The 55,096-nt window shown below is 65.5% G+C and carries 54 protein-coding genes and 1 riboswitch (1 of these 55 cut by a window edge); of the genes, 27 read left to right on the top strand and 27 right to left on the bottom strand.

All coding sequences use genetic code 11. From position 1 onward, the window contains the following. Positions 1-937, top strand: the 3' portion of a protein-coding gene (locus tag L0D16_RS01410; RefSeq protein ID WP_243029556.1) for a phenylacetate--CoA ligase family protein. It extends 398 nt beyond the left edge of the window; only the last 937 of its 1,335 coding nucleotides appear in the window; its start codon lies beyond the left edge, outside the window; its stop codon occupies positions 935-937. 3 nt (positions 938-940) lie between these two features. Beyond that, positions 941-1,369 (top strand): thioesterase family protein, encoded by a 429-nt coding sequence (locus L0D16_RS01405; RefSeq protein ID WP_243029555.1) that lies wholly within the window; start codon positions 941-943, stop codon positions 1,367-1,369. A 21-nt stretch (positions 1,370-1,390) separates the two neighbouring features. On the opposite strand, the gene L0D16_RS01400 is transcribed toward L0D16_RS01405, so the two are convergent. Together L0D16_RS01400 and L0D16_RS01395 are read right to left on the bottom strand one after the other, a co-directional pair. After that, complete coding sequence (locus tag L0D16_RS01400) at positions 1,391-3,316, bottom strand: cobyric acid synthase (protein WP_423247852.1); 1,926 nt, start codon at positions 3,314-3,316, stop codon at positions 1,391-1,393. Positions 3,317-3,420: 104 nt separating this feature from the next. Beyond that, positions 3,421-4,398 (bottom strand): pyridoxal phosphate-dependent aminotransferase, encoded by a 978-nt coding sequence (locus L0D16_RS01395; RefSeq protein WP_243029554.1) that lies wholly within the window; start codon positions 4,396-4,398, stop codon positions 3,421-3,423. Between the two features lie 192 nt (positions 4,399-4,590). Between L0D16_RS01395 and ppdK the strand changes: the two genes are divergently transcribed. Then, the gene (gene ppdK, locus L0D16_RS01390) at positions 4,591-7,194 is read left to right on the top strand and encodes a pyruvate, phosphate dikinase (RefSeq protein ID WP_243029553.1); all 2,604 of its coding nucleotides are present in this window, start codon (positions 4,591-4,593) and stop codon (positions 7,192-7,194) included. A 310-nt stretch (positions 7,195-7,504) separates the two neighbouring features. Next, positions 7,505-8,497 carry a TAXI family TRAP transporter solute-binding subunit gene (locus L0D16_RS01385; RefSeq protein WP_243029552.1) on the top strand — a complete coding sequence of 331 codons (993 nt, stop codon included), beginning with the start codon at positions 7,505-7,507 and terminating at the stop codon, positions 8,495-8,497. Between the two features lie 13 nt (positions 8,498-8,510). On the opposite strand, the gene L0D16_RS01380 is transcribed toward L0D16_RS01385, so the two are convergent. The 13 genes from L0D16_RS01380 to L0D16_RS01320 are packed head-to-tail and all read right to left on the bottom strand — an operon-like array spanning position 8,511 to position 20,424. Further along, positions 8,511-9,263, bottom strand: a complete 753-nt coding sequence (locus L0D16_RS01380) for a LamB/YcsF family protein (protein WP_243029551.1) — start codon at positions 9,261-9,263, stop codon at positions 8,511-8,513. 19 nt (positions 9,264-9,282) lie between these two features. Next, entirely contained in the window at positions 9,283-10,584 is a 1,302-nt protein-coding gene (locus L0D16_RS01375) for a TRAP transporter large permease (protein ID WP_243029550.1), read from the bottom strand. Then, positions 10,581-11,066 carry a TRAP transporter small permease gene (locus tag L0D16_RS01370; protein WP_243029549.1) on the bottom strand — a complete coding sequence of 162 codons (486 nt, stop codon included), beginning with the start codon at positions 11,064-11,066 and terminating at the stop codon, positions 10,581-10,583. The genes L0D16_RS01375 and L0D16_RS01370 overlap by 4 nt, the downstream gene beginning before the upstream one ends. Further along, positions 11,063-12,019, bottom strand: a complete 957-nt coding sequence (locus L0D16_RS01365; protein WP_243029548.1) for a TRAP transporter substrate-binding protein — start codon at positions 12,017-12,019, stop codon at positions 11,063-11,065. The genes L0D16_RS01370 and L0D16_RS01365 overlap by 4 nt, the downstream gene beginning before the upstream one ends. 23 nt (positions 12,020-12,042) lie before the next feature. Then, the gene (locus tag L0D16_RS01360; protein WP_243029547.1) at positions 12,043-13,053 is read right to left on the bottom strand and encodes an ABC transporter substrate-binding protein; all 1,011 of its coding nucleotides are present in this window, start codon (positions 13,051-13,053) and stop codon (positions 12,043-12,045) included. A 13-nt stretch (positions 13,054-13,066) separates the two neighbouring features. Then, positions 13,067-13,840, bottom strand: coding sequence for an ABC transporter permease (locus L0D16_RS01355; protein WP_243029546.1), 774 nt, complete (start codon positions 13,838-13,840; stop codon positions 13,067-13,069). Continuing rightward, on the bottom strand, positions 13,827-14,600 hold the full coding sequence (locus L0D16_RS01350) for an ABC transporter ATP-binding protein (protein ID WP_243029545.1): 774 nt from the start codon (positions 14,598-14,600) through the stop codon (positions 13,827-13,829). Before L0D16_RS01350 ends, L0D16_RS01355 begins: the two co-directional genes overlap by 14 nt. Next, positions 14,597-15,145 (bottom strand): peroxidase-related enzyme, encoded by a 549-nt coding sequence (locus L0D16_RS01345; RefSeq protein WP_243029544.1) that lies wholly within the window; start codon positions 15,143-15,145, stop codon positions 14,597-14,599. The genes L0D16_RS01350 and L0D16_RS01345 overlap by 4 nt, the downstream gene beginning before the upstream one ends. Continuing rightward, positions 15,139-15,948 (bottom strand): cyclase family protein, encoded by an 810-nt coding sequence (locus tag L0D16_RS01340; protein ID WP_243029543.1) that lies wholly within the window; start codon positions 15,946-15,948, stop codon positions 15,139-15,141. The genes L0D16_RS01345 and L0D16_RS01340 overlap by 7 nt, the downstream gene beginning before the upstream one ends. A gap of 54 nt (positions 15,949-16,002) precedes the next feature. Further along, on the bottom strand, positions 16,003-16,800 hold the full coding sequence (locus L0D16_RS01335) for an ABC transporter permease (protein ID WP_243029542.1): 798 nt from the start codon (positions 16,798-16,800) through the stop codon (positions 16,003-16,005). Beyond that, positions 16,793-17,728: an ABC transporter permease gene (locus L0D16_RS01330; protein ID WP_243029541.1), complete on the bottom strand. Its 936-nt coding sequence runs from the start codon at positions 17,726-17,728 to the stop codon at positions 16,793-16,795. The genes L0D16_RS01335 and L0D16_RS01330 overlap by 8 nt, the downstream gene beginning before the upstream one ends. Beyond that, positions 17,729-19,213, bottom strand: a complete 1,485-nt coding sequence (locus L0D16_RS01325) for an ABC transporter substrate-binding protein (protein ID WP_243029540.1) — start codon at positions 19,211-19,213, stop codon at positions 17,729-17,731. It lies immediately after the preceding gene. Between the two features lie 53 nt (positions 19,214-19,266). Beyond that, a complete protein-coding gene (locus L0D16_RS01320; RefSeq protein WP_243029621.1) occupies positions 19,267-20,424 on the bottom strand; it encodes a M20 family metallopeptidase in 1,158 nt (385 codons plus the stop codon). Between the two features lie 56 nt (positions 20,425-20,480). Between L0D16_RS01320 and L0D16_RS01315 the strand changes: the two genes are divergently transcribed. Beyond that, complete coding sequence (locus tag L0D16_RS01315; protein WP_243029539.1) at positions 20,481-21,275, top strand: SDR family NAD(P)-dependent oxidoreductase; 795 nt, start codon at positions 20,481-20,483, stop codon at positions 21,273-21,275. A 136-nt stretch (positions 21,276-21,411) separates the two neighbouring features. Here L0D16_RS01315 and nagA read toward each other — a convergent pair whose 3' ends face one another. From nagA to L0D16_RS01300, 3 genes are read right to left on the bottom strand one after another with little or no spacing between them, the layout of a single operon-like run. Next, positions 21,412-22,479, bottom strand: coding sequence for an N-acetylglucosamine-6-phosphate deacetylase (gene nagA / locus L0D16_RS01310; protein WP_243029538.1), 1,068 nt, complete (start codon positions 22,477-22,479; stop codon positions 21,412-21,414). A 9-nt stretch (positions 22,480-22,488) separates the two neighbouring features. Next, entirely contained in the window at positions 22,489-23,529 is a 1,041-nt protein-coding gene (locus L0D16_RS01305; RefSeq protein WP_243029537.1) for an anhydro-N-acetylmuramic acid kinase, read from the bottom strand. Next, positions 23,526-24,203 (bottom strand): GntR family transcriptional regulator, encoded by a 678-nt coding sequence (locus L0D16_RS01300; protein WP_243028834.1) that lies wholly within the window; start codon positions 24,201-24,203, stop codon positions 23,526-23,528. The genes L0D16_RS01305 and L0D16_RS01300 overlap by 4 nt, the downstream gene beginning before the upstream one ends. 53 nt (positions 24,204-24,256) lie before the next feature. Between L0D16_RS01300 and L0D16_RS01295 the strand changes: the two genes are divergently transcribed. From L0D16_RS01295 to lysA, 7 genes are read left to right on the top strand one after another with little or no spacing between them, the layout of a single operon-like run. Further along, positions 24,257-25,237 carry a serine hydrolase domain-containing protein gene (locus L0D16_RS01295; RefSeq protein ID WP_243029536.1) on the top strand — a complete coding sequence of 327 codons (981 nt, stop codon included), beginning with the start codon at positions 24,257-24,259 and terminating at the stop codon, positions 25,235-25,237. After that, positions 25,234-26,094, top strand: coding sequence for an N-acetylmuramic acid 6-phosphate etherase (locus L0D16_RS01290; RefSeq protein ID WP_243029535.1), 861 nt, complete (start codon positions 25,234-25,236; stop codon positions 26,092-26,094). Before L0D16_RS01295 ends, L0D16_RS01290 begins: the two co-directional genes overlap by 4 nt. Continuing rightward, complete coding sequence (locus L0D16_RS01285; protein ID WP_341474610.1) at positions 26,091-27,602, top strand: glycoside hydrolase family 3 N-terminal domain-containing protein; 1,512 nt, start codon at positions 26,091-26,093, stop codon at positions 27,600-27,602. Before L0D16_RS01290 ends, L0D16_RS01285 begins: the two co-directional genes overlap by 4 nt. Continuing rightward, positions 27,599-28,876, top strand: a complete 1,278-nt coding sequence (locus tag L0D16_RS01280) for an ABC transporter substrate-binding protein (RefSeq protein ID WP_243029534.1) — start codon at positions 27,599-27,601, stop codon at positions 28,874-28,876. Before L0D16_RS01285 ends, L0D16_RS01280 begins: the two co-directional genes overlap by 4 nt. Before the next feature lie 21 nt (positions 28,877-28,897). Beyond that, entirely contained in the window at positions 28,898-29,860 is a 963-nt protein-coding gene (locus tag L0D16_RS01275) for a carbohydrate ABC transporter permease (protein ID WP_243029533.1), read from the top strand. Next, positions 29,857-30,684: a carbohydrate ABC transporter permease gene (locus L0D16_RS01270; protein ID WP_243029532.1), complete on the top strand. Its 828-nt coding sequence runs from the start codon at positions 29,857-29,859 to the stop codon at positions 30,682-30,684. Before L0D16_RS01275 ends, L0D16_RS01270 begins: the two co-directional genes overlap by 4 nt. Before the next feature lies 1 nt (position 30,685). Beyond that, positions 30,686-31,849: a diaminopimelate decarboxylase gene (gene lysA, locus L0D16_RS01265; protein WP_243029531.1), complete on the top strand. Its 1,164-nt coding sequence runs from the start codon at positions 30,686-30,688 to the stop codon at positions 31,847-31,849. A 4-nt stretch (positions 31,850-31,853) separates the two neighbouring features. Here lysA and L0D16_RS01260 read toward each other — a convergent pair whose 3' ends face one another. Then, positions 31,854-32,540, bottom strand: coding sequence for a gamma-glutamyl-gamma-aminobutyrate hydrolase family protein (locus L0D16_RS01260; protein ID WP_243029530.1), 687 nt, complete (start codon positions 32,538-32,540; stop codon positions 31,854-31,856). A gap of 90 nt (positions 32,541-32,630) precedes the next feature. Between L0D16_RS01260 and L0D16_RS01255 the strand changes: the two genes are divergently transcribed. Continuing rightward, entirely contained in the window at positions 32,631-34,769 is a 2,139-nt protein-coding gene (locus tag L0D16_RS01255; protein ID WP_243029529.1) for an alpha-amylase family glycosyl hydrolase, read from the top strand. Between the two features lie 12 nt (positions 34,770-34,781). Further along, a complete protein-coding gene (locus L0D16_RS01250; RefSeq protein ID WP_243029528.1) occupies positions 34,782-35,273 on the top strand; it encodes a hypothetical protein in 492 nt (163 codons plus the stop codon). Positions 35,274-35,320: 47 nt separating this feature from the next. On the opposite strand, the gene L0D16_RS01245 is transcribed toward L0D16_RS01250, so the two are convergent. Beyond that, positions 35,321-35,839: a MutS-related protein gene (locus tag L0D16_RS01245; RefSeq protein ID WP_243029527.1), complete on the bottom strand. Its 519-nt coding sequence runs from the start codon at positions 35,837-35,839 to the stop codon at positions 35,321-35,323. A 384-nt stretch (positions 35,840-36,223) separates the two neighbouring features. Between L0D16_RS01245 and L0D16_RS01240 the strand changes: the two genes are divergently transcribed. Beyond that, positions 36,224-36,742, top strand: coding sequence for a DUF421 domain-containing protein (locus L0D16_RS01240; RefSeq protein WP_243029526.1), 519 nt, complete (start codon positions 36,224-36,226; stop codon positions 36,740-36,742). Here L0D16_RS01240 and L0D16_RS01235 read toward each other — a convergent pair. Then, positions 36,739-37,677 (bottom strand): PIG-L deacetylase family protein, encoded by a 939-nt coding sequence (locus L0D16_RS01235; RefSeq protein WP_243029619.1) that lies wholly within the window; start codon positions 37,675-37,677, stop codon positions 36,739-36,741. The two genes, L0D16_RS01240 and L0D16_RS01235, sit on opposite strands and share 4 nt — an antisense overlap. Positions 37,678-38,009: 332 nt before the next feature. Here L0D16_RS01235 and L0D16_RS01230 point away from each other — a divergent pair, with 332 nt between their 5' ends. After that, complete coding sequence (locus L0D16_RS01230; RefSeq protein ID WP_243029525.1) at positions 38,010-38,951, top strand: AI-2E family transporter; 942 nt, start codon at positions 38,010-38,012, stop codon at positions 38,949-38,951. Here the strand turns inward: L0D16_RS01230 and L0D16_RS01225 are convergent. The 6 genes from L0D16_RS01225 to L0D16_RS01200 all read right to left on the bottom strand — a co-directional run bounded on the left by L0D16_RS01225 (position 38,948) and on the right by L0D16_RS01200 (position 45,839). Beyond that, the gene (locus L0D16_RS01225) at positions 38,948-40,825 is read right to left on the bottom strand and encodes an APC family permease (protein WP_243029524.1); all 1,878 of its coding nucleotides are present in this window, start codon (positions 40,823-40,825) and stop codon (positions 38,948-38,950) included. The two genes, L0D16_RS01230 and L0D16_RS01225, sit on opposite strands and share 4 nt — an antisense overlap. Continuing rightward, positions 40,822-41,154: a hypothetical protein gene (locus L0D16_RS01220; RefSeq protein ID WP_243029523.1), complete on the bottom strand. Its 333-nt coding sequence runs from the start codon at positions 41,152-41,154 to the stop codon at positions 40,822-40,824. The genes L0D16_RS01225 and L0D16_RS01220 overlap by 4 nt, the downstream gene beginning before the upstream one ends. 57 nt (positions 41,155-41,211) lie before the next feature. After that, positions 41,212-42,468, bottom strand: coding sequence for an ABC transporter ATP-binding protein (locus L0D16_RS01215; protein ID WP_243029522.1), 1,257 nt, complete (start codon positions 42,466-42,468; stop codon positions 41,212-41,214). A gap of 9 nt (positions 42,469-42,477) precedes the next feature. Next, positions 42,478-44,151, bottom strand: coding sequence for an ABC transporter permease (locus L0D16_RS01210; protein WP_243029521.1), 1,674 nt, complete (start codon positions 44,149-44,151; stop codon positions 42,478-42,480). Positions 44,152-44,484: 333 nt separating this feature from the next. Then, a complete protein-coding gene (cbiB, locus tag L0D16_RS01205; protein WP_243029520.1) occupies positions 44,485-45,324 on the bottom strand; it encodes an adenosylcobinamide-phosphate synthase CbiB in 840 nt (279 codons plus the stop codon). Then, positions 45,321-45,839: a histidine phosphatase family protein gene (locus L0D16_RS01200; RefSeq protein ID WP_243029519.1), complete on the bottom strand. Its 519-nt coding sequence runs from the start codon at positions 45,837-45,839 to the stop codon at positions 45,321-45,323. Before L0D16_RS01200 ends, cbiB begins: the two co-directional genes overlap by 4 nt. Positions 45,840-45,864: 25 nt before the next feature. Here L0D16_RS01200 and cobT point away from each other — a divergent pair, with 25 nt between their 5' ends. From cobT to thiD, 11 genes are all read left to right on the top strand, one after another. After that, entirely contained in the window at positions 45,865-46,878 is a 1,014-nt protein-coding gene (gene cobT / locus L0D16_RS01195; protein ID WP_243029518.1) for a nicotinate-nucleotide--dimethylbenzimidazole phosphoribosyltransferase, read from the top strand. Between the two features lie 4 nt (positions 46,879-46,882). Continuing rightward, entirely contained in the window at positions 46,883-47,581 is a 699-nt protein-coding gene (locus L0D16_RS01190) for an adenosylcobinamide-GDP ribazoletransferase (protein WP_243029517.1), read from the top strand. Next, the gene (gene cobO, locus L0D16_RS01185) at positions 47,560-48,123 is read left to right on the top strand and encodes a cob(I)yrinic acid a,c-diamide adenosyltransferase (RefSeq protein WP_243029516.1); all 564 of its coding nucleotides are present in this window, start codon (positions 47,560-47,562) and stop codon (positions 48,121-48,123) included. Before L0D16_RS01190 ends, cobO begins: the two co-directional genes overlap by 22 nt. Positions 48,124-48,151: 28 nt before the next feature. After that, positions 48,152-48,751 carry a protoglobin domain-containing protein gene (locus L0D16_RS01180; RefSeq protein ID WP_243029618.1) on the top strand — a complete coding sequence of 200 codons (600 nt, stop codon included), beginning with the start codon at positions 48,152-48,154 and terminating at the stop codon, positions 48,749-48,751. A gap of 3 nt (positions 48,752-48,754) precedes the next feature. Next, positions 48,755-50,092, top strand: coding sequence for a cobyrinic acid a,c-diamide synthase CobB (locus tag L0D16_RS01175; RefSeq protein ID WP_243029515.1), 1,338 nt, complete (start codon positions 48,755-48,757; stop codon positions 50,090-50,092). A gap of 121 nt (positions 50,093-50,213) precedes the next feature. Next, a riboswitch (TPP riboswitch) is annotated at positions 50,214-50,323 on the top strand. A 100-nt stretch (positions 50,324-50,423) separates the two neighbouring features. Further along, positions 50,424-51,044 (top strand): thiamine phosphate synthase, encoded by a 621-nt coding sequence (gene thiE, locus L0D16_RS01170; RefSeq protein ID WP_243029514.1) that lies wholly within the window; start codon positions 50,424-50,426, stop codon positions 51,042-51,044. Then, positions 51,031-51,225, top strand: coding sequence for a sulfur carrier protein ThiS (gene thiS, locus L0D16_RS01165; protein WP_243029513.1), 195 nt, complete (start codon positions 51,031-51,033; stop codon positions 51,223-51,225). The genes thiE and thiS overlap by 14 nt, the downstream gene beginning before the upstream one ends. Beyond that, entirely contained in the window at positions 51,226-52,011 is a 786-nt protein-coding gene (locus tag L0D16_RS01160) for a thiazole synthase (protein ID WP_243029512.1), read from the top strand. After that, a complete protein-coding gene (locus L0D16_RS01155) occupies positions 52,008-52,958 on the top strand; it encodes an NAD(P)/FAD-dependent oxidoreductase (RefSeq protein ID WP_243029511.1) in 951 nt (316 codons plus the stop codon). Before L0D16_RS01160 ends, L0D16_RS01155 begins: the two co-directional genes overlap by 4 nt. Continuing rightward, positions 52,955-54,262: a phosphomethylpyrimidine synthase ThiC gene (thiC, locus tag L0D16_RS01150; protein ID WP_243029510.1), complete on the top strand. Its 1,308-nt coding sequence runs from the start codon at positions 52,955-52,957 to the stop codon at positions 54,260-54,262. The genes L0D16_RS01155 and thiC overlap by 4 nt, the downstream gene beginning before the upstream one ends. A gap of 9 nt (positions 54,263-54,271) precedes the next feature. Continuing rightward, positions 54,272-55,048 (top strand): bifunctional hydroxymethylpyrimidine kinase/phosphomethylpyrimidine kinase, encoded by a 777-nt coding sequence (gene thiD, locus L0D16_RS01145; protein ID WP_243029509.1) that lies wholly within the window; start codon positions 54,272-54,274, stop codon positions 55,046-55,048. Positions 55,049-55,096: the final 48 nt, after the last annotated feature.

The raw sequence follows: 55,096 nt of genomic DNA, 5'->3' as shown, positions 1-55,096 counted from the left end.
CTATGGCCTCTTTACTGGGGGCCTGGGTCTCCACGCCGGGGCCGAGGCCTTGGGGATGACCGTGGTCCCCGTTTCCGGGGGCATGACCGAGCGGCAGCTCATGCTGATTCAGGACTTCCGCCCAGAGGTGATCTCCTGTACCCCCTCCTACGCCCAAACCCTGGCGGAGGAGTTTAGGAAGCGGGGGGTTTCCCCGGAGGAGCTTTCCCTGGAGTACGCCGTGCTGGGGGCTGAGCCCTGGACCGAGGCCATCCGCAAGCAGGTGGATGAGGGCCTGGGGGTGCGGAGTACCAACATCTACGGGCTATCCGAGATCATCGGTCCGGGGGTTTCCAACGAGTGCGTGGAGGAGCGCCAGGGAAGCCATATCTGGGAGGACCACTTCCTTCCCGAGGTGGTGGACCCTACCACCGGCGAGCCCCTTCCCGAGGGCCAGGTGGGGGTCTTGGTCTTCACCACCCTCACCAAGGAGGCCCTGCCCCTCCTGCGCTACTGGACGGGGGACCTCACCTTCCTCACCTATGAGCCCTGTGCTTGCGGCCGGACCCACGTGCGGATGGGTCCCATCCTAGGCCGCACCGACGATATGCTCATCATCCGCGGGGTGAACGTCTATCCCACCCAGGTGGAGGCGGTGCTCCTAGGGATCCCCGAGGTGGAACCCTATTACCAGATCGTGGTGCGGCGGGAGGGAACCCTGGACGAGGCCGAGCTGAGGGTGGAGGTTTCCCAGGCCTTTTTCCAGGAGATTGGCCGCAAGGCCCTTTCCGATGAGGTCATTGAGGCCGACCACCGCCTCCATGCCCTTAGGGAGAAGGTGGCCCACAAGATTAAGGACACCATCGGGGTGAGCATGAGGGTAACCCTCCTGGCCCCCGGGGAGGCCCCCAGGAGCGAGGGGGGGAAGCTGCGGCGGGTTTTGGACCTGAGGAAGTAGGCCATGCGCCCCATCCCCATCGGTTTTGAGGCGACGTTTGAGACCTTGGTTACCCCTGAGATGACCGTGAACTTTGAGGAGCTGGGCCCGGTCCATCCCGTGTACGCCACCTACTGGATGGCCAAGCACATGGAGCTGGCGGGGCGGAAGATCATCCTTCCTTTCCTGGAGGAGGGGGAGGAGGGGATTGGAAGCTACGTGGAGGTGCGCCACCTGGCCTCGGCCTTGCCGGGGATGCGGGTGCGGATCGTGGCCCGCCATGAGCGCACGGAGGGGAACCGGGTCTACGCCACCATGGAGGCCTACAACGAGCTGGGGGACCTGATCGGCCGGGGGCGCACGGAGCAGGTGATCCTGCCCAAGGAAAAGGTGGAGGCCCTCTTTGCCCGCTTGCGGGAGAGGTGGGAGGCCTCTGGCCACTCCCGGGGTTAAGGCCACCTGGGACCCCGGTTCCTAAAGCCGCAGGGGCTTGCCGGCCACCATGAGGTAGACGGCCTGGGCGGCTTCGGCCGCTAGGGCGTTCACCTGGCCCAAAAGGTCCCGATAGCGCCGGGCCAGAGGGTTTGCCGGGACAATCCCCATCCCTACCTCGTTGGAAACGGCGATGACCCGCTTGCCGCTGGACCCCACCGCCTGGAGAAAGCGCCGGGTCTCCGCCACGGGGTCCAGGCCCTTTTCCAAGAGATTGGCCACCCAAAGGGTAAGGCAGTCCACCACCACCGTGGGGTGGCGGGCCTGTTCCAGGGCCTCCGCCAGATGGAGGGGTTCTTCCAGGGTCTCCCAGGTGGGAGGGCGTTCTGCCCGGTGGCGGGCGATCCTTTCCTGCATCTCCACATCCCGGGCTTCCGCGGTGGCGATGAGGGTGGCGTAGGGACCGGCCAGCCTTTGCGCATAACGGCTTTTTCCGCTTTTGGCCCCGCCCAGGAGCAGGACCAGGCCGGGCGGAGGCGGGGGGTCCGGATCCCTTCCTCTGGCCGCCTCCTTGGGCCCAGAAGGGATGCTAGGGCCTAGGACAAGCCCCAGGCCCCGGTGGAGGCGGTTTAGGTCCAGGTGCTCCTCCAGGGCGTCGGCGAGATGGTCTAAGGCCTCCTCCAATCCCCTGGCCTCCCGGCCAAAGAGGGCCCGTTGGACCCCGGGGTTTTCCAGGAGGCCGTGGAGCCAGGTGGCCAGGAGGGGGCCTTCCTGATGTACCAAAGGGAGCCCCTGGCCGTGGTGGATCTCGTAGCCCTCCACCTCGAGGTCGTTAAGCCTAGCCCAAAACCCCTCGAGCCCGCTGAGCCGGATCCGGCTTCGGCGTACGGTCTTCTCCCTGGCCATCCGCACCCGGAAGGGGAGGAGGCCAAGGCCCGGGAACACCCCCTGGGCCTCCACGCCCGCTTCGTCCTCGAGGAGCTCCGCCAACATCTCCGCCCCACCGCAGAGGGCCAGCACCGGCTTGCCGGCGGCTAGATGCGCCTGCAGGAGGGGGAAAAAGGGGCGAAGCCAGGCCAGGTCCTTGGCGGGCAGGCGGCTACCCGGCAGGATGAGGAGTTCGGCGCCTTCGGCCTCCTCCAAGGTGCGGACGTACACGGGGCGGGCCAGCTCCGAAAGGGGCCAGAACTCGTCCAGGTTGGAGGCGTGGGGGTAGCGCAGGATGGCCACCTTGGGGCCTGGCCCCCTGTGGGGCACGGGGCGGAAGCCATCCTCCTCGGGCAAAGCCACGGAGAGCATGGGCAAGGTGCCCAGGACGGGTATCCCCGTCCAGCCCTCCAGGAGACCATAAGCCGGTTCCAAAAGGCGGAGATCGCCCCGGAACTTGTTGAGGACGAAGCCCAAAAGCCTTTCCCGGTGTTCCCCCAGTAGGGCCCAGGTGCCGTAGAGGGCGGCCAGTGCCCCGCCTTGGTCCACGTCCGCCACCAGGAGGGCCCTGGCTCCCGCCCACTCCGCCACCCGGAGGTTGGGCAGGTCGGGCCAGAGGTTGCGCTCCACCGGGCTTCCCGCCCCTTCCAGGACCAGGAGGTCAAACTCCCCGCCTAGGGTTTCCAAGGCCTCTCGCACAGGCCTTTCCAGGTGGGGTCGGCGTTGGGCCCAAGGGAGCCCCGAAAGGAAGGGGTCCAGTTGGCCCAGGACCACCACCTGGCTTCCCATCTCGCCCAAGGGCTTGATGAGCACAGGGTTCATGCGGGGATCGGGTTCAACCCCCGCTGCCAGGGCCTGTAGCCACTGGGCGCTGGCCATCTCCCCGCCGCCCACCACCCGGGCGTGGTTGGACACGTTTTGCGCTTTAAAGGGCGCCACCCTTAGCCCCTGGCGCCGGAAGTGGCGGAGGAGCCCAGCGGTGAGCAGGCTTTTGCCCACGCCGCTTCCTGTGCCCCAGACCATGAGGGCCTTAGCCTGCACCCAGCACCTCCAGGATCCCCTCGGGCAAGACCCGAGGAGGCCTACCCTCCCGTAGCCTTCCCGCCGCCTGGGTAAGGGAGGCAGCCGGGGCCATCACCTCCTCACTATACTTGGGACAACACGGACACCAGGGCCTGGATGGCCTCCTCCCTTTGCGCGGAAAGCCTCAGCCACTCCGGCAGGCCGAAGCTGGTGGCGTCCCGCACCCTTATCCCCTTTTCCCGAAGCCTCCGGGCCACCTCCGTGGCCTGGCCCACCCGCACCAGGAGGAAGTTGGTGGGGCTTTCCCGTACCTCGAGGCCCAGTTCCCGAAGCCTCTGGGCCAAGAGGCGCCGCAAGCGGTGGAGCTCGGCCTTAGCCCGGTCCAACCACGCCTGGGCCTCGGGGTCCAGGTGCCCCTCTAAAAGGGCCTCCCCATACACGGAAACCGGCCAGGAGGGGGCCAGGTTACGAAAGGGGGTAAGGTCCAAGGGGGCCACCAGGTACCCCGCCCGCACTCCCGTGAGGCCATGGGCCTTGTTGGGGCTATAGAGCCGCCAGGCGTTTTGGGGTAGAGGAAAAGGGGTTTCCAACAGAGGGTAGTAGGCCAGGTCCAGCACCAAGGCTCCCCCGGCCCTGGTTGTGGCCTCCTCCAGAAAGGGGTAGACCTCCCCCGTGGGGTTATTGGGCACGCAGAGGAAGGCCAAGGAGCTTCTGGGTAAGAGCCTGAGGAACTCCTCGGGGCTTTCCGTTTCCCAAAGGGGCAGGTCCAAGGCCCGGGCGGCCCGGGCGTACTCGCTGAAGGTGGGCTGAAGGAGGAGAATGGGGCCTCTTAGGAAGTTCCAACGGACCAGGCGGTGGATGAGTTCGCTGGTGCCCGTGCCCACGGCCACGTGGGTTTCCGGGACCCCGTGGCTTTCTGCCAGCAGGCGGTGGAGCCTCCGGTAGAGGGGGTCCGGGTAGCGGCTGGGATCGGCCCGCCGTAGGTATTCCAGGATTACCGGATTGGGCCCTAAGGCGTTGACGTTGGTGGAGAAGTCGTGGAGGGGCTCGGGGCCTCCATCGGGTCCCCCGTGGATAGGCGTTAGCACGTCTCCCAGCATGCCTTCCATGCTACGCCTCTCTGCCTTAGCGACCGTGGCCCTGGCCCTGTTCCCAAGGCCCGCCCCTTGGGAAAAGGGGTTAGGGCCGCCCCAGGCGGCCCCCTGCGGGGTAGTGTGGGGAAGGAGGAGGCTGGTGTAGAGGACCAGCGCTTACACTTTCCACGTTTCCACACCGGAAGGGAAACTGGGGGCGTGAAGGGAACACGGGTGTATCTGCTTTCCGAGGCCCGGGGCCTTTCCCGGGACCTCTTGGGCGGCAAGGGGTTTGGGCTCGTGGAGATGGTTTGGGCGGGGCTTCCCGTTCCTCCGGCTCTCATCGTCACCACGGAGGCTTGCCGCCTTTTCCTGCGGGAGGGGGCCGTCCCTGGTCTACAGGAGGAGGTCCGGGCTAAGATGGCGGCCCTCGAGGGCCTGGTAGGCAAACGCTTCGGCAAAGGGGAGGGGAATACCCCTCCCCTTCTGGTTTCCGTGCGGAGCGGGGCCCCGGTGTCCATGCCCGGGATGATGGACACCATCCTCAACCTGGGCCTGACCCTGGAGGGGGTGGAAAGCCTGGCCCGGGCTTCAGGGAACCCCCGCTTCGCCTGGGACACCTTCCGCCGGCTTCTTGCCATGTATGGGGAGGTGGTCTTGAGGGAAAGGGCCGAGGTGTTTGAGGGCCTGCTTTCCGCCGTAAAGGAGAAGCGGGGCGTGCAAAGCGACGCCGAGCTTACCGCCGAGGACCTCGAGGCCCTTTCCTTCCTCTACCTGCGCCACCTGGAGGAACGGGGTACCCCCTTCCCCCTGGACCCCTGGCTCCAGCTAGAGGGGGCTATAGAGGCGGTCTTCCGTAGCTGGTCCAACCCCAGGGCCAAGGCCTACCGCCGTATCTACGGCATTCCGGAGGACCTGGGCACGGCGGTGGTGGTCCAGGCCATGGTCTACGGGAACCTGGGGGAGGACTCGGGGACCGGGGTGGGCTTTACCCGTAACCCCGCCACCGGGGAAAAGGGCCTTTACGGGGAGTACCTGAGGAATGCCCAGGGGGAGGATGTGGTGGCGGGCATCCGCACCCCCGAGCCCCTTAGCCGCTTGCGGGAATATGCCCCCGAGCTCTACCGGGAGATTGAAAGGGTAGCGGACCTTTTGGAACGCCATTTCCGCGACATGCAGGACTTTGAGTTCACGGTGGAGCGTGGGCGCTTGTACCTTCTCCAGACCCGCTCGGGCAAGCGCACGGCCCAGGCGGCGGTGCGCATCGCTGTGGAGATGGCGGAGGAGGGTCTCATCAGCAAGGAAGAGGCCGTGCTTCGGGTGGAAGCCAACGCCCTCCCTGGCCTCCTCAAGCCTGCGGTGGACCGGAATAAAGCACCAGAGCCCATCCTAAAGGGGCTTCCCGCCAGCCCTGGGGCCGCGGTGGGGCACGTGGTTTTCAGCAACCAAGGGGCGGAGCGCTACACGGCCCAGGGGTTGCCCACCATCCTGGTGCGCCCGGAAACCACCCCCGAGGACATCACCGGCATGTACCTTTCCCAGGGAATCCTCACCGCCCGGGGGGGCCTCACCTCCCATGCGGCGGTGGTGGCCCGGGGCCTGGGGGTGCCGGCGGTGGTGGGGGCGGAGGGCCTGAGAGTGGCCCCGGAGGAGGGACGGGCCTGGGTGGACGGTCTTGAGATCCGGGAGGGGGACCTCCTCACCCTGGACGGAAGCACCGGGGAGGTCTTCCTGGGGGCGGTGCCCTTGGCTGAGGCGGCGGGTGAGGAACTTTTGCAGAAGCTCCTTTCCTGGGCCGAACCCCACCGCTCCTTGGGGGTTAGGGCCAACGCCGATACCCCTTCGGATGCGGAAAGGGCCCGAGCCTTCGGGGCTGAAGGAATCGGCCTCTGCCGCACGGAGCACATGTTCTTTCAGGAGGAGCGCCTGCCCTGGGTGAGGCGGCTTATCCTGGCCCGTACCCCGGAGGAGGAGGCCGAGGCCTTAGAGAGGCTTTATGCCTTCCAGAAGGAAGATTTTAAGGCCATCTTGAGGGCCATGGATGGCCTGCCTGTGACCGTGCGCCTTTTGGACCCTCCCCTCCACGAGTTCCTGCCACCTTTGGAAGAGCTTCGGGAAAAGGCCATAGCGGGGGATGAGGAGGCTAAGGCTCTTTGGGAAAGGGCCAAGGCCCTATCGGAGCAGAATCCCATGCTGGGCTTCCGGGGAATCCGCCTTCTCCTCCTGAGGCCCGGCATTTTCCGCATGCAACTCAAGGCCCTCTTGGAGGCGACCAAGGAGCTGAGGGAGGAGGGTTTTGACCCCCGGCCTGAGGTCATGATTCCCCTGGTGGCGGATCCCAAGGAAGCGGAACAGGCCAGGGCCTTGGCAGAAGAGCTTTTCCAGGAGTACGGCCCCATCCCCTTCGGTACCATGATGGAAACCCCAAGGGCCGCCCTTCTGGCCTCGGAGATCGCTCCTTTGGTGGACTTCTTCAGCTTTGGTACCAACGACCTCACCCAGATGGCCTTTGGCCTTTCCCGGGACGACGCCGGCAAGTTCCTACCCCAGTACGTGGAAGAAGGCCTGTTTCCCTTTGACCCCACGGAGCGCCTGGACGAAAAGGGGGTGGGAAGGCTGATAAGGATGGCCGTGGAGGAGGGAAGGCGGGCCAATCCCCGGCTGAAGGTGGGGCTTTGCGGGGAGCACGGGGGGGAGGCCCGCAGTGTGGCCTTTGTGGCGGAGCTTCTGGATTACACCTCGGCCAGTCCCTTTAGGGTGCTCACGGCCCGCCTGGCGGCAGCCCAGGCGGGGCTTCGGAGCCGAAAGTACGCAAACACGTGATCCAAGGGGTTTGGCGCTGGGCCAAGGGTTAGAGAAGCGAAACCTCCAGGCCGCGGGTACCTCCTGGGCTTAGGACGCCCTTGCGCATCCGGGTGTCCGCTAATGGTGTAACAAATTCTCTGTAGGCATTTTGGGTTTAGAAAATTGGGCTTGTGCCTGCATTAAATCCGCTACCTGCTTTATTGTGCCTGTTGACTACTGAGATGAATCGTGGATAAGGATTTCACTTTGAACCACATCTCAGCAAAGCCCAGCTGGAGTGGCATAATGAATATGTGGTAACCGAGGTTAACCAAATCAGGGGGTGACCATGAGACGAGGCGTGTGCGTCTATTTCGTTTTGGGGGCCTTAAGCTTTGCTTTGGCACAGAAACCTCAAATCCTTATCGGCACCGGTGGCGTTGGTGGGGTTTACTTTTACTATGGCACCACGGTGGCGGAGATCCTGAACAGAACAGGGGTGGTTCATGCCCAGGCCATGCAGTCTGGGGGATCTATAGAAAATCTTATGCTCCTTCGTGATCGCACGGATGCGGCTAGAGGCGTTTTCTACTGTGGTACTGCGCTTCCTGATGCCGTTCTGATGGCTTACCAAGGCGAGGAGCGCTTTCAAGGGAGGCCTGTTCCAGTGCGCATCCTTTTCACCATGTACCCCAATTACTTCCATGTAGTGACCACGGAGGGCAGCGGGATCCGTGTACTTCAGGACCTGAAAGGGAAACGGGTTTCCACGGAGGTGCCTGGGGGTATTATTGAGTATGAGGCCAGGATTCTCATGTCTGCTGCCCTTCCCGGCTTCGATCCTCGAACGCATTTCGCCAAGTGGGAGAGGACCCGAGTGGCAGAAAGTGCCCAGATGCTTTCCGAGGGAAACTTGGATGCCTTTTTCTGGTCCGGAGGGCTTCCGACGGGGAGTATTTTGGAGCTATCGGGAAGCCTTTCCCGTAAAGGAAAGCGCCTGTACTTGATTCCTCTTCCCAAGGAAAGTACTGCGGTTCAGGTTCTCATGCGCCGCTTTCCCGGAGTGGTGGATACGGGGATCATCCCCAAGAGCGTGTACAACACCCGTTATGATACCCCAACCCTTACTTTTTGGAACGTATTTGTGTGTCCTGCTAGCCTTCCCGAGGACGTGGCCTATACCATCGTCAAAACAGTGTTTGAGAACCTGTCTACTTTACATGCGGCGGTGGCTCCGGCTCGGGATACCACATTGGAAAACGCCATGCGCTCCCGTGGGGGAAAGGTCCCCTATCATGACGGGGCGGTGCGCTTCTTCCGAGAGAAGGGACTTTGGCGCTAGCTTCCTTCTGGGGCTAGAAGGTCCTCATCTCTATCCCCGCCTCCTCCAGGGCCTTCCGCACCGCCCGCACCACCTGGAGGGCGTTGGGGTTATCCCCGTGGATGCAGAGGGTTTCCGCTCGGACCTCCACCTCCCCGCCGTCCAGGGCTTCCACCCTCCCTTCCAAAACCATCCTCAGCGCTCGCCGGGCAGCTTCTTCGGGATCGCTGATCCAGCTTCCAGGCAGGGAGCGGGGGGCCAGCTGGCCGTTGTTCAGGTACGCCCGTTCGGGGAAGGCCTCGAGGACCACCCTAAGCCCGGCCTTCCGGGCTTCCTCCTCGTACACGGTTCCGGGAAGCACCACCAGGGGAACCTGGGGGTCAAAGGCCTTCACCGCCTGGGCGATGGCCCGGGCGGTTTCCCGGTCCCGGCAGGCCTTGAGGTAAAGGGCTCCGTGGGGCTTCACGTGGTGAAGCCTTAGGCCCTCCGCCCGCAGGAAGGCGTAAAGGGCCCCCACCTGGTAGAGGACATCGGCGTACACCTCCTCGGGGCTTAGGGCCATCTCCCTGCGGCCAAAGCCCACCAGGTCCGGGAAGCCCGGGTGGGCGCCCACCGCCACCCCGTGGGCCTTGGCCAGGGCTACCGCCTCCCGGATGCGGGTGGGGCTACCCCCATGGAAACCGCAGGCCAGGTTCACCGAGGTTACATAGGGGAAGATCTCCCGGTCGTGCCCGTAGGAAAAGACCCCGTAGGACTCTCCGGCGTCGGCGTTCAGGTCTACGGTCATGGCCGCCTCCTTTCTTAGCCTAGCCCCCCGTCATGGTGTGGGGTAGCCAAAGGGCCATCCCCGGAAAGGCCACCAGGAGGACCACCACCAGGAGAAGTACCCCCATGAAAGGCAGGGCGTAGCGGGCGATGTGGAAGAGGTCCTCCCCGGTTAGGGACTGAATGACGAAGAGGTTGAAACCCACCGGGGGTGTGATCTGGGCCAGCTCTACCATGATGACCAGATAGACCCCAAACCACAAGGGGTCCACGCCAATGGCCTTCACCACGGGCAGGATCACGCTGATGGTGAGGACCACTATGGAAATGCCGTCCAAGAACCAGCCCAAAACGATGTAGACCAGGCTAAGGAAGAAGATGAGGGCCACGGGGGTAATCCCTGCCTCCACCGCCCAAGCGGCCAGGGCCCGGGGGATGCCGGTGAAGCCCATGGCCAGGGTCAGGACCCCCGCCCCCGCCAGGATCAGGCCGATCATGCTGGTGGTGCGGATGGCCCCCATTAGGCTTTCCCAGAACATCCTGGGGGACAGTTCCCGGTTTAGCCCCGCCAGGAGAAGCGACCCGGCTACGCCGATGGCCGCTGCTTCCGTGGGGGTAGCCACCCCTAGGTAGATGGAGCCTAAGACCAAAAGGATGAGGAAGAGCACGGGGAAAACACCCAGGAGGCTGGCCAGGACCTGGGCCAGAGGTTTTTGGGGCTCCCGGGGAAGTTCCTTGCGGTGGCGAAGGGCCAAAATGGCTACCAAAAGCATAAAAAGCAAGGTTAGGACCGCTCCCGGTACCACCCCCGCCATGAAGAGGCGGGCTACGGAGACCTCGGCCATAACCCCGTAGACAATCATGATGACGCTGGGAGGGATAAGGAAGCCCAGGGTTCCGGCCCCCGCTAGGGAACCCAGGGCCAGGGGCTTGGGATAGCCGCGGCGCAGCAGCTCCGGTAGGGTGAAGCGGCCCACGGTGGCGGTGGTGGCGGCGGAAGAGCCGATGACGGCGGCAAAGAGGGCGCTGGCCACCACGTTCACGTGGAGAAGCCCTCCAGGGAGACGCGAAAGAAGGGGGCTAAGCCCCTGGAAAAGCCCCTGGGCCAGCTGGGAGCGGTAGAGGATTTCCCCCATCCAAACAAACAGGGGTAAGGCGGCTAGGCTCCAACCCGAGGTGGAGGTCCAAAGGGCGGTGGCCAGGTTGGGTCCCACCGGGGCGGAGGTAAAAAAAGCCAGCCCAGCCATTCCCACCAGCAGGAGGGTCAGGCCCACATGGACGCCCAAGGCCAGGAGAAGCAAGAGAAGGCCCACCAGGATGAAACTCTCCCCTAAGAGGTTCATCCCTCCCCTCCCTTCCACGTTTTCAGACCCACCTCAAGGAGGGCTAGGGTGAAGAAGGTGAGGCCCACTGCCAGGAAGCTTTGCGGCAGCCAAAGGGGTAGGGGAAGGAGTCCCGGGGCCAGGTCCCCGTAGCGGTAGCTTTCCCCCACCCTAAGCCAGGCGTGCCAGGTGGCGTAAAGGGTGGCGAGCAACCCGAGCCCCAGAGCCATGGACTCCGCCCACCGCTTTGCCGGCTTTGGCAACCTCTCCAGCAAAACCCGCACCCGGATATGCCCCCCGGCCCTCAGGGTGGGGGCCAGGCCCAGGAAGATGAGCCCAGCCGTGGCAAACCCTGCCATCTCCAAGGCCGAGGGCACCACGAAGCCCAGGTACCGCCCCGCTACCTGGGCCAGGATCACCAGGAGGATGAAGAGCCCCATGAGGGCTGCAAGGAGCTCGGAGAGGCGGAAGAGGCCCTCGAGGACCTTCCTCAACAGGCTCATCGCCCCAGGTACTGCCGGTAGACCTTTACCCCCGTGGCCCCGGCCTGCCTTTGCCACTCTAGGATCATGGTCTGTCCCACCTTCTTGAGGTCGGTCAGCAGGGCAGGGGAGGGCTTGACCACCTGCAGACCCCGGCTCGCCAGGGTCTGCAGGGCCTTTTCCTCCTGCTCCTGGCTCAGCCGCCAGCCCCGCTCCTCTGCCCGCTTGGCCGCCTGCAACAGGGCTTCCCGGTCTTGGGCGGAAAGGCTTTCAAAGGCCCTCCGGCCGATGACCACCATGTTCTTGGGTATCCAGGCCTTCACGTCGTAGAAGTAGCGGGCGAAGTCCCAGGCCTGGCTATCTACCCCTGTTACCGGGGAGGTGATCATGGCTTCCACGATCCCGGTGGCGAAGGCCTGGGGGATGTCGGCGGCTTCCACCTGCACCGGGGACATGCCAAGAAGCTCCGCCATCCGGGCGGTGGCCGGGTTGTAAGCCCGGAAGCGCATGCCTTTCAGATCTGCCCCTGAGTTTACAGGCCGTTTGGTGTAGAGCCCCTGGGGTGGCCAGGGCACCGCGTAAAGAAAGACCACGCCCCGTTGCGCCAGCCATTTCTCCACCTCCGGACGCTGGGCCTGGTAGAGCCGGCGCGCCTCCTCGTAGCTGGTGGCCACGAAGGGGATGGAGTCCAGGTTGAAGAGGGGGTTTTCATTGGCCAGAAGGGACATGAGCACCTCCCCCATCTGCACCTGCCCGTTCCTAACCGCCGGCAGGATCTGGGGATGGGGGAAGAGGGAACCGCCGGGGTGGACAGTGATCTTTAGCCGCCCTCCCGTGGCCTCCTCCACCTCCTTGACGAACTGCTGGATGTTTTGCGTGTGGAAGTTGGCCGGGGGATAGGGGGTGGCCATGTTCCAGGTCTGGGCTTGGGCCGCTACTACCCATACGACAAGGCCTACCAACAGGCTCCGCATACCTATGCACCTCCTATCGCATTCTAGCGCTTGGGCACCCGGTCCACGAACTCGTTGGTGTAGGTGCGCTTGAGGTCGATCTTGGCCCGGGCTACGTTGGGGTCGAAAGCGGAAAGTACGGTAAGAGGCCGTAGGGGAGCGGTGTCGCTGAACCGCCCTGTGGGCGAGAAGGCTTCCAAGGAGTTTTTGAGGACCTTGAGGTACAGAGCCCGGTCGCCCAGGAAATACTCCTCCGGCAGGACGGCGGCGATTTCCTCAGGGGTCTTGCCCTGCATCCACCTCAGGCCCCGCACCATGGCGTTTACCAGGCGCTGGGCCGTGTCGGGGTTGCGGTCCAGCCATGCCCGGGTGGTGTAGAGGACCGCGGCAGGATATTCTCCTCCCAGTACCTCCCGCGTACCCTTGGTGCTACGGGTATCCGCCAGCACCTTGATGAGGCCCCGTTCCTCTAAGAGGGTGATGGCAGGCTCCACGTTGGAAAGGGCCTCCACCTGCCGGTTCTGCACGGCAGCTACGGCCTGGGCTCCCACGGAGACGCCGATTACCGATACGTCTGCGGGTTTAAGCCCGTTTTTTACCAGGAGGTAGTTGAGGAAAAAGTGCGTGGAGCTACCCGGGGCCGTGACCCCCACCTTCCGGCCCTTGAGGTCGGCGATGCTCCGGACCTGGTCCGCCAGGTCGGTGCGCACCCCCAGTACGATGGCCGGGTACCGCCCCACCTGAACGAAGGCCACGATATCCCGACCCTGGGCCTGCATCTGGATGGTGTGGTCGTAGAAGCCCATCACCACCTCCACGCTCCCTCCCACCAGGGCCTGGAGGGCCCTCGAGCCCGCCTGCAAGTCCTGGATCACCACGTCCAGGCCCTCCTCCTTAAAGAATCCCAGGCGCTCCACCACGGTGAGGGGCAGGTAGACCACCGCCGTCTTTCCCCCCACCCCCAGGACCACCCGCTTAGGAGCAGCCTGGGCTTCCGCCAAAGACATCCCTAGGGCCAGGAAGCTCACCAGCGCTGTGAGAAAAAGCCTTTTCATACCACCTCCTCCTTTATCCTTGAATCCCTTCCGCCTTGGGGTGCCAGCGGACCAGCCGTTTTTCCACCTGGCCCACCAGGGCATCCAAGACCAGCACGAAAACCATCAGCACCACCATGCCAGCGAACACCCCCGTGGTGTCAAATACCCCTTCCGCCTGGGCGATGACGTAGCCCAGGCCGGCGGCGCTCCCCAGGTACTCCCCCACCACGGCCCCGATCACCGCGAAGCCAATAGAGGTTCTCAGGCTTGAGAAGATCCAGCTGGCTGCGGCCGGGAGGTATACGTGGGCAAGAAGATGACCAGACCGGGCCCCGAGAAGCCGAGCATTCTGTAGGATTACGGGGCTCACCTCCTTGACCCCCTGGTAGGTGTTGAAGAAGGCCACGAAGAAGACCAGGGTGATGCCCAAGGCCACCTTGGAGAGCACCCCTAGGCCGAACCAAAGGGTGAAGATGGGGGCCAGGACCACCCGGGGAATGGCGTTCAAGGCCTTGATGTAAGGGTCTAGGACGGCGGCTACGCTGGGGGCCAGGGCCAGCCAAAGCCCTAGGACCACCCCAAGGAGGGTTCCGAAGAAAAAGGCCAAGACCATCTCCAGGGTGGTGATGTAGAGGTGGGGGTAGATCTCCCCTGTGCTGAGCCAGCGCCAGATCCTTCCAGCAATATCCGAGGGTTTTGAGAAGAAGAAGGGGTCCAGGCGGCCGGTCCTCGAGGCCCACTCCCACCACAACAGCAGGAAAAGGAGCAGGCCCGCTTGCCAAATCCTTAATCTAAGCCCCCGCATGGGCCCGCATCACCTCCCCCCTTAAAAGCTCCCAGATCTTCCGGTGCAAGCGCAAAAACTCGGGCGTGAGCCGGATTTCCGCCACATCCCGGGGCCGGGGCAGGGGGATGGGAAACTCCCCAATGACCCGGGAGCGGGGCCCCGCCGACATCACCACCACCCGGTCGGCGAGGGCGATGGCCTCCTCGAGGTCGTGGGTGACGAAGAGCACCGTCTTGCGGTCCTCCTGCCAGAGCCTCAGGAGCTCGTTTTCCATGAGCTGCCGCGTCTGCACGTCCAAAGCGGAAAAGGGCTCGTCCATGAGGAGGAGTCTGGGATTGGCGATAAGCACCTGGGCCAGGCCTACCCGCTTGCGCATCCCCCCGGAAAGCTGGTGGGGGTAGTGGCGGGGAAAGCGGCCCAGGCCCACTTTCTCCAGCCAGGCTTGGGCCCGTTCCCGGGCTTCCCGCCACGGCACCCCCCGGAAGACCAGGGACAGGGCGACATTGTCTAGGGCCGTCTTCCAGGGGAGGATGGCGTCCTGTTGGAAGAGGTAACCAGCAACGGGGTTAAGCCCCCGAAGGGGTTTCCCGTTCAGGAGCACCTCCCCTTCGCTGGGAGCGAGAAGTCCTGCTGCCACGTTGAGAAGAGTGCTTTTGCCACAGCCCGTGGGGCCCACTAAGCTCACGAACTCCCCAGGGGCAAGGCCCAGGCTCACCCCTTCCACAGCCACATAGGGACCAAAGCTGACGGAGACCTGGCGGAGCTCCAGAAGCCTCATGCGTAGTATTCGGGGTTGGGCTTTATGCCCACAGCGTTCAAGAGCCGGTTGGTGAAGTTGAACATGGCTGCCACCTCTACCGCCTCCAAGATGGCTTCGTCGCTTAGGCCTGCTTCCCTAAGGGGGGCCAGATCCCCTTCCGTCATGGCGTAATGCTCGTGGGTGATCTTCAGGGCAAGTTCAACGAGGGCCCGCATCCTCGAGGGCATCTCCGCTCGGCGGGGGTTGGCGGCCAGGACCTCAGGAAGGACGGGGTCCCCAGTGAGGTCCTCTAGATAGCGCTTGTGGCTGGCCACGCAGTACTCGCACCGGTTCTCGCCACTGATGGCCACCGCCATGGCCTCCCGTTCCTCCCGGGAGAGGAGGCCCTCCCCCCGCATGAGGGCGTCGTAGTAACGGAACCAAAGGAGAAACCGTGGGCTTAAGGCAAAGGCCCGGGCCACGTTGGGCACAAACCCCATCTTTTCTTGAAAGCGGGCGAAGAGCTCCCGTACCTCCGGGGCAAGCTCCTTCTCCTCAGGAACCCGAAGCCAGGAGATCACCATACCGCCACCGCCCGCACCGGGCCACCCGAGGCCCCCCGGTGCTTAGGAGCTCCCACGAAGATGAGGGCCCCCGCTGGGGGCACCTGGGCCAGGTTGGCCAGGTTTTCTAGGCCATATTTCCCTGCGCCCAGGAGGATCAGATGGGCCTTGAAGTCCTTGGAGGGACCGTGGTCCAAGGAAAGCGTATCCACCCCAACCCCCACGATCTCCCGCTGTCGCACCAAGAACTCAGCTGCCTCCGGGGAGAAGCCGGGGAAGTGGAGGGTACCCGCGGCGTCTTGGTTCAAGAAGGCCTTGGGGTCACGCCAACGGGCTTCCCAGCCCGAGTGCATGGCCACCAGGGCCCCTTTGGGCAGGCGGCCGTGCTGGCGCTCGTAGGCCAGGATGTCGTCCACGGTCACCTGGGCATCGGGGTCCCGGGCGGCCCTCTCGTGGATGTGGATCACCGCCAGGGGAGCGATAAGGGTCTCCACGGGTAGCTTCTCCGCGGTAAGCCCCCCTTCCGCAAAGTGGGCGGGGGCATCCATATGGGTTCCCGAGTGCTCCCAGAGGTCAATGCGGTTACCGTAGTAGCCGTTTTGCCGCACCGTGACCAAGGTGGTGATGCGCATGGGCTCGGCCCCGGGGAAGAGAGGGATCTCCGGGGAAAGCTCGTGGGTGAGGTCCACCGCCCGGCTAAAGGCTCGGCCAGGGACAGGGGCCTGGGCCAGGGAGCGGCTGGCCAGAAGGGCAAGCCCCGCACCCAAAAGCGCCCTGCGGGAGATCTCCTTCGCCACCGCCTCCATTACCAGAGGAGCGCACATGCTTGCCTCCTTTCGGGCAAAAACTACCACATTCCCGCAAAGGTATGCAAGTGTCTAACGCCGGGGATCAAGGCGGTCACGAAGCCCATCCCCGAGGAGGTTAAAGCCCAAGACCGTCAAGGATAGGGCCACTCCCGGGACCAGGGCGGGGTATGGGGAAAGGGGGAGGAAGCCCTGGGCCTCCCTTAGCATGCGGCCCAGGCTAGGGTTAGGGGGTTGGACCCCTAGGCCCAGGTAGGAAAGGGCGGCCTCGGCCAACAAGGCAGCGGCGAAGGCCAGGCTGGCCTGGACCAGGAGGGGTCCTAGGAGGTTGGGAAGGAGATGGCGGAAGACCACCCGCCCTGGGCCGGCTCCCAAGGCCAAGGCGGCCTCTACGAAGGGGGTGGTTTTTAAGCTCATGGCTCCCGCCCGGGCCACCCGGAAGAAGGCAGGCACCATGGAAAGCCCCACCGCCAGCATGCTGCTAACCATACCGGGCCCCATGAGGGCGGCGAAGAGGAGGGCGAGGAGCAAGCCGGGGAGGGCGTAGAGGGCCTCCATGAGAAGGCTTAAGATGCCGTCCCAGTAACGGCCTAGGTACCCCGCAAGAAGGCCCGAGACCACTCCCAGAGCGAAGCCCACGGATACGGCGATACCCCCCACCACAAGGGCATTCCTGGCTCCGTGAAGAAGCCGGGCCAGAAGGTCCCGGCCCAGGGGGTCGGTGCCCAGGGGATGGCTGGGGGAGGGGGGAGCAAGGCGGTGGAGGAAGTCGGGGGCGTTGGGGTCCACGGGGTAGAGGTAGGAGGCCAGGGCCATGAGGAGGAAGAGGCCCACCAGGAGGCTGCCTATAAAGAGGCTTGGGCTACGCATACGCCACCCGTGGGTCCAAGAGGCCGTAGAGGAGGTCCACCAGGAGGTTGAAGAGGACGATGAGGGCCGCCATGACCAAAACCAGGCCCTGGAGAAGGGGGTAGTCGCGGGCCTCGAGGGCGGTCAGGGCCAGGCTCCCCATCCCCGGCAAGGCGAAGACCACCTCCACCACCACCGCTCCCGTGAGGAGAAACCCTCCCTCCAGGCCCAGCACGGTGACCAGGGGAAGGCTTGCCGGCTTTAGGGCGTGCTTGAAGAGCACCCAGGTCTCGGGGACCCCCTTGGCCCGGGCGGTGCGGATGTAGTCCTGGCCCATCACTTCCAGAAGGCTCCCCCGGGCCATGCGAAAGAGGATGGCCGCCCGGGAAAGGGCCAGGGTGAGGGCGGGGAGGAAAAGGTGGCGCAGGGCTTCCCATGGATTGGAAAACCCTGGGAAGCCGCTGGCGGGGAAGAGGGGCAGGTGCACCGCCAGGGCGTAGAGGAGGACCACCCCCAGGAAGAAGGTGGGTACGGACTGCAAAAGGGCCATGAGGCCGGTTAGGGCCAGGTCCCAAAAGGGAAACCGAAGGGCCAACAGGGCCAAGGGTAGGGCGAGGAAAAGGGCGCCACCAAGCCCCAGGAGGACGAGGCCCAGGGTGAGGGGAAGCCTTTCTTCCAGAAGCTCACCCACGGGCTTTCCGTAGCGGATGGACTCCCCAAGGTCTAGGCGGAGGGTGCGGGTGAGCCAGTCCGCATAGCGTTCCCAGGGAGGTTTGTCCAAGCCGAGGGCCCGTTCCAGGGCTTGGCGAGCGGCTGGAGACGCCTCGAGGCCCAGGATGGCCTGCACCGGGTCCCCCGGGAGGAAGAGGAGAAAGAGGAAGACCAGGCTGGAGGCCAGCCACAAGGTGGCCAGGGCCAGGAGGACCCGCCTCAGGAGAAAGCTTCGCATCTAGCGGCTCAGGTAAACCCGGGTCACGTTGAGGCTCGGGGTGGGCTGGTTCTGCCACCAGCCCACGACCTCCTTGCGCATGGCGGCGATATAGGGGGCGTTCATCACCCATAGGTTCACCGCGTCCTGGGCCAAGAGACGTTGCATCTCCTTCATGATCTCGCAGGCCCGTTTGGGATCGGGGGTGCGCAGGTACCGGGTGTAGAGCTCCCGGAAGCGGAGCGAATCATAGCGGAAATAATAGTTCGGGTTGGCGTAGATGCCGATATCGTGGGGCTCGGAGTGGCCGATGATGGTCATCTGGTAGTCGGCCCCCCGGAAGACCCGAGAAAGCCAGGTGGCCCACTCCACCACCTCCAGCCTTGCCTGGATCCCGATCTGGGAGAGCTGGGCGGCGATGGCCTCGCCAAGCCGCCTCTCATAGGGGTAGGGGGCGGCTAGGGTGAAGGTGAAGCGCAAGGGGTTGTTGGGTCCATACCCTGCCTCTTGCAACAGGGCCCGGGCCTTTGCCGGGTCGTAGGGGTAATAGCCGGAGAGGTCCTCGTAGCAACTTTCCCCGGGAGAGCGGTGGCTGCCAATGGGGGTGCCATAGCCCAGCATCACCCCTTCCACCAAGGCCTTTTTGTCCACGGCATGCTGGATGGCCCGCCGCACCCGGAGGTCGTTGAAGGGCGGGCGACCATTGTTCATCCCCACGGTGATCTCCGTGGTGGTAAATCCCGTGACCACCTTGAAGTTGGGGTCTCGCTGGAGCACCAGGGCGGCTTCCGGGCTCACCCCCAGGCCGATCACCTGGATGTCCCCGGCCCTGAGGGCGGCGAGCTGGGCGTTTGGATCGGGCATGAAGCGGAAAAAGACCCGGTCCAGATAGGGTAGGCCGGGTTCGTAGTACCCTTCAAACCGCTCCAGCCGCACCCCTACTCCCCGTTCCCAGGCCACGAACCGGAAGGGCCCGGTGCCGATGGGCTGAGTCCTCTGCTCCTCCATCCGGCCCTTGGGTCCGATCACCGAGTCCGGCCGGGCCAGGTTGAAGAGGAAGTCCTGGTTGGGCTGGCGAAGGCGGAAGACCACGGTGTAGGGGTCCTTGGCCTCCACGCTTTGGATGTCCTGGTAGTACTCGGGGTGGGTGTGGCCGGACTTGGGATCCCGGGCGCGGTTGAACTTGAAGACCACATCCTCGGCGGTGAAGGGGGCACCGTTATGGAAGCGCACCCCCCGGCGCAGGTGGAAGGTCCAGGTGAGGCTGGAGGGGCTTCCCTGCCAGCGCTCGGCCAAAGCAGGAACGATCTCCCCCTTCTCGTTGAACTTGACCAAGCCCTGGAGGACGTTGTCGTAGAGCATGCGGGGGATCTCCTGGCTGGTGGAGGCCGTGGGGTCCAAGACGGGAGGCTCGGCCAGGATGGCCACCCGAAGCTCTCCTCCACTCGGCTGGGCCAGGGCCAGGCCTAGGCTAACCAGCAGGAACAACTGCAATCGCTTCCTCATGTTTTCCCTCCCTCTCCTCATGCTATGCTCGGGGGTTCCCATCCCCGAGGTACCTACTCCAGATAGAGTACCGCCAAGGCGGCATAAACCCGGGCGGCTTGGACCACCTCCTCCAGGTCCACCCACTCGTCCACCTGGTGGGGCAGGGTTTTCCCGCCAGGGCCCATGACCACCACGGGAAGGCCCGCCCAGGCCCGGAGGAAGGTACCGTCCGTGGCCCCTGGCACCCCGCCGTAACGCAGGGGGAGTCCAAGAAGCTTTAGGGCCTCCTCCGCCGCCTGAACCAGGGGATCCTCCTTCGGTGTCTCCACGGGAGGACGGTCCTCCAAGACCTCCACCTCGGCTTCCGCCAAGGCCTGGATCCTGGCCACCAGTTCTCCGTGGTCCAATCCTGGCACGGTGCGCACGTCCAGGACTACCTCCGCCTGGACGGGGATAACGTTCAGCTGCCCTTCGCCGGCGCTGGCCAGCACCTGGGTGGGGGTAAGGTAGGGGGGACCGAGGAAAGGATGGGAAAAGGTTTCCTGAAGTTCTAGTTGTAAGGCTTCTAGCTCCAAGATGAATCGGGCAGCCTTGGGAATAGGGTTCTCCCCCGCATAGGGCATGGCCCCGTGAGCCATTTTTCCGAGGAAAGGGAGTTTTAGGCGCAGGGCGCCCTTTTGCCAAAGGCAGATCTCCATCTCCTCGGGCTCGGCCACCAAGGCCCCCCGGAAGCCGCGGGCCAAGCCTTCCTTTAGAAAGGCCTTTACCCCCAGCATCATCCCTTCCTCGTCGGCCAGGGCGGCTAGGCGCAGGGGGCGTTTTAGATGGCCTAGGGCCCGTTTCACCGCCAATAGGGCCCCCACCAAGGCGGCTAGGCCCCCTTTCATGTCGCAGGCCCCTCGGCCGTAAAGCCGCCCTCCCTCCACCACCCCGGCATAGGGAGGGTGGCGCCAAAGCCCTTCCTCCCCGGGGGTCACCACATCCGTATGGCCCTCCAGGATCAGCCCTCCTTCCCCTTCCCCCAGATCGGCCATCAGGTTGGGCCGGCCGGGGGTTACCTCCTGCCGAAAGGGGTGGAGGCCCCGTTCCCTTAGGTACTCTTCCAGAAAGGCCACCACTCCCTCTTCCCCAGGGCCCGGGTAGTGGCTGGGGATCCGTACCAGGCTGCGAAGGAGGTCGACCACCTCCCTTTCCTCCACCGCTTCGGCTGCCAGGAGGGCCTTTTCCATAGGCTTCATACCGATTATACCGCGGTATGCTGGGGCCAAGGAAAGGAGGAAAAGGCATGAAGGACTACCGGAACCTCTTTAACCTTGAGGGGCATGTGGCCTTGGTGGTGGGTGCAGCCTCCGGGATCGGGCGGGCTTCAGCCGAGGCCTTGGCGGCCTTCGGAGCTAGGGTGGTGTTGGCGGACCGGGATGAGAGGGGCTTGGAGGAGGCCTTGAGGGCCATCCATGACCAAGGGGGTAGGGCGGAAGGGCACGTTCTAGACCTAATGGACAGGGAAGGGGCCAGGCGGCTGGTGGAGCAGGTGTACCAGAGCCATGGCCGGTTGGACACCCTGGTCTCCACCCCGGCCGTCAACGTGCGCAAGCCCCTTTTGGACTACGCTGATGAGGAGGTGGACCGGGTGGTGGACCTCAACCTAAAGGGGACCCTAAGGCTTCTGCGGGCTGGGGGGCAGGTGATGCGGGAGCAGGGCGGAGGTAGCCTCATCGCCTTCGCTTCCATCCGGGCCGTGGTGGTGGAGCCAGGACAGGGGATCTACGCCGCCACCAAGGCGGGGATCCTCCAGATCATGCGTACCCTGGCTGCCGAACTTGGGCCCTTTGGGGTGCGGGCCAACGCTGTGGCCCCTGGACCCATAGAAACCCCCCTTACGGCCCCCATCAAGGCGCACCCGGACTGGTACCAGGCCTATGCGGAGAAGACGGCCCTCCGGCGCTGGGGAAAGCCCGAGGAGGTGGCCATGGCCGTGGTGTTCCTGGCCTCCCCGGCCTCCAGCTACGTCACCGGGACCCTCTTCCTGGTGGACGGGGGGTGGACAGCGGTGGATGGGCGGTTCAGCCCGCCCCTTTGATACCACCCCACCAGGTGGGGACCGGGGCATTCCTCCTCCGGGCCCCGACCTCGAGCACCCATGGAGCAAGGTATAGCGAGAAAGAGCATGGCCTTCTGAGGGACGAACTAAGGGATGCGTTGTACCCAAGGGGAAGCTAGACCAGCCTTTGTCCTCCCAAGTAGACCTCCAGCACCTTAAGCCCCTGGTCCAGCACCACCAGGTCCGCCCGCTTGCCGGGGGCGATCTCCCCTCGGTCAGAAAGGCCCAGGTAACGGGCTGGGTACCAGGATAACCTCCGGGCGGCTTCTTCCAGGGGTATCCCCCAGGCCACCAGGTTCCTTAGGGCCTGGTCCAGGGTGAGGGTGCTCCCCGCCAGGGACTCGCCCAGCCAGACCCCCTCTTTCCGCTTCTCCACCCGGTGGGCTCCCAAGGGATAGGTGCCGTCCGGCATCCCCGCTGCCGCCACCGCATCGCTCACAAAGTAGAGGCCAGGGATAGCCTTTAGGGCCACCTTTAAGGCAGCGGGGTGGACGTGGAGGCCATCGGGAATGAGTTCCGCCCACCCGCCTCGTTCCAGGGCCAGGCCCACTACCCCGGGGGTGCGGTGGTGGAGGCCGGTCATGGCGTTGTAGAGGTGGGTGAAGCCCAGGGCCCCGGACTCCAGGGCCGCCAAGGCCTCCTCGTAACCGGCTTCCGTGTGCCCCAGCTGGACCCGCACCCCCCTTTCCGCCAAGAAGCGGACGAGCCCCAGAGCCCCGGGAAGCTCCGGGGCCAGGGTTACCACCCGTACAGGGGCTAGGGAGAGGAGGAGCTCGGCCACCTCCCTGTCTGGGGGGAGAGGGAAGGGGGGCTGGGCCCCCAGGCGGCCTGGGCTGAGGAAAGGACCTTCTAAATGGGCTCCCAGAAGGGCTTCCCCTAGGGGACCTTCCATGGCCTCTCGGATGCCTCTAAGAGCCTTTTCCAGCGACCCTAATGGGGCGGTCACGGTGGTGGCCAAAAGGCCGGTGGTGCCGTGGCGGAGGTGGAAGCGCACCGTGGCCTCCACGCCCTCTGGGCCCTCCATCACCTCCCTGCCTCCTCCCCCGTGCACATGGAGGTCCAGGAAGCCGGGTAGGATGAGGGGGCCGTCCACGGGGGCCTCTTCTATGGCCTCAATGGCCTCGGAGAAGTGGAGGCGGCCGCGCAGGAAGCCCTGAGGGGTAAGGATGTAACCTTGCAGCATGCCTTTCTCCTAGCCTGGGTACACCACCTGGCCGGCCCTTAGGTTACGGCCACCTGTAGCCCGGCCCAGGACGTTGACCTCTCCTTGGGCATAGAGATAACCCAAAAGGGCGAAGGCCAAGGCCTCCCTTACCTTGGGGTTCCCCATGACCTCCACGGGAAGCTCTTGGGAGAGAAGCCCCACCAGAACCCGGTTCCTGGCCCCGCCCCCCGCCAATAGAACCCGGTCCACCCTGCCCACGAACCGGCGGTAGGCTTGGAGGATGCTTCTGGCGGTTAACTCCAAAAGGGAGCGGAGGAGGGCCCCGGCTTCCTGGGGGAGGGGGGAGAGGTTCCCAAGCCGCCAGACCTCCCGCCCCGTGGTCTTGGGAGGCGGAAGGGAGAAATAGGGATGCCGGAGCCACTGGGCCAGGGCTTCCTCGTCGGGGGTGGCCCTTTCCGCTAGGTCCACGGCTTCTTCCAGGGGGAGGCCCAGGGTCTGGACCCCCTCATCAAAGAGGCAGATCCCAGGGCCGGTGTCAAAGGCCAGTAGGGAGTCCGGATCCTTTCCCCGGAAATAGGTCAGGTTGGAGATTCCCCCAAGGTTGTGCACCGCCTTGCGCTTGCCTGCCTCCCCGTAGAGGAGGAGGTCTGGGTAGGCCACCAGGGGAGCCCCTTGGCCCCCTGCGGCCAGGTCCATGCTTCGGAAGCCGTAGACCACGGGCACCCCTAGGCCCAGGGCCAGGTGGCTGGGCTCCCCAAGTTGGAAGGTGGCCCTCGGGGGCTCGTGCCACACGGTCTGGCCCGACAGGGCTACCAGCTGGGCTTTGCCCTTAAAAGGAAGGGCGGCCTCCAGGTAGAACCGGCCCAGGTCGTGGTGGAGGAGGGCGATTTCCCGGGTGTCGGCCTGGCGCATGGCCCGAAGCACCCGGGCCCGTAAGTCCTGGGGGTAAGCCACCTCCCGGTGGTCCAGGACCCGGTGGGCCACCTCTGGAGGGGAGCCGGAAAACTCCGCCAGGACCAGGTCCACCCCGTCGGCGCTGGTTCCCGACATGAGGCCCAGTACCCTCATGAGAGCTCCACCAGGAGTTCGTACCGATCCGCCCGGTACCAGCTCTTCACCCGTTCTACGGGCCTACCGTCCTCCAGATAGCTTACCCGTTCCAGGTGGAGCAGGGGGCTTCCCGGCTCCACTCCAAGAAGCCTGGCTTCCTCCCGGGCGGCCACCGCACGCAGGCGTTGGAGGGCCCGCACGGGCCTCAACCCTTTGGCCTCGAGGGCCCGGTACAAGGAGCCCTCCGGCGGTTCCGCCAGGGCCCAAGCGGGCAAGGTGGCCCGCTCCAGGGCCATGGGTTCCCCGTCCGCAAGCCTCAGGCGGAGGAGGCGGAGCACCTCCTCCCCCGGGGAAAGCCCCAGGGCCATGGCCTCTTCCGGGGCCGCGGGACCTTTTTCCACCCCCAGGACCTCGGTGCTGGGCTTCATGCCCAAGGCTTCCATCTCCTCGCTAAAACCCCTAAGGCGGGTGCGGAAGGTGGCCCTTTTGGCCACGAAGGTGCCGCTCCCCTGCCGGCGCACCACCAGGCCTTCCTCCTCCAGAAGGTCCAAGGCTTTGCGCACGCTATCCCGGGAAACCCCGAAGGCCTCGGACAGGGCCCGTTCCGGCGGAAGGGCGTCCTTGAAGTTGCCCTGAAGGATACCCTCCCTTAGCCGCCGGGCCAGTTCCAGGTACAGGGGGCCGTGGGCCATGGCCGCATTGTACCACTTGCCTACCAATAGCAGGCCGTTATACACTTGGGGCTATGCGGGCCAGGGCCCTCGTGGAGGAGGCTGTAGCCAAGGGTATGGTTCCTGGCGCGGCCCTCGGGGTGGTCCATGCCGATGGCCGAAGGGAGACCCTTCACCTGGGGTGGGCCCAAAGGGTACCCGAACCGGTGCCCCTGGAAGAGGGCTTCTACTTTGACCTGGCCAGCCTCACCAAGCCGCTTTTCACCTTGCGGGAGGTGCTGCGGGCGGTGGAGGAGGGGCTTTTGGATCTGGATGACCCCCTTTCCCAGCATCTTCCCGAGATGCTTTGGCTCAAGGACCACCCCCTCAAGGGGGTGAGCGTGCGGGCGCTTTTGGCCCATGCGGCGGGCCTCCCGGCCTGGGAGGCCTTGTACACCTGGGGGGCAGGGGAAGGTCTAAGGGCCCGGGTGCTCCAGCACCCTTGGCCCTTGGGGGAACCGGGGTACTCGGACATCGGGTATATCCTCCTAGGTCTTCTCCTGGAACGTTTGCGGGGCAAGCCCCTTGCGGCTTTTCCCTTACCCGAGGGTCTCAGCTTCTCCCCGCCTCCCGAGCGGAGCGTGGCCACGGAGCTTTGTCCCTGGAGGAAGCGGGTGCTCCGGGGGGAGGTGCACGATGAAAACGCCTTTGCCCTTGGGGGTGCGGGGGGCCACGCGGGGCTTTTCGGCACCCTGGGGGGCGTTCTGGACCAGCTGGCGGCCATCCTCCAGGGCACCTGGCTTTCCCGGGCTGCCTTGGAGGAGATGCAAAGGCCCCACGGGGAGCGGCTTCTGGGCTGGGAGAGGAAACGGCCTGGTTGGCATGGGGGAAGCCTGGCGTCGGAAAGGGCCTTTGGCCACACGGGCTTCACGGGGGTGGGGGTGTGGGTAGACCCTGAGCGAGGGTATGCCTGGGCCCTCCTCACCAACGCCATCCACCCCACCCGCCACCGCCCTTCCCTCGCCCCCTTGCGCCGGGCGGTGGGGAATGCCTTGGCGGCGGAGGTGAGGGGATGACGGAGCAGGTGGCCCGGCGGTACCAAGACCTGGACCTATGGCCGGCGGAGGAGGTCCTCGAGGCCCTCTTTGAGGCCCAGCTCCGGGCCGTCGCCGCCATAGGGCCAGCCCTTCCCGCCCTAAGGGAAGGAGCGGCGGCTGCGGCAAAGCGGCTGCGGGCGGGAGGCGTCTTGGCCTACGCCGGGGCTGGGACCAGTGGGCGACTGGCCGTGCTGGACGGGGTGGAGTTATGGCCCACCTTTGGCTTTTCCCGGGTGCGCTTCCTCCTGGCCGGAGGGGAGGAGGCCCTTCTTAAGGCGGTGGAAGGGGCCGAGGACCGGTATGAGGAAGGCCTAGCCCAGGGCCGAAGCCTGGGGAGGGGGGACGTCTTGGTGGCGGTGGCGGCGAGCGGCCAGACCCCCTTCACCCTGGGGGCCCTCAGGGGAGCCAAGGAGCAAGGGGTCCTTACCGTGGCCTTCGCCAGCAACCCTGAAACCCCTTTGCTTGCGGAGGCGGACCACCCTGTTCTCCTGGACACGGGCCCTGAGCCCGTTGCGGGAAGCACCCGGCTGGGGGCCGGCACCGCGCAAAAGGTGGCCCTCAACCTCTTCTCCACCTTGGTCATGGTGCTCTTAGGTAGGGTCTACGGAAACCGCATGGCCCGGATGCGGGTGCAGAATCACAAGCTCCGGGAGCGGGGGGTGGGCATGGTGCGGGAGATGGCGGGGGTAGGGGAGGAGGAGGCAAGGGCGCTCCTCGAGGCCTACCCCGACCCGGCCCTGGCGGCCTTGGTGGCCTTGGGAGTAGAGCCCGAAAAGGCCTTGGCCTTGCTGGAGGAAAAGGGGGTCCGGGGGGCTTTGGCGGAGGTGGGGAGGTGAGGATTTTGGCCCTCTTGGCCGGTATGGGAATGGCGGCGGCCCAGGCGGGAAGTTTTCTCATCGTGAGCTTTAGGGGGGAGGAGGTGCCGGCCAAGCTCATCCGGGAGGTGCGGCCGGCTGGGGTGATCCTCTATCCTTCCAACCTGCGCCGGGATCCCCAAGGGGTGGTGGCCCGCCTTCGCGCCCTGGACCCCAACCTCCTCCTCCTGGTGGACCAGGAGGGAGGACCCTTCACCAGCTTTCGGGAGGGGGTGGTGCGCTTTCCCTCGGCCATGGCCCTTTCCGCCAGCGGGGATGAGGGCTTGGTGGAGCGGGTGGGCTGGGCCTTGGGGTGCCAGGTGCGTCGGCTGGGAGCCGATGTGAACCTGGCCCCGGTTTTGGATGTGAACACCAACCCCGATAACCCCATCATCGGTCTCCGCTCCTTCGGCGCTGACCCGGAGCGGGTGGCCCGTATGGGTTTGGCCTTTGCCCGGGGGGTGCTGCGCTCCGGGGCGAAGCCCGTGGGCAAGCACTTCCCCGGGCATGGGGACACGGGGGTGGACTCCCACCTGGACCTGCCCCGGGTGGACAAGCCCAAGGAGGCCCTGGAGAAGGCGGAACTCCTTCCCTTTCGCCGCTATGTGGCCGCGGGGATGCCCGCCCTCATGACCGCCCACATCCTCTTCCCCAGCCTGGACCCCCGGTACCCCGCCACCCTTTCGGCCAGGATCCTCAGCGGCCTGCTCCGCAAGGAGATGGGCTTTTCTGGGGCGATCCTTACCGATGACCTGGCCATGGGGGCCATTCGGCGCCACTACGGGGCGGGGGAGGCCGCGGTCCTGGCCGTGAGGGCGGGGGCCGACCTCCTCCTTCTGGAGCCCGATGAGGCGGCGGTCCGGGAGGTGTATGCCCGGTTATCTAGGGCCCTGGGCAAGGAGATCCCCTTCTCGCGGGCGGAGGAGGCCAGGAAACGGGCCCAGGCCCTTAGGGCGGGCCCGGGGGAATGCCCCTTCTCCCCCAGGGAGGAGGAGGCTTTGGCCCTCGAGGCGGCCCGGCGGGGTGTGGTGCGCCTCTTCGGATCCCTTCCCATCCCGGGGGAGGGTACCTTGGTCCTGGGCCTAAGGCTTTCCGACCGGTACGGGGCCGAACCCACCCTGGCGGACCTGGCCCCTCAGCACCTTCCCGGAAGCCGCGGGCTCAACCTTTCCGAGGACCCCACCCCGGCGGAGATCCAAAGGGCTCTGACGGAGGCCAGAAAGGGGGAGCGCCTGGTGGTTTCCACCTACCGCTGGCTTGGAGGATTCAAGGAGGGGCAAAGGGCCTTGGTCAAGGAGCTTTTGGCCCTTGGCAAACCCCTTTACCTGGTAGCCTTGGGCAATCCCGACGATCTCCGCTTCCTCCCCGGGAGGCCTGCGGGCTACCTGGCAACCCACGGCTACCGCGCGGTCCAGGTCCGGGCCGCGTTGGAAGCCCTCGCAGGGGTCTACGCCCCTACGGGGCAATGGGTGTACGGAGGTGCGCCATGAAGAAGTGGTGGACGGTGGTTTTGGTTGGGCTTTTGGGCCTAGCCTCCGCCCAGAAGCTGGTCCTGGCCAGTTGGGGAAGCCAGGAGGAGATCAAGGCTTACCAGGAAGTGCTCAAGGTCTTCCAGGAGAAGCACCCGGGCATCCAGGTGGAGTACATCAACATCCCCTCCGGGGAGTACCTGGCCAAGATCACCGCCATGATGGCGGCCGGTACCCCGCCGGATGTCTTTTTCCTCAACAACATTGACTTCCCGGGGATGGCCTCGAGGGGTGTCCTGGCTCCCCTGGACGCCTTCATCCAACGGGACAAGTACCCCACCGCGGATATCTTCCCGGGCATCCTCAAGGCCTTCCAATGGGAGGGGAAGCAGTACGGACTACCCCGGGATGTGTCTAACCTGGTGGTCTTCTACAACCGGGACCTTTTGCGGCGGGCGGGCCTCCCTGATCCCAAGCCCGACTGGACCTGGGAGGACTTCCTCCGTTACGCTAAGGCCCTAACGGTGGAGAGGGAAGGCAAGCGGGTGCAGTGGGGGGTTTCCTTCCAGACCTTCTACCTCTTCTGGCAGCCTTGGGTGTGGAGCGCCGGCGGGCGGTTTTACTCCGAGGACCACAGCCGCTTTCTCCTGAACAGCCCGTCTTCCCTGGAGGGCTTGCAGTTCTATCTGGACCTCCGCTACCGGCATCGCGTGGCCCCTACCCCCGAGGAGGCCCAGGACCGGGGGGCCTTCACCATGTTCCTCAATGGCCAGACGGCCATGATCGTGGACGGGCGCTGGCGGGTGCCCACCCTGAAGGCCCGGGCCAAGTTTGACTTTGATGTGGTGCCCTTCCCCCGGGGTAAGGCGGGGAGCATCGTGGACATAGATGGCTCCGGTTGGGTGATGGCCGCCGGGACCAGAAACCCCGAGGCGGCCTGGAAACTCCTCTCCTTCCTGGCGGGCCCCGAGGCCAGCCGCCTCTTCACCAGGACCGGGCTCATCATCCCCGCCCGGGGGGTGGACGTGAGGAACGTGGAGCGGAGCATCCAGAACCTGCGGGATTTCTTCGTGCCCCCGCCTCCTAAGAACCAGCAGTACTTCCTCACCGTAAACCGTACGGCAAGGCCCACGGAAACCTTTGAGCGCTGGAACGAGGCCTTGCAGCTCATCAACAAGGCTTTGGAGCCCGTGTGGCAAGGTAAGGCTGAGCTGAAGGCGGCCCTGGACGGCGTGGCCCCTCAGGTGCAAAGGATCCTGGACGAGGTCCAGGCCGAGCGGAAGAGGAGGCGGTAAGACCCCAGGCCAGGAGGCCCCGTGCGCGCCTACTACCGGTTCCCCCTGCTTTTCCTCCTTCCCTCCCTGGTGGGCTTCCTGGCCTTCAACCTGGGGCCCATCCTCACCAGCCTCCTCCTCTCCTTCGTTTCCTACGATGGGCTAAGGCCTCTTAGCCTGGCCACCCTTCGGGAAAGCTGGGTGGGGTTGGAGAACTACCGCCGGCTCCTCGAGGACCCCGTCTTCCACAAGGCCTTCATCAACACCTTCTTCTACGTGGGGGTGGCGGTCCCCTTGGAGATCCTTGTGGCCTTGCTGCTGGCCCTGGGTCTGAACCGCCCCTGGCCTGGGGTGCGGCTCCTTCGCACCCTGTACCTCCTGCCCACGGTGACCAGTGTGGTGGCGGTGGGCCTCCTGTGGCGCTGGATCCTAAACCCCACCGTGGGGCCGGTGAACCTCTTCCTGCGCTGGGTGGGGGAGAGGATCCAGGGTGCCTATGGCCTCTTGGGGATAACCCCTCCCGCCTGGGTGGAATGGTTGGCCAGGGAGGGGCCGGGGTGGCTTTCCGACCCCGCCTGGGCCATGTGGGGGGTGATCCTGGCCTCGGTGTGGGCCGGTGTGGGGTTGAGAATGCTCATCTTCCTGGCGGGGCTGCAGAACATCAACAAGGAGTACCTGGAGGCGGCCAGCCTGGACGGGGCCAACAACCTGCAGCGCTTCGTGTATGTGGTCTTGCCCCTCCTCTCCCCCACGGTCTTCCTGAACACCCTTCTCGCCATGATCGGGGGTTTCCAGGTGTTCGGCCTGGTGTACACCATGACCGGGGGAGGGCCCTTGGATTCCACCAACGTGCTGATGCTCTACCTGTACCGCAAAGCCTTTGGCGTCTTTCCCTTTGAGATGGGGTATGCCTCGGCCATCGCCTGGGTTCTCTTCCTCATCCTGTTTGCCCTCACCTACCTGCAGTGGACCCTGCGCAAACGCTGGGTGGTGGAGGAAACGTGAGGCTTTTGGGGAAGCTTTGGGACCTCTTCGTCTACCTGGCCCTCCTGGCCGGGGGGCTTACCATGCTGGTACCCTTCTTCTGGATGATCTCCACCAGTCTCAAGGCCCCGGGGGCGGTGTTTGACCTTCCCGTGGAGGTGTGGCCCAAGGAGCTGCACTGGGAGAACTACCATCGGGTCCTCACCAGCGTGCCCTTTGGCCGCTGGTACCTGAACTCCCTGGCGGTGGCCCTGGGCCTCACCTTCCTCAACCTGACCAGCGGGGCCATGGCGGGCTACGCCTTCGCCCGCTTCCGCTTTAGGGGGCAAGGGGCCTTGTTCCTCCTCTTCCTGGCCACCCTCATGATCCCCGTGCACGTGCTCATCATCCCCCTCTTTATCCTCATGCGGAACCTGGGCTGGGTGGACACCTATTACGCCCTGATCCTGCCGGGCCTCTTTGATGCCTTTGCCATATTCCTCATGCGGCAGCACTTCCTCCAGCTTCCCCGGGAGCTGGAGGAGGCGGCCATCGTGGATGGTGCCACCCCTTGGCAGGTCTATTGGAAAGTGGCCCTGCCCCTGGCAGCCCCGGCCCTGGCCACCCTGGGTACCTTCACCTTTCTGGCGGGTTGGAACAGTTTCCTTTGGCCCCTTATCGTAACGAACTCCCTGGAGATGCGCCCCTTAACCGTGGGATTGGCCGTCTTTCAGGGGCAGTTTTCCACGGAGTGGACGGTGCTCATGGCCGGGCTTACCCTGGGCACCATCCCCCCTATCCTGGTCTTCCTCCTGGCCCAGCGCTACTTCATCCAGGGCCTGACCTTGGGAAGCCTAAAGGGGTAGGATGCTGGAGCCCCCCTTTGAAAAGGCCTTGCGGGAAGCCCTGGACCGGTACGCCACGCCCTTTTACGCCTACGACTGGGGGCGGATCCAGGCCCGGCTGATGCGCCTCAGGGAGGCCTTTCCTTTCGCCCGCCTCTTTTACGCTTTGAAGGCCAACCCCCGCCTGAGGCTGCTGGAGCGGCTCCGCGCCCTTGGCCTCGGGGCCGAGGCGGTTTCCCTGGGGGAGGTGCTCAGGGCCTACCGGGCGGGCTTTGGCCCGGACCAGGTGGTGTGGAACGGTCCTGTAAAGACCTCAGAGGCGCTTTCCAGCCTTAAGGGGCGGGCACCCCTTGTGGTGCTGGATTCCGAAGGGGACCTGGAGCGGGTGGCCCGGTACCTTCCCGGGGCCAGGGTTCTGCTGCGGGTGAACCCGGATCTCCCGGTGAAAACCCATGGCCACCTGGCCACGGGGAGAGGGGAAAGCCAGTTTGGGGTGTTGCCGGAGGCGGTGCCAGGGTTGGTGAGGGCGATCCGCGAAGGGGGGTTGGCCTTTTTGGGCCTTCACCTGCATCTGGGCTCGGCCTTGGCCCAGGTGGAGGATTTCCTAGGGGGCTACGGGGTCCTCGAGGCCCTCCATCCCCACGTGGGGCCGGTGGAGGTCTTGGACCTGGGAGGGGGGTTCGGCCTGGACCTGCCCCTTGCGGCCCTCCGGGAGCCCATGGAGCGCGTGGCCCGGCTTTACGGGGCCCAGGTGTGGCTGGAGCCGGGAAGGTACCTGGTGGCCGAGGCCGGGGTCCTGGTGTCAAGGGTGGTGGGCCTTAAGGAAACCCGAAGGCGGTATATCCTCCTGGACGCCGGCATGACGACCCTTCTGCGGCCTGCCCTATATGGGGCCCGCCATCCGGTGCTTCCCCTTTACCCGGCGGAGGGGCGGGAGGAGGCCCTTTTTGACCTGGCGGGACCGGCATGCGAGGCGGGGGATATCCTGGCCCGGGGGGTGCGGCTTCCCGTGCCCCGAGAGGGGGAGGCCCTGGCCATCCTGGAAGCCGGGGCCTACGGGAGTAGCATGGCCCTTACGTACCTGGACACCCCGCGGCCCCTGGAGCTCCTCTGGACGGGGGAGGGGTGGGAGGTGCTCCGGGCCAGGGAGCCTTGGGAGGGGCTTTGGGAGGGGGAGGAGGTTTAGAAGGTTAAACTTTTAGGAGGCCAAAGAGGGGCCAGTGCCCCCGGAGGAGTTCTGGGTGCCACTGCACGCCCAGGAAAAGGGGGTGCCCTTCCAGGGCTAGGGCCTCCACCAGGCCGTCAGGGGCCACCGCCAGTGGCTTTAGGCCCGCGCCCAGGCCCTTGATCCCCTGGTGGTGGTAGGAGTTCACCCGAAAGCTTGGGGGAAAGATGCGGGAAAGGGGATCCTCGGCCACCAGGCTTACCCGGTGGGCTAAGGCGGGGGGCGGGCTCTTTTGGTAGTGCTGGACCTCCGTAAAACCCTGGGCCTCGAGGTCCTGGTAAAGGCTTCCCCCTAAGGCCACATTCATCACCTGGATGCCCCGGCAGATGCCCAAGGTAGGAAGGCCCTTTTCCGCGGCGTACCGGGCCAGGTAGATCTCGTGCTCATCCCGCTCGGGAAGGATCTCGCCAAGCCTTGGCTGGGGTTCTTCCCCGTAGCGATCCGGGTCCACATCCCCCCCTCCGGGAAGAAGAAGCCCATCCAGGTGGGGCAGGATTCTTTCCAAGGCCTCCGGGTCCTGGGGTGGGAGGAGCACGTAGGCCAACCCCTGCGAGGCCAAGGCCTCCAGGTAGGGTTCCAGAAGGCCCCAAAAGCGTTTGCCCATGGGGCCCTCGGGCATGCGGTGCTGGGTGGCGATGCCGATGAGGCGCATGGCCCCATGCTACTCCGGGCGGAGGGTTACCCACGGGTATGGGGGCCGTATGATGGAAGCGCTTCTATGCGGGTGGGAAAAGGAGGCGGCATGGGAAGAATCCTGGCGGTGTGGCTCTGGCTTAGTCTGGCCCTGGCGGTACCGGTTACCTTCCGCTACACCCCTCCCTCCTGGCTGGAGGTGCGGTCGGTAAGCCTGCGGGGTTCCTTCAACGGCTGGGGGGAAACCCCCATGCCGAAGGAGAACGGGTCCTGGGCGGTAACCGTGGACCTGGACCCCGGGGAGCACCAGTACAAGTTCTTCATCAATGGCCAGTGGCCTAAGGATATGTGCCACGACCCCACCTTTGGTACGCCCATGGTGGACCTACAGGCGGCAGGCTGTGTGGACGATGGCTTCGGGGGTCAGAATGCCTTGATCGTGGTCCAAGCCCCGGTGGCTTCCACCCCTCCAGCGGGGCCTGTAGCCCTGGACTTCGTCCACGATCCAGCGGACGCCCAGTATGTGTCCTTTGCCGATGGCAAGCTTTCCCTGCGTTTTCGGGCAGGGGAGGGAGCGGTGGCCGCTGCTTGGGTGGAGGTGGGAGGGGAGAGGTTCCCCATGCACCTTCAACTGGGTTTCCCGGGAAGCGAGGTTTGGCGTGGAAGCCTGGCCAAGGGCCTGGGGGCCTACCGCATCCGGGTGCGGACCCAGGACGGGAAGGAAGAGGTGTTCGGCCCCTTTGACCCTCCGGGAAGCCCGTTCGCCGAGGTGGCTTGGGTGGGCGAGGGGGTGGGTTACCAGATTTTCCCGGAGCGCTTCTACAATGGGGATCCCGGCAACGACGCCCTGGCCCTGGAAACCGATGAGTACCGCTTCAACCAGGTATGGCAGCGCTCTTCTGGGCCCAAACCCCATCTTTCCCGCTGGACCGACCCCCCCTCGCCCTTGCACTGCTGCCACCAGTACTTCGGTGGGGATCTTGCCGGGGTGCCGGCCAAGCTTTCCCACCTTGAGGCTTTGGGAGTGACCCTGATCTACTTCAATCCCCTTTTTGACTCCGGTTCGGTCCACGGTTACGACACCCACGACTACCTGAAGGTCTCGCCCAAGTTTGGCGACAACGCCCTTTTGCGAAGGGTTTTGAACGAGGCCCACCGCCGTGGCATGCGGGTGATCTTTGACTTCGTGCCCAACCACACCGGTTTGGGCTTTTGGGCTTTCCAAGACGTGGTGAAGCGGGGTCCACGCTCCCGGTACTGGAACTGGTACTTTGTCAAGCGGTGGCCCTTCCTGCCGGGCGATGGATCGGCTTACGAGGGGTGGTGGGGGTTGGGAAGCCTGCCCAAGCTGAACACCGCCAACCCAGGGGTCAAGGGCTACCTAATGGAGGTGGCCAAGTACTGGATCCGCTTTGGGTTTGACGGCGTGCGGGTGGATGTGCCCGGGGATGTGCTAAACCCCCACGCCTTTTTTAAGGAGATGCGGGCCGAACTGAAGGCCATCAAGCCCGATGCCTACCTGGTGGCGGAGGTATGGCAGAGGGACCCAAGCTGGCTAAAGGGGGACGAGTTTGACTCCCTTATGAACTACGCCATCGGGAGGGATATTCTCCTGCGTTATGCTAAGGGGGGAAACCTGGCCCTGTACAACGGCCGCCGGGCTCTGGCGGACCTGGCCCGGGTTTATGCCCTTTACCCTGAGGCGGTGGCGGGCATGGGCTTTAACCTCATCACTTCCCACGACACCGCTCGCCTCCTCACCGAGCTCGGGGGTAGGGGCCTGAGGGATGTCCCCAGTCCGGAAGCCAGGGCCCGGGGGCGGCTAGCAGCGGCCATGCTCTATGCCCTTCCCGGGATTCCCGTAACCTTCCAAGGGGACGAGTGCGGTTTTGCCGGGGAAAGGCCAGCCGAGCCCCCCCACGAGCTCAACCGCTACCCCTTCCAGTGGGAGAGGTGCCACGGGGAAACCCTGGCCTTTTACCAGGAGCTTGCGGGGTTGCGCCGTGGGCTTGCGGCCTTGAGAAGCGCCGTGTTCCGAACCTACTTGGGGGAGGGCCACCTGCTGGCCTTTCTCCGGGGGGAGCCGGGAGAGGGGGAGGTGCTTGCCGCCTTTAACAGCGGCCTCGAGGCTACCCTCCTGCCCTTGCCCCCGGGTGGCTGGCGGGATCCCCTGGAGGGGCGGACCTATCGCCAAGAGGTCACCGTACCCCCGCTGGGCTTCCGCTACCTGGTCCACCTGGGCCGGTAACGGGCCTGGCTTATGGAAAGTCGGTTGCCAAAGGAGCTTAGGCAAAACCTGGATAAAGCCCAGGAAGAAATCGCCTTTCTCCGGTTGCAAAGCCAGCGTCTTACCCAAGAAGCTAGGCCTGCTCTAAAGGAAAACGCCCTCCTCCGCTACGAGCTCTTCAAGTGCCAGGGCGACCGCTCGGTGCTGGCGTTCCACCTCTCCGGCTGGCGGGCGGAACTGGCAGGAGCCTTGGCCCTCTTAAGCCGCCTGGCCCCCGGGGAGCCCCCCAGGGAAGTGCCTTTACTGCAGGCCTTCTTGGAGCTGAGGGAGGCGGGATGGCGCTTGGGAGTAACGGTTCAAGCACTGATGGGAGCCGAAAAAGTGGCCCAGACCGCTTTGGGTGAACGCCAGGTCTTCAACCCCGAACGCTTTCTCCGCATGCGTCTTACGGGTAGCCCGGGAACGGCTCTGGAGCGAGGAGGTAGGAAGGGCCGAGTATCCTGGGGAAGCTCTGGCAGCAGCTGACAAAGGCCCTGGCCGCTTGGGCCGGACGCGAAGGGCTTCCCGGTAACCTAAGGGGCCTTCTCGCCAAAGACCTGGCGTAAAAGATCCCGGCCGTAGGCGGTGGGCTCAGGAGGGGCCGGCTTCAAGCGGTAGGTGCGCCGGCCATCGGCAAGTCGCTCGGCGCGCAGGAAAAGGGCCTGGGGATCTCCCAGGAAGGCCGCAGCCAGGGAGTAAAAGTGCGTGACGAACACCACCCGCACCCCTTGTTCCACAAAAGCCCGCACCACCCCTGTTCCCAGCTCCGATCCCTCTGGTTCGCTGGTGGCAGCAAAACTCTCGTTGAAAAGGAAAAGGGGGCGTGTGGAGAGGTGGTCCACCAACCCGCTCAGCCGCCTTAGCTCCTCCTCAAACTTACCTGCCTCCAGAGCCCGGTCCTCCTCCCGTTTGAAGTGGGTGAAAAGGCCGTCCACCACCCCGCTTTCAAAAGCCTCTGCCCCTACGAAAAGCCCCGCCTGCATCATGAGCTGGGCCAGGCCCAGGCTCCTTAGGAAGGTGGTCTTGCCCCTCTGGTTCGGACCGCTTTGCAACCCTCCTGGCCTACGGGGGTCCTGTCGGGGGTTACCTCTATACTCTCAGCTACGTCCTTTTTTGGTGGCTGGTGTTCTGGGTTTTGGATCGCCCTGGGTTGTACCTTCGGCTTTAGCCCCCTGTGGGTGGCTGCGGTATCCGAGGGGGCACGTTTTGCACTTTGCCTTCTGGCCTTGCTGAAACTTCCCGCCATGGCCTGGGTTCGGTACCGTTACAGGAACATGCCCTCGGAAAGCCCCCTGGTCCCGGTGCTGGGGGTGGCCTTATCGTCGGGTGCTCGCTGGCCCTCGGCTATGGGCCGGGAAAGGCAGGATGCTCCTGCAAAGGCCAGCGGACCCCAGGGTTGAAAGCTCCACCGTGGCCAAGGGCTTCATCATAGGGGTATGGCCGAGCCTATCCGGGAAGCCTTGGGGGACCCCTTTACGGTCCTCTTCACCCTCCTGCGGGTGGCCGTGGTGTACTTGGTGGTCCTCGTGTACCTTCGGCTAAGCGGGAAGCGGATTTTAGGCCAGATGACCCCGTTGGATCTGCTTACCCTCTTGCTTCTTTCCAATGCGGTGCAGAACGCCATGATCGGTCCAGACAACAGCCTCGTGGGTGGGTTGCTGGGGGCTGGACTGTTGCTGGTTTTGGACCGCCTTCTTTCCCAAAGTACCTTGCGGCGCAGTTTTCTTGGGCATCCAACCCTTTTGCTCCACGATGGGAAGCCCCTTCCCGAGAACCTGGTGCGGGAAGGGGTGGACCTCCAGGAGCTCATGGCCGCCCTTCGCGAGCACGGAGTGGGGCGCCTCGAGGATGTGCTAAGCGCCGTCCTCGAGGTAGACGGTACCATCAGCGTGGTGCCCAAGGACCACGTTTTGCCGAAGCGCCTGCGAAAGATCCGCTCCAGCCGTAACCGCTAAGGGACAAGGGGCGGGTTGGAGGCAGGGGTGAAAAGTTCGTTCTTCCGCACAAAGGCCTCCATGAAACGCCCAAGGATCTCCATCTGACTGCGATGGGCCCTCAAGGCCTGGAGTTTCGTTGCCTCCTCCGCTTGTGTAAGGTCCAGGCGTTGCCAGGGGAGATGCCGGCCCCTGGGAGGGGGCTCTAGGTAGAGCCCGGGGTGGAGGCCCTTGGGCAAGGGCCACTCCAAACCCCCGTGAACGATGTAGAACCGGAGCCGGGAAAGCCAGCCCCGCTCCCCTAGGAGCCTCAAGGTCATGTAGCCCGTGGCGCGGTGGTCCGCATGGGCATCCTCGGGGGCGGGCGCTATTACCAGATCCGGTGCCACCTGGTCCAGGATGCGCCGCAAATCGGTTTCCCAGGCTTTCCCCGTATAGGGGGCCCCGGGTGAGAAGGTGCCGGGATAGGCCACCTGGTCCAGGTGGGTGGCGGGCGAACGGTAAGGGGTGGAAAAGTTTTCCAGGAAAAGGCGAAGAAGGCCTCGGTCAGGGTAGCCTAGGAAAAAGAGATGATCCTCCGGGACCCCTAAGGTGTGGGCTGCGGCTTTGGCCTCTTCCAGGCGCCTTTCTGCCAGGTTCCTAAGGTCTACAGGCCTGGGCCTAAGGGTGCGGTCGAGAAGGGCGGCATCCCACTGGAATCCATCTCCCAGGGTCATCCAGGCGATGAACACCTCTCCCCCGGCTGCCTGCACCTTTTGGATCAGGCCGCCTGCTGCCAGGGTTTCGTCATCGGGGTGGGGAGCCAGGACGAGAAGCCGCAAGCGGAGGGGCCCTTCCCATGGGGGAAGGGCGCTAACCCGGCCCCGGTAGTACCAGGCATATCCCTGCTGGAGAAGCCAGGGGGCGTTGACCACAAGGGCCATAAGGAGTAGGAGAAGGAAAAGCCCAAGGACCATGCGCCGCCTCACGGCCTCAAGCTAACACGCCGCTTCCCAGAGAAAAGCCGGTTTTCAGGCGGGCCAGGGTGATTTTCCCTCGCCCTAAAGGGCGCCATCCACTGGACGGTGCGAAGGGGGTGGCCTTTTTGGCCGGGAAAGGCCCGGCAAACCCCCCAAGGCCGCTGGGAGAAAGGCCCAGGCCTTTCCCAAGCGTGGTTGCCCTTGTCCAGCGTCACCCTGGGCCGTTTCCTGGAGGGGGGAAGGGGTATGGGCGTTCCCTTGCGGGCTTGCTGGCCGCATACCCTTTGTCCTCGAGGGGCCAGGGCTTTACCATAAGGGGGTTGTAGCATATGGAAACGCCTCCCGTCCGCCCCTGGTTCTTAAGCCTGGCGCTTTTCCTCCTGGCCCTCTGGACCCTGGCCCACCTGTACCGCCTCCTGCTATGGGTTTTCCTGGCCTTCACCTTGGCTGCCGCCTTGGATCCCTTGGTGGGGCTCTTGGCCCGCAGGCTTTCCCGGCCTCCTGCCGTTTTCCTGGCTTACCTCGTGGTTCTCGGGGTGATGGGCATGGGGTTTTACTGGGCGGCCCCTCTCCTGGTCCTTCAATTCCACCACCTTGTGGAACTCCTGCCCGCAGTCCTCAGGTGGCTCCAGGATAACCTAGCCCTTTCCCTTCCCGACCTGGCCTCCTCCTTGGCCTCCTCCGCCCACTTGGCCGGGGATCTTCTCCTTAAGGTAGGGGAGACGGTTACCGAGATGGTTTTGGCCTTGGTTCTGGCGGTGATGATCGCCCTCGAGCCTCACCTGGTGGCCCGGGTTGCGCCGTACCTTCCGGGAAGCGGCTGGACCGAGGTGTTGGAGGACACTTGGAAGCGCATGGGCTACTGGGCCCGGGCCCAGTTCCTCATCGCCCTTTCCTTCGCCCTTCTCTTCGGGGGGTGGCTTTTCTTCCTGGGCGTTCCCAGCCCCTTCGCCCTTGGGGCGTTGGGCGGGGTTTTGGAGGTGGTGCCCTTTGTGGGGGGTATCGCCACCGCCTCCTTGGCGGCCTTGGTGGCCCTTTCGTCTAAGGGCCCGCTGGCGGCCCTCCTGGTGCTCGCGGGCTACGGGGGGATCGCCCTCCTGGAGGGGAAGGTGCTCATCCCCTACATCTACGGCCGCACCGTGGGTTTCCATCCCGCCCTGGTGCTCCTTTCCATCTTCGCCTTTGGCCAGCTCTTCGGCTTCCTGGGCATTTTCCTGGCGGTGCCCATGACCATCCTGGGGGCGGGGATTCTCAAGCACTGGCGGCGCTAGCCGCCCACGTGCACCAAGGGGCGTTGGCTCCTATCCGGTTCGGTGCGGCGCAGGATCTCATGGGTCAGGGTGGGCACATCCCCCTCGCCAAAGAGGAGGAAGTCCAAGGCGGCCTGCAAGGGTCCTTCGTCCGACCACTCAAAGTAAATGTGGGGGCGCCGGCCCGTGCGGTTTCTCAAGTAGAGCAAGAAGGCGGCCAGGGTGTTGGGTGCTGCGGTGCCGAGGATGCGGAAGATGCGGGCCTCGGGGCGGTCCACACCCCAGACCCGGCCTTGGGCGGTGAACTCCGAAGGATCCTGCACAAAGACTTCCACAAAGTAGATGGGATCCCCCGCGGGGATGTGGGTGGTCTCACGGATGCGGCGCTCCTTTTCCCAGTACACCCTGAGGCCTCCCCGCTCCGGCCGGTGGGCCACCAGGCGGATGGGGGCCTCCTGGGATTTCAGCTGGGCCACAAAGTGCTCGGCCATCTCGTCTAGCTGAAAGCCCTCCACCCTCAGTTCAAAGGCCCGCAGGGTCCGGGAGAGGAGGGAGATGAGCAGGGTGGCCGCGATGAAAAAGGAGGCGATCTTCACCCCATCAGGCCGCTCCAGGATGTTGGCCAGAAGCACGTAGGTAAAGAGAGGGAGGAGCAGGCGGTAGAACCCGCTTTCGCGGCGCTTTTCCCGCTCCGCCAGAAGGGCCGCCGCCAGGGCGGCGGAGGTCATGACCACCAGCACGCCGGTGGCGTAGGCCGCTGCCTGGGCCTCTACCCGGGCCCGAAAGACCAGGGTGATGCCGAAGGCCACGGCGGTGAAGAAGAGGACCATGGGCCGTTGTTGCCTTGCCCACTCCGGGGCCATGCCGAAGCGGGGAAGGTAACGGGGGACGATGGTGAGGAGGCCCGCCATGGCGCTGGCCCCGGCGAACCAGAGGATGACGATGGAAAAGAGATCGTAAAGGGTGCCGAAGTCTTCCCCCAGGTAGCGATGGGCCAGGAAACTTAGGGCTCTGCCGGAAACCTCCTCGCTGCCCCATAGCTCTTGGGGAATGAGGAGGGTGGTGGCGAAGCCCGCCCCCAGGAGGAAGAAACCCATAATGAAGGCTGCGGCGAAAAGGAGGCGGTGGGTTCCCCGGATGCGGCCCCAAGGGCGCTCCGGGGTATCCCCAGGCAGGCCCCGGATCAGGGGCATGACGGCCACCCCGGTCTCATAGCCGGAAAGGCCCAGGGCCAGTTTAGGGAAAGCCAAAAGGGTGACAAGGACCAAACCCAGGGGGTCAGGTTGGCTGGTGAGGAGCCTTTGCCGCCACCTTTCCAGGTGCTCGAGGCGCACGTGGGGCAGGGTGGCCAGGAGAACCATTCCGTTGAGGAGTAGGTATCCCAAGGTGATGGGCACCGCCAGGCCAATGGCTTCCCTGAACCCTAGGTAGAAGACAACGCCCAAAAGGCCGATGAGCAAAAGGGTAAGGCCCATCTGGTGCCCCTGGAGCCAGGAGGGAGCCAGGGGGTTCCCCAGAAGGTGAACGGCGGCGTCGGCGGCGGAGAGGGTGATGGTGATCATGAAGTCCGTGGCCATGAAGCCCAGGACTACCAAAACCAAAAGTTTGCCCCGCCAGCCGGGGATCAAGCGGGTGAGAAGCCCGATGGATCCCTCGCCGTGGGGGCTCTCCTCCGCCACCCGGCGGTAGACGGGGTAAACGGCCAAGAAGGCGAAGAGGACCAGGGCCAGGTTGGCCAAAGGCGAGAGGACACCTGCAGCCAGAAGGGCGATTCCCGGTTGGTAGCCCAAGGAGGAGAAGAGGTCCACGCCCGTGAGGCAGAGGACCTTCCACCATGGGTAGCGCCCCTCGTCTTCCGAGTGCCTGACATCAGGGGGAGGGGTTAAGGATTTCATAGACCTTGGAGGATAGCGGCCACGCCACGGGGTACATGGCCATAGGCCCTGTAGAGGGCATGGGCCTCGAGGAGCAGGGACTTAGCCTCCGTCCCCTTCCTTTCCTTTGCCAGGGTTAGACCAAGGAGATACCGGGCCAGGGGGTTTTGTGGATCCAGGGCCACGGCCCTTCTCGGCATGGCCTCGGAGCGGGCGAGGCCAGAGGGTGTCCTAAGGGGCTTGAGGACGCCTCCCAGAGCCTGCTCGCCCAACTGGCTGCGCACGAAGGCATAGGGCAAGGGTTTCACCTCCGGGGGAAAGCGCCTTTTCCCCTGGATGCGGTAGGCCACGATAAGGGAATATACACCCGACCCAGCTCCCCGGGGGTGAGGCAAGGAGCCATGGGGTTAGCGGGAGGGATGGGGCAGGTGGAGCATCCGGCTGCCCTCGTGGTAGGCGAGGAGGCCGGCGTACCGCCCCCACTCCAGGAGCACGGAGAGAACCCTTTTGGCCTCGGGTTCCGGCAGGTGTTCCTTGAGCCGGTTGAGCACCCACCCTTCGGGAACCCGTTTCCGCTCCAAGAGGGCCCGGTGTAGGCGGGCGACGAGGGGTATGCGCCGCAGGAGGTGTTCGGCGAACATTACCTTGCGCTCCTCGAGGCCGGCCTCCGCCCAGGCTAAGCCTGCTGGGGTGAGCTCCACGTCGCCCTTTTCCACCCGGGCGAACCCCAGGAGCTCCAGGGCCTCGAGGAGGGGGAAGAGGTCGTCCACCTCGAGGCCCTCCTCCTCCGCCAGGAGGGGCAGGTCGGCCCGGCCGCCTAGGCGGGCGATGGCCTCCGCCAGGCTCATGAGGGCACCTACCCGGGCGTCGGGCAGGCGGAGAAGCTCCTCCTCCAGGCGCCTTTCCACCTCCTCCCGAGGGGTTAGGGCCTCGTAGATCTGGTCCACCAGGGCCCGGAACTGGGGATCGCTGGGGTCCCTGGGGTGGGGAAGGGGGATGGGGATCTCCTTTCCGATGCGGGCCGGGCTCCCCTGGAGGATCAAGGCCCGGTCGGCCAAGGCCACCGCTTCCTCGATGTTGTGGGTCACCATGAGGACCGCCTTGGTGGAGATCCGCGCCGATAGCCAGAGGTCCAGGAAATCTCCCCTAAGCCCCTCGGCGGTGAGGGGGTCCAGGGCGGAGAAGGCCTCGTCCAAGAGGAGGACCTCAGGCTCCACCACCAGAGCCCGGGCGAAGCCCACCCGCTGCCGCATCCCCCCGGAAAGCTCCTTGGGAAGGGCCTCTTCAAACCCCCTTAGCCCAATGAGGGCAATGGCCTCTCGGGCTCGCTTCAGGCGCTCCCCCTTGGGTATCCCTCGGGCCTCGAGGCCCAGGGCCACGTTGTCCAGCACCGTGAGCCAGGGGAAGAGGGCGAAGGTCTGAAAAACCATGGCCATCCCTTCTACGGGCCCCTCCACCCGCTTGCCCTTAAAGCGCACCTCGCCTGCATCCGCAGGGATGAGGCCTGCCAGGATGCGCAAGAGGGTGCTTTTTCCTCCCCCCGAGCGGCCCAGGAGGGCCACCACCTCTCCCTCCCTCAGGGCCAGGTTCACGCCGAAAAGCACCGGGTAGGGGCGTTCGCCAGCCCGGTAGGCCTTGACGATGTCCTTGGCTGTAAGCAACATGCTTTCCCCTTAAAATCGGAATCTTTCCTCGGCCAAGCGGTACAACCGCCGCCAGACAAGGCGGTTGATAACCACCACGTAGAGGCTCATTGCCGCTATGCCCAGGAGGAGGTGGGGCCCTTGTCCCTCCTCTAGGGTCCAGCGGGCGATATAGCTACCCAGGCCGGTGGCATGGAGGGTCACCGGGCCCCACTGCACCACCTCGGCTACGATGGCGGCGTTCCAGGTGCCTCCGCTGGCGGTGATGAGGCCCGTGAGGATGTGGGGGAAGGCGCCGGGCAGAAGAAGCCTACGCCAAAGGGTTAGGCCTTTGAGGCCAAGGCTTCGGGCAGCTTCCTTCAGGTCCTCGGGAAGGGCCATACTGCCGGCAATGGTGTTGAAGAGGATGTACCACTGGGTTCCTAGGGCCATGAGAAAAGCGGAGAAGACCTCCAGGGAAAGATGGTAGCGGAGGAGGAGAAGGGCAAAAAAGGGGTAGAGGAGGTTGACGGGGAAGGCGGCCAGAAACTGGAGTAGGGCCTCCACCCGCTGGGCAAGCCGGGGCCTCAGGCCCAGAAGGATGCCCACGGGTACCCAGATGGCGGCGGCCAATAGGAGTACCCCCACCACCCGGAGGAAGGTGAGGAAACCCAGGAGGAAGACCTTGGCCACCTCCGACCACCCTAAGGGCTGGAGCTGGCGCCAAAGCGCCAAGGCTCCCATCCCCCCGAGGAGAAGGAGGGGTAGGGCCACGGCCCAAAGGGGAAGGGTGAGGCGGCGGGGAGGGCGCCTCCGCTCCAGCTGGAAGAGGGTCTCCAGGGCCCAGGAGTAAAGGGCTTCGGCGATTCCCCTTAGGATATGGGTCCGCCGCAGGAGGTCCAGCACCCAGCTTCGCGCTGGCTGGCCTCCGGGCCGTTCCTCGTACTTGAAGCGCTGGCTCCAGGCTACCAGGGGCCGGAAGAGGAGCTGGTCGTAGGCCAGGATGGCCACCAGCATGCTCAAAGCGGCGAGAAGTACCGCCAGCCCATTTCCCTGGGCGATGGCGGTGGCCAGGTAGGACCCGATGCCGGGAAGCTCCACCTGGGTCTTGCCCACGGCTATGGCCTCTGAGGCCACCACGAAGAACCATCCCCCCGACATGGAGATCATGGCGTTCCAAACCAGGCCCGGCAGGGCGAAGGGAAGCTCGAGGCGCAGGAAACGTTGCCAGGGGGAGAGGCGAAACAAGGTGGCCACCTCCTCCAGTTCCCGGGGCAGGGTCTTCAGGGATTGGTAGAAGCTGAAGGCCATGTTCCAGGCCTGGGAGGTGAAGACCGCAAAGATGGCCGCCAGCTCGTAACCCAGGGCCCTGCCAGGGAACAGGGCGGCGAAGGCGCCTGCGGTGGCCGCCAAAAAGCCCAAGATGGGAACGGATTGCAGGATATCCAGCAGGGCAATAAGGAAGGGTTCCAGCCGGGTCTTGGCCGCCAAGGGGGCATAGATGAGGGTAAAGAGGAAGGAAAACAGAAAGGCCACCCCCATGCGGAAGGTGGTGCGCAGGGTGTACTCCGGTAGCTTGGCAGGGTCCAGGGAAATGGGGCTCGGGTGGAAGGGGCCCACCGCTTCCCGGGAAGCCTCTAGGAAGAGGGCCAGGAGGCCCAGGGTTAGCAGGAGGGCTAGGAGGTCGTGGCGGTTGGGACGTTCAGGGATCCGGGTCAGGGCCATGGAGTCTCCTTTCCCGATGAGGAAGGGGCTGTCGGGTTGAGCTTGAGGCAGGACTAGGTCCGGTTGGGTTGGGGTTGTGTGCCTGTTCCACCCCCTTGGCGCATGGTGGACGCCCTTCCACGTTATACTCCTTTCCTCAAGACCCGGGGTGCGGGTCAAGGGGCTGGCCCCCCTGACGTTGGGCTGAACCGTTTGGGCTCCAGGCTGGCAGCAAGGTGAGGTTCGCCAAGAAGGCCGTACGCCGGGGAAAACCCGCGTCTTCACGGTCAGGTGGCGGTGGTTATCCACCACCTGGTGGAGGCGGATTGCCCCAGAGGGTATGCCTTAAGGTCCTCATAGGAGGATTCCTAGCGCCACGCCCACCCCGTAGCCTAGCGAACCCACCAGGAACAGCGCCCTCGGCATGCTCTCGTGGGTGGGGGAGGGGGCCTGTCCGTTTAAGGCGTAGGCCCCTCGTTTGCGCAGGCGTACCCCAAGCCTTAAGGCCAAGGCGGCCATGGGGAAGCCGGCGTTGGGGGAAGGGGTCTTTTGGGCCTCCACCAGAAGCTGGGACCAAAGCCGGGGAGGGCAGAGGAGAAGGCCGGTGAGCCGGGCTGGGATCAGGTTCAAAAGGTCGTCGGCCCTGGCGGCCCAGGTGCCCCGGGCCCCGTACTGGCGGTAGCCCCACATGGCGTCCGCGGTGTTGGCATAGCGGTAAAGGGTAGCTCCCGCAAGCCCAAAGAGGGCGTAGTAAAGGAGAGGGGCCAGGAAGCTATCCGAGAGGTTTTCCGAGAGGCTTTCCAAGGCCGCCTCCCGCACCTCCTCCGGGGAGAGGTCCTGGGTGGGCCGGCTCACGATTCGGGAAAGCCTGGCCCTGGCTTCCTCCAGATCCCGGGCTAAGGAGGCTTCCACCCCCCACACCTCTTGTAGGAGCATCCGCAGGCTGAAGAGGGGCTTGAGGAAAAGGCCTAGGAGCACGAAGCCCCAGGCCATGGGTCTAAGGAGGAGGTCCAGAAGAAGGGCAGGTAGGGTGAAGAGGAAGGCGCCAAGGGCCCAGTAGAAGGCTCCTCCCCAAAAGCCTCCCACCCGGGGCCAGGCCCAGGCCAGGTAGCGGCCCATGAGGACCACAGGGTGGAGGCGGGCCGGGGGTTCCCCGAAAAGGGCGTCCAAAAGGAGGGCCAGAAGAAGGCTCACGGGTTTGCTTCCACACGGTCCACAACCCGTCTGGGCCAGTCCAGGACCACGGCGCTGCCCAGGGGGAGGAGGGCGTCCTCCCCCAGGGTGCGGAGCACGGCCCGGATCACCCCTCCGTGGGTAAAGAGAAGGGCGGGGCCGGTAAGGCCCTCCAGAAAGCGGAAAACCCTTTCCAAGAAGGCCTCGAGGCTCTCCCCACCAGGGGGGTGAAAGCCCTGGAACCGGAGGAGGGCCTCCTTGTACCTGGGTTCCAGCTCCTCCCAACGGGCTCCCTCCAGGGAGCCAAAGTGGATCTCCCGCAGGGCGGGGGTGGGGAAGGAGGGGATGCCAGCCAGGGAGGCGGTTTTAAGGGCCCGCTGAAGGTCCGAGCTGTAGCCGGGGAGGGAGGGGAGCCTTCCCCTGAGGCTTAGGGCCTGGGCCTCTCCTGTGGGGGTGAGGGGCAGGTCGGTCCATCCCAGGAGGCGGTGTTCCCGGTTCCAGAGGGTTTCGCCGTGGCGCACCAGCCAAAGCTCCATGTCCAGAGCTTATACTTCCTCCCATATGGGATACCAGGAGGTTTTGCAGGCGGCCAAGCAGCGCATGGAAGGGCTCACCAAGCCCCCCAGCTCCCTGGGCTACCTGGAGGAGGTGGCGGTACGCCTGGCCGCCATCCAGGCAAGGTTAAAGCCGGAGCTGGGCCCGAGGGCGGTGGTGGTGGCCGCCGCCGACCACGGGGTGGTGGTGGAAGGGGTGTCCGCGTACCCCCAGGAGGTCACCTACCAGATGGTCCTGAACTTCCTGAGGGGTGGGGCGGCCATCAACCAGCTGGCCCAGGTGGCGGACTGCCGGGTCCATGTGTTGGACGTGGGGGTCAAGGGGGAGCTTCCAGACCACCCCCAGCTCCTTAGGCGCAAGGTACGGCCGGGAACGGGGAACCTGGCCCGGGAGAGGGCCATGAGCCTGGAAGAGGCGGAGAGGGCCCTCTTGGCGGGTCGGGAAGCAGCCCGTCTGGCCATCGCCCAAGGGGCCACGGTGCTGGCGGCAGGGGATATGGGCATTGGGAACACCACCGCGGCGGCTGCCCTGACGGCGGCCCTTTTGGACCTCCCTTCCGATGCCGTGGTGGGGCGGGGTACAGGGATAGGGGAGGAGGGCCTGAGGCGGAAGCGGGAGGCGGTGGCCAAGGCCCTATCCCGCCTACGCCCGGGGATGAAGCCTTTGGCCGTGGCGGCAGAAGTGGGGGGCTTGGAGCTTGTGGCCATTGCTGGGGTCTACTTGGAAGGCTACCGGCAGGGCCTGCCCTTGGTGCTGGATGGCTTTCCCGTTTCCGCTGGGGCCCTTTTGGCCTACCGGCTGGAGCCCAGGCTTAAGGACTACCTGTTTGCGGGCCATAGGAGCCGGGAGCCCGGGCACCGGTACATCCTCGAGGCCCTGGGCCTAAGGCCCCTCCTGGACCTGGACCTGGCCCTGGGGGAGGGGACGGGGGCGGTTTTGGCCATGCCCCTTTTACGGGCGGCAGCCCGCATCCTGCACATGGCCACCTTTGCGGAGGCGGGGGTTTCCCACCGCGCCTAGGCCCATGCTCCGCGCCCTGCGCCTGGCCCTGGGCCTGCTCACCGTGTATCCCCTGGCCCCCCAGGGGACCCGTCCGGAGGATTTTCGGCGAAGCACCCTGTTCTTCCCCCTCGCGGGCTATGCCCTCGGGCTTCCCCTATCGCTCTTGGCCCTTCTCCCTCTTCCCGAGGGGCTCTTGGCGGCCTTGCTGCTGGCCTCGCTTTTGGGCCTCACGGGGTTTTTGCACCTAGACGGGCTTCTGGACTCCACCGATGCCCTTTTGGCCTCGAGGTCCAAGGAGGAAAGGCTTCGCATCCTCAAGGACCCCCACCTGGGTCCCTTCGCCTTCGGGGTGGGGGGGCTTTACCTCCTTCTCCTTTGGCAGGCCTTGGCCCTGGTGCCCGAACCCCTTTTCCTCCTTCTTTTCCCCGGCTTCGCCCGCTTCGCCATCCTGCCCTTCCTGAACCGGTATCCCCTCTTGCGCCCGGGGATGGCCAGCCTCATCCGTGGGGGGCCGGTCTTCGGGGCCTTCCTCCTGGCCCTTCCCTTCCCCATCCTCTACCCCTGGCCGGCCCTTTTGGCCTTGGGCAGCGCTTATGGGGTGGCCCGTTTTGCGGTGGCCCGCCTGGGGGGGTTGAACGGGGATATCCTCGGGGCCATGATCGCCCTCTCGGAGCTTGGGGGCTTGTTAGGCTATGCCCTATGGAAAGCCCTCGGCGGATGAAGCCGTACGCCAAGCCCGAGGGGGAGCGGCGGGGCCTCCTTTTGGTCTACACCGGGGACGGCAAGGGCAAGAGCACCGCCGCCTTCGGCCTGGCCCTAAGGGCCCATGGCCGGGGCTTGAGGGTAAGGATTTTCCAGTTCCTCAAGCACCAGGGGGCCCGGTTTGGCGAGCACCGGGCCTTGGCCCAGCTGGGCATCCCCGTGGAGGGGCTGGGGGATGGGTTCACCTGGAAAAGCCGAGACCTGGAGGCTTCGGCCCGGTTGGCCCAGGGGGGTTGGGAGCGGGCCAAGGAGGCCATCCTCTCGGGGGAGTGGGACCTGGTGGTCTTGGACGAGGCCACCTATCCCTTGCGGTACGGATGGGTTTCCCTAGAGGAGTTCCTTGCGGTGGTGCAGAAGCGGCCTGGGCATGTCCATGTGGTGGTTACAGGCCGGGGTGCCCCCGAGGCCCTTATAGCCTTGGCGGATACGGCAACCGAGATGCGCAAGGTTAAGCACGCCTTTGACCAGGGGGTTCCGGCCCAACGGGGCATAGAGCATTAAGGGGGGTTGGGGCCTTATGCTGGTGTCCATGACGGACAAGAGCCTCGCCCGGTTTTACGCCTTGGCCCAGGAGTTCTGGTCCCAGCTTCCTCCGCAGGCCCGCTTCCGCCCCCTCGAGGACGCCAAGGTTTTCACCCGCCACCAGGAACTCATGAGGGGCTGGGTGGAGCCCTTGGTGCAGGGTTTTTACGACACCCTTTTTGCCCACCCTGCCACCCGGGCCGTCTTTCGGGAAGGGGAGCGCCCGCAACGGGAGAAGACCCTAAGGGACTGGTACCTGCGCACGGTAGCCGGCCCCTTCAACGGCCAGTACTTTGCTTGGCAAACCCTGGTGGGCCTGGTGCACGTGCGCCGGGGGGTGACCAACGCCATGATGGCCGCCATGTGGAACTGGGTGGTGGAGACCGTTTCCCGCCTGGCCCGGGAGAAGCTTCCCCCAGAGGAGGCCCAAGGGGTGGCCGACGCTTGGCGGCGGCTGGGGTTTACCGTGATGGCCCTTATCTCGGAGAGCTACCTCCACGCCTACCTGGAAGCCTTAGCCCAAGCCGAGGGGGTGGAGGTGGGGCAGTTTCTGGATAGAGCCCAACAGGAAGCCGCCCGGATGCTGGCCCGGCTCTCCCCAGGGTAGGCCATGGAGCCTATTTCCCGCCTGGTCCTGGCCGCCCCCCACTCGGGGGCGGGGAAGACCACCGTGGCCCTGGCTCTGATCCGGGCCTTGCGGGAGAAGGGCCTAAAGGTGCAAGCCTTCAAGGTGGGGCCGGATTACGTGGACCCTAGCCACCTGGAGGCGGCCTCGGGCCGCAAGGTGTACAACCTGGATGGCTTCTTCCTGGATGGGGAAGGCCTCCTCTCCCTCTTCCAGCACGGGGCCAGGGGAGCGGACCTGGCCCTGGTGGAAGGGGTGATGGGTCTTTTTGACGGGAAGGATTCCTTGGGAAAAGAGGGTTCCACCGCCCAAGTGGCCAAGCTCCTTCGGGCCCCCGTGGTCCTGGTGGTGGACGCCTCCGCCATGGCGGGTTCCATCGCCCCCTTGGCCGAGGGTTTTCGCCGCTTTGACCCGGGGGTATGGGTGGCGGGGGTCTTCGCCAACCGGGTGGCCTCGGCAACCCACACCGCCCTACTCCAAGAAGCCCTCTCCCACGTGGGCCTTCCCCTTTTAGGCTGGCTTCCCCAGGACCCGGCCCTGGGGATTCCTGAGCGCCACCTGGGCCTGGTGCTGGCGGGGGAGGTGCAGCCCCCTCTTGGGGCCTTGGCCCGGGCCCTCCACCTGGACCATACCGCCTTCCTTCACGTGGCCGCAGAGGCCGGGCCGTTGCCCCAAGCCCCCCCTTTCCTGCCCGAAAGCCGCCCTCCCCAGGTGGCGGTGGCCTACGCCTGGGACCGGGCCTTCCGCTTCTACTACCCCGAGGGCCTGGAGCTTTTGCAGGCCCTGGGGGCGGAGCTCATTCCCTTTAGCCCCCTTCAGGACCCCGCCTTGCCCAAGGCCCAGGCCCTCCTCCTAGGAGGTGGCTACCCGGAGCTCTTTGCCGAGGAGCTTTCGCAAAACCAACCCCTGCTGGAAGCCATCCGGGGGTTCCCCGGCCCCATCGTGGCGGAGTGCGGCGGGTACATGTACCTCTCCCAGGGCCTTTGGGTGGGGGAGGGCTTCTTCCCCATGGTGGGCCTCGTGCCCGGTGTGGCCCGCATGGCCGAGCACCCGGTCCTGGGTTACCGGGAGGTGGAAGCCTTAAGGGATAACCCGGTGGCCCCAAAGGCCCAGGCCTTCAAGGGGCACGAGTTCCACTATGCCCGCATGCCACCCTCCAGAAGCCCCGCCTGGCGGCGGGTGGGAGGCCAGGAGGTGGAGGGCTACACGGATGGCCGCATCCTGGGAAGCTTTGTCCACCTCTATCTCCCCGCCAGGCCGCAAGGGGCCCGGAGGTTTCTTGCTTGGGCAAAGGAGGGCCCCGGTTCCCCTCGAGGTTCCTGAAGGGGGTTGGATATCTCTGCCGAAGGCGGTTTCTGGCTCTGGATTCTCCCTTGGGGCTTGCTGGGCGTCTTGGGGTGTGTAACCCGCACCCCATTCTTGGCCCCAGGCATGCTAAACTAGAGGGGCAGGCTAGGGGTGCCCCAAGCGAGGGGCTGAGAGCTGGGTCCTTCCCAGCAACCCTTAGAACCTGATCCGGGTAATGCCGGCGGAGGGAAGCCTATGCGGAAGAAATCCCACCACAACCCATTGCCTCTCCCTTTGGCAGCGTGGGCCTGGGCTCCTCGCCTCGCGCATGGACCCGGGCTAGGCGCTCCGAAGGGGAGGTGAAAGCTTGCTGGGAAGGCTCTATCTGGTGGTGACCCCTAGGCCCGGCTGGTCCTTTGCGGAAACCTTGGACCGCACGGAGAGGGCCTTGGCAGGGGGGGTGGAGGTTTTACAGCTTAGGGCCAAGGACTGGGAGGCCAGGCCCACCCTGGACCTGGGGGAGAGGATGCTCTCCCTGGCCCGGCGGTACGGGGTTCCCTTCTTCCTCAACGACCGGCCGGACCTGGCGGCCCTCCTGGGAGCCCACGGGGTGCACCTGGGGCAAGGGGATCTCACGCCCCAGGAGGCCCGCCGCTTTTTCCCCGGCATGGTGGGCCGGTCCACCCACGCCCCCGAGCAGGCCCTAAAGGCCCTCGAGGAAGGCGTGGACTACCTTTCCATAGGCCCGGTGTGGGAAACCCCCACCAAGCCGGGCAGGCCGGCGGTCGGCCTAGGCTACGTGCGCTGGGCCCAGGAACACCTAAGGGAGAAGCCTTGGTACGCCATCGGTGGGATAACGTCCGAGAACCTGGAGGCGGTCCTCGAGGCGGGCGCCAGGCGGGTGGTGGTGGTGCGGGCCATCCTGGACGCCCCGGACCCGGAGAGGGCCGCCCGCTTCTTTCGGGAGAGGCTCTATGGTGTGGCTTAATGGCGAGGCCAAGCCTTTGGAGGGGAAGACGCTTAAAGAGGCCTTGGAGGAGCTAGGCGTGGAGCTATCCCGGGTGGCGGTTCTCCTCAACGAGGAGGCCTACCCGGGGCGGGAGCTTCCCCACCGCGTCCTGAGGGAAGGGGATGTGGTGGAGGTGGTCACCCTCATGCAAGGAGGCTAGATGGACACCTGGAAGGTAGGGGATACCGAGCTTAAAAGCCGCCTCATCCTGGGCTCGGGCAAGTTCAAGGACTTTGAGGTGATGCGGGAGGCCATACGGGCTGCGGGGGCCGAGGTGGTCACCGTGGCCATCCGCCGGGTGGAGGCGGGGATGCCCGGGCACGTGGGGCTTTTGGAGGCCTTGGAGGGGGTTAGGCTTCTGCCCAACACCGCCGGGGCCAAGACCGCCGAGGAGGCCTTGAGGATCGCCCGGCTGGGCCGGGCCCTCACGGGGGAAAGGTGGGTGAAGCTGGAGGTGATCCCTGACCCCACCTACCTCCTCCCCGATCCCGTGGAAACCCTAAGGGCGGCGGAAAGGCTTTTGGAAGAGGGCTTCGTGGTGCTCCCCTACATGGGTCCCGACCTGGTCCTGGCCAAGAGGCTGGCAGGGATGGGCACGGCCACGGTGATGCCCTTGGCGGCCCCCATCGGCTCCGGCTGGGGGGTGAAGACCCGGGCCCTTTTGGAGCTTTTCGCCCGGGAGAAGGCCTCCTTGCCCCCGGTGGTGGTGGATGCGGGGCTTGGCCTGCCCTCCCAGGCGGCGGAGGTGATGGAAATGGGCCTGGATGGGGTACTGGTCAACACCGCCATCGCCGAGGCGGAAGACCCCGTGGCCATGGCTGAGGCCTTCCGCTTGGCGGTGGAGGCGGGGAGGAAGGCGTACCTGGCGGGGCCCATGCGCCCCAGGGAGGGGGCGAGCCCCTCGAGTCCCCCGCAGGGCATCCCCTTAGGAGGGCCGAAGGCGTGAGGGCGGAGGCCATCGTGGTGGGGGCCGGCATCATCGGGGCCCTAGCCGCCTATGAGCTTCGGAAGCGGGGCCTTTCCGTCCTCCTCTTGGATGCCGGCAAGGAAGGGGCCGCCACCTTGGCCAGCGCGGGCATGCTGGCTCCCTACCCCGAGGGGCTTTCCGGGGAGGTGCTTCAGGCTGCCCTCTTGGGCCTGGAGTACTACCCCGTCCTCCTGGAGGACCTTAGGGGTGGGGGCTTAGAGGTGGAGGCGGGCTTCTCCGGTACCCAGGTGGTGGCCCTCACCCAGGGCGAGGAGGAGGCCTGGGAGGCCAGGGAACCCCTGTCCTACCCGGTGCGGGGTGGAAGAAAGGTGCGCACCTTCCCCGGGGGATACGTGCATCCCAGAAGGCTACGGGAGGCCTTGCTGGAGGCCCTGGCCTCCATGGACACCCCTCTTTTCCAGGCGGAGGTGGAAAGGGTGGAGCCGGGGCGGGTCCAGGGGCGGGGCAGGGAAGGGGCGTTTTCCGCCCAGGCCAGGCGCATCCTCCTGGCGGTGGGGGCCTGGGCTGGGCGGTTTGGCCTTAGGGTGCGCCCCCTAAAGGGGGAGGCCCTGGTCCTGGTGGGGCCTCCTGAGGCCCAGCCCTCCCAGCCCCTTTTTGCCGGGGAGGGTTATCTCCTCCCCCGGGAGGGCGGGGTATACGTGGGGGCCACCAGCCGGGAAGGCTGGGCCCCTGGGGTGGACCTCTTGGGGCTCAGGTGGCTTGCCGACTACGCCCACGAGCGCTTTCCCCAGCTGGAAGGGGCGCGCTTCAGGGAGGTCCTTTGGGGCTACCGGCCCGCGGGGGAGCTCTTCGTGGGCCAGGTGGCGGAGGGCGTATGGGCGGCGGTGGGCCACGGGAGGAACGGGGTCCTCCTGGCCCCTTGGACGGCCAAAAGGATTCTGGAACTCATGGGGGTAGAAGCATGACCCAGCTGGAAGCGGCGAGAAAAGGCATCGTCACCGAGGAGATGGCCTATGTGGCCGAAAAGGAGGGGGTTTCCCCGGAAGTGGTGCGGGAAGGGGTGGCGGCGGGACGGATCGTAATCCCCCGGAACCCCAACCACCGCACCCTTAAGGACTTCAAGGGGATCGGGGAGGGGCTCAACGTGAAGGTGAACGCCAACCTGGGCACCTCCTACGATTACGTGAACCTGGAGGAGGAGGTGGCGAAGGCCCAGGTGGCCATCCGCTATGGGGCGGATACCATCATGGACCTCTCCACCGGAGGGGACCTAAGGGCCATAAGGGAGCGGATCCTGGAGGTGGCCACGGTCCCTTTGGGTACCGTGCCCATCTACGAGGCGGAGTTCCGCGCCGCCAGGAGGAAAAGTTTCTTTGACATGTCCGCGGACGAACTCTTCCAGGTGATTGAGGAGCACGGGAAGCAAGGGGTGGACTACATCACCGTGCACGTGGGGGTGACCCTGAAGAACCTGGAGGTCTACCGCCACACAGAGCGCACCACGGGGATCGTGAGCCGGGGCGGGGGGCTCCTGGCCGCCTGGATGCTGAAGCGGGGGGAGGAGAACCCCCTCTACGCCCGCTTTGACGACCTCTTGGACATCGCCCGCACCTACGATATGACCCTTTCCTTGGGGGATGGCCTCAGGCCCGGTTCCCTGGCGGACAGCACCGACCGGGCCCAGATGGCCGAGCTCCTCACCATTGGGGAGCTGGTGGAAAGGGCCCGCCGGGCGGGGGTGCAGGCCATGGTGGAGGGCCCGGGGCACATCCCCCTAAACGAGGTGGCCACCAACGTGCAGATCCAGAAGAAGCTCACGGGCCACGCCCCCTTCTACATCCTGGGCATGCTCCCTGTGGACACCGCCGCCGGCTTTGACCACATCGCCGGGGCCATCGGCGGGGCCTTGGCGGGCTGGATGGGGGCGGATATGCTCTGCTACCTCACGCCGGCGGAGCACCTGGGCCTCCCCACCCCGGAGCACGTGAAGGAGGGGGTGATCGCCTTCAAGATCGCCGCCCATGCCGCCGACGTGGCCCGGGGGAACCCTCGGGCTTTGGAGCGGAACCGCCTCATGTCCGAGGCCCGCTACCGCCTGGACTGGGACGGCCAGTTCGCCCTCTGCCTCTATCCCGAGGAAGCCCGGAGGCTCAAGGAGGAGCGGGGCTCCAAGACCAAGGCCTGCAGCATGTGCGGCCCCTTCTGCCCCATGAACCTGGTGGAGGCGGTCCTTAGGGGGCGGGCCCGCCTGGAACTGCCCGTGGGTTAGGGGTGGGGTGTGCGGGTAGCCCTAACCATAGCTGGCTCGGACTCCGGGGGCGGGGCCGGGGTGCAGGCGGACCTTAAGACCTTCTTCCGCTTCGGCGTCTATGGCACCAGCGCCCTCACCCTGGTCACCGCCCAGAACACCCTGGGGGTACAAAGGGTGGAACTCCTGCCCCCCGAGCTGGTATACCAGCAGATCCAGAGCGTGGCCGAGGACTTTCCCATCCACGCCGCCAAGACGGGGGCTTTGGGGAGCGCCGCCATCGTGGCGGCTGTGGCCCAAGGGGTGGAGCGCTATGGGATCCACCCCTTGGTGGTGGACCCGGTGATGGTGGCCAAAGGGGGGGACCCCCTGCTTGCCCCCGAAGCGGTTCGGGCCCTTAAGGAGAGGCTTTTCCCCTTGGCTAGCCTCATCACCCCCAACCGCCTCGAGGCGGAAGCCCTCCTGCAAAGGCCCATCCCTACCCTAAGGGAGGCGGAGGAGGCGGCCATGGCCCTTCTCGCCCTTGGCCCCAAGGCCGTGCTTCTCAAGGGGGGCCATTTTGCAGGGGCGGAGGCCGTGGACCTCCTGGCCACGCCAAGGGGCATCCTGGCCTTCCGTGCCCCCCGTATCCCGACCCGGAACACCCACGGCACGGGGTGCACCCTCTCGGCCGCCATCGCTGCCCTCCTCGCGCTGGGAAAGCCCTTGGAAGAGGCGGTCGCCGGGGCCAAGGCCTACCTTACCCGGGCCCTGGAGACCGCCCCCGGCCTGGGGCGCGGGCACGGCCCCCTGAACCACTTGGCGTGACGACTCCCCACTCTAAAGAGCGGGGCTTCTCGGCTCCGGGTGTAAACC

It is taken from the genome of Thermus altitudinis (genome assembly GCF_022760835.1).
GTDB classification, from domain to species: Bacteria; Deinococcota; Deinococci; order Deinococcales; family Thermaceae; genus Thermus; species Thermus altitudinis.
Note: the sequence above shows the minus strand (reverse complement) of the source record. Positions and strands in the feature narration are given on the sequence as shown.

Excerpts from the sequence above, each read along its gene's own strand:
- L0D16_RS01405 (WP_243029555.1), top strand. The coding sequence starts at position 941 with ATGCGCCCCATCCCCATCGGTTTTGAGGCGACGTTTGAGACCTTGGTT.
- L0D16_RS01395 (WP_243029554.1), bottom strand. The coding sequence starts at position 4,398 with ATGCTGGGAGACGTGCTAACGCCTATCCACGGGGGACCCGATGGAGGC.
- L0D16_RS01385 (WP_243029552.1), top strand. The coding sequence starts at position 7,505 with ATGAGACGAGGCGTGTGCGTCTATTTCGTTTTGGGGGCCTTAAGCTTT.
- L0D16_RS01380 (WP_243029551.1), bottom strand. The coding sequence starts at position 9,263 with ATGACCGTAGACCTGAACGCCGACGCCGGAGAGTCCTACGGGGTCTTT.
- L0D16_RS01375 (WP_243029550.1), bottom strand. The coding sequence starts at position 10,584 with ATGAACCTCTTAGGGGAGAGTTTCATCCTGGTGGGCCTTCTCTTGCTT.
- L0D16_RS01370 (WP_243029549.1), bottom strand. The coding sequence starts at position 11,066 with ATGAGCCTGTTGAGGAAGGTCCTCGAGGGCCTCTTCCGCCTCTCCGAG.
- L0D16_RS01365 (WP_243029548.1), bottom strand. The coding sequence starts at position 12,019 with ATGCGGAGCCTGTTGGTAGGCCTTGTCGTATGGGTAGTAGCGGCCCAA.
- L0D16_RS01360 (WP_243029547.1), bottom strand. The coding sequence starts at position 13,053 with ATGAAAAGGCTTTTTCTCACAGCGCTGGTGAGCTTCCTGGCCCTAGGG.
- L0D16_RS01355 (WP_243029546.1), bottom strand. The coding sequence starts at position 13,840 with ATGCGGGGGCTTAGATTAAGGATTTGGCAAGCGGGCCTGCTCCTTTTC.
- L0D16_RS01350 (WP_243029545.1), bottom strand. The coding sequence starts at position 14,600 with ATGAGGCTTCTGGAGCTCCGCCAGGTCTCCGTCAGCTTTGGTCCCTAT.
- L0D16_RS01345 (WP_243029544.1), bottom strand. The coding sequence starts at position 15,145 with ATGGTGATCTCCTGGCTTCGGGTTCCTGAGGAGAAGGAGCTTGCCCCG.
- L0D16_RS01340 (WP_243029543.1), bottom strand. The coding sequence starts at position 15,948 with ATGTGCGCTCCTCTGGTAATGGAGGCGGTGGCGAAGGAGATCTCCCGC.
- L0D16_RS01335 (WP_243029542.1), bottom strand. The coding sequence starts at position 16,800 with ATGCGTAGCCCAAGCCTCTTTATAGGCAGCCTCCTGGTGGGCCTCTTC.
- L0D16_RS01330 (WP_243029541.1), bottom strand. The coding sequence starts at position 17,728 with ATGCGAAGCTTTCTCCTGAGGCGGGTCCTCCTGGCCCTGGCCACCTTG.
- L0D16_RS01325 (WP_243029540.1), bottom strand. The coding sequence starts at position 19,213 with ATGAGGAAGCGATTGCAGTTGTTCCTGCTGGTTAGCCTAGGCCTGGCC.
- L0D16_RS01320 (WP_243029621.1), bottom strand. The coding sequence starts at position 20,424 with ATGGAAAAGGCCCTCCTGGCAGCCGAAGCGGTGGAGGAAAGGGAGGTG.
- L0D16_RS01315 (WP_243029539.1), top strand. The coding sequence starts at position 20,481 with ATGAAGGACTACCGGAACCTCTTTAACCTTGAGGGGCATGTGGCCTTG.
- nagA (WP_243029538.1), bottom strand. The coding sequence starts at position 22,479 with ATGCTGCAAGGTTACATCCTTACCCCTCAGGGCTTCCTGCGCGGCCGC.
- L0D16_RS01305 (WP_243029537.1), bottom strand. The coding sequence starts at position 23,529 with ATGAGGGTACTGGGCCTCATGTCGGGAACCAGCGCCGACGGGGTGGAC.
- L0D16_RS01300 (WP_243028834.1), bottom strand. The coding sequence starts at position 24,203 with ATGGCCCACGGCCCCCTGTACCTGGAACTGGCCCGGCGGCTAAGGGAG.
- L0D16_RS01295 (WP_243029536.1), top strand. The coding sequence starts at position 24,257 with ATGCGGGCCAGGGCCCTCGTGGAGGAGGCTGTAGCCAAGGGTATGGTT.
- L0D16_RS01290 (WP_243029535.1), top strand. The coding sequence starts at position 25,234 with ATGACGGAGCAGGTGGCCCGGCGGTACCAAGACCTGGACCTATGGCCG.
- L0D16_RS01280 (WP_243029534.1), top strand. The coding sequence starts at position 27,599 with ATGAAGAAGTGGTGGACGGTGGTTTTGGTTGGGCTTTTGGGCCTAGCC.
- lysA (WP_243029531.1), top strand. The coding sequence starts at position 30,686 with ATGCTGGAGCCCCCCTTTGAAAAGGCCTTGCGGGAAGCCCTGGACCGG.
- L0D16_RS01260 (WP_243029530.1), bottom strand. The coding sequence starts at position 32,540 with ATGCGCCTCATCGGCATCGCCACCCAGCACCGCATGCCCGAGGGCCCC.
- L0D16_RS01255 (WP_243029529.1), top strand. The coding sequence starts at position 32,631 with ATGGGAAGAATCCTGGCGGTGTGGCTCTGGCTTAGTCTGGCCCTGGCG.
- L0D16_RS01250 (WP_243029528.1), top strand. The coding sequence starts at position 34,782 with ATGGAAAGTCGGTTGCCAAAGGAGCTTAGGCAAAACCTGGATAAAGCC.
- L0D16_RS01240 (WP_243029526.1), top strand. The coding sequence starts at position 36,224 with ATGGCCGAGCCTATCCGGGAAGCCTTGGGGGACCCCTTTACGGTCCTC.
- L0D16_RS01235 (WP_243029619.1), bottom strand. The coding sequence starts at position 37,677 with ATGGTCCTTGGGCTTTTCCTTCTCCTACTCCTTATGGCCCTTGTGGTC.
- L0D16_RS01230 (WP_243029525.1), top strand. The coding sequence starts at position 38,010 with ATGGAAACGCCTCCCGTCCGCCCCTGGTTCTTAAGCCTGGCGCTTTTC.
- L0D16_RS01225 (WP_243029524.1), bottom strand. The coding sequence starts at position 40,825 with ATGAAATCCTTAACCCCTCCCCCTGATGTCAGGCACTCGGAAGACGAG.
- L0D16_RS01215 (WP_243029522.1), bottom strand. The coding sequence starts at position 42,468 with ATGTTGCTTACAGCCAAGGACATCGTCAAGGCCTACCGGGCTGGCGAA.
- L0D16_RS01210 (WP_243029521.1), bottom strand. The coding sequence starts at position 44,151 with ATGGCCCTGACCCGGATCCCTGAACGTCCCAACCGCCACGACCTCCTA.
- L0D16_RS01200 (WP_243029519.1), bottom strand. The coding sequence starts at position 45,839 with ATGGAGCTTTGGCTGGTGCGCCACGGCGAAACCCTCTGGAACCGGGAA.
- cobT (WP_243029518.1), top strand. The coding sequence starts at position 45,865 with ATGGGATACCAGGAGGTTTTGCAGGCGGCCAAGCAGCGCATGGAAGGG.
- L0D16_RS01190 (WP_243029517.1), top strand. The coding sequence starts at position 46,883 with ATGCTCCGCGCCCTGCGCCTGGCCCTGGGCCTGCTCACCGTGTATCCC.
- cobO (WP_243029516.1), top strand. The coding sequence starts at position 47,560 with ATGGAAAGCCCTCGGCGGATGAAGCCGTACGCCAAGCCCGAGGGGGAG.
- L0D16_RS01180 (WP_243029618.1), top strand. The coding sequence starts at position 48,152 with ATGACGGACAAGAGCCTCGCCCGGTTTTACGCCTTGGCCCAGGAGTTC.
- L0D16_RS01175 (WP_243029515.1), top strand. The coding sequence starts at position 48,755 with ATGGAGCCTATTTCCCGCCTGGTCCTGGCCGCCCCCCACTCGGGGGCG.
- thiS (WP_243029513.1), top strand. The coding sequence starts at position 51,031 with ATGGTGTGGCTTAATGGCGAGGCCAAGCCTTTGGAGGGGAAGACGCTT.
- L0D16_RS01160 (WP_243029512.1), top strand. The coding sequence starts at position 51,226 with ATGGACACCTGGAAGGTAGGGGATACCGAGCTTAAAAGCCGCCTCATC.
- thiC (WP_243029510.1), top strand. The coding sequence starts at position 52,955 with ATGACCCAGCTGGAAGCGGCGAGAAAAGGCATCGTCACCGAGGAGATG.